The following is a 57,671-nucleotide window of genomic DNA, read 5'->3' as shown; positions in this document are numbered from 1 at the left end:
GGTCGAACCGAGCAGAAGCGGTGTCTCCCGGGTGTCAGGGCACAACACGTCGGCGAGCGCGTGCACTTCGATGGGGTCGCCGAGCGGTGTGCCGGTGCCGTGCGCCTCGACGTAGTCGATGTCCTCGGCCGACAGCCCGGCGGCGTCCAGTGCCGTGCGTACGACATCGCGCTGCGCTTTCGCGTTGGGCACGGTGATGCCGCCGGCACGGCCGTCCTGGTTGACGGCGGTGCCGCGGATGACGCCGAGGATTCGGTCGCCGTCCGCCCTGGCGTCCGAGAGGCGCTTCAGCACGACGACGCCGCAGCCCTCGGAGCGGACGTATCCGTCGGCGGCCGCGTCGAAGGTCCGGCAGCGCGCACCGGGCGACAGCATGCCGGCCTTGCCCAGCACCGTGTACCACTCCGGGGACAGCAGCACGTTGACACCGCCGGCGAGGGCCACGTCGGTGTCGCCGCTGCGCAGTGCCTGTGCCGCGAGGTGTACGGCTACGAGCGACGACGAGCACGCAGTGTCGACGGAGAGGCCGGGACCGTGCGTCCCGAGCCAATAGGCGATGCGGCCCGCGGCGAAGGTGGAGGCGTTGCCGGTCAGGGCGTACGCCTCCAGGGCGTCCGGGGCGACGTGGGTCAGCATCTGATGCATGTAGTCGCTGTTCGTCACACCGACGTACACGCCGAGCCGGCTGCCCTTGAGCGACGCAGGCTTGGCTCCCGCGTTCTCGAGTGCTTCCCAGGAGACCTCCAGCAGCAGCCGCTGCTGGGGGTCCATGAAGGCCGCCTCCCGGGCGGATATGCCGAAGAAGGAGGCGTCGAAGCCGTCGACGGCGTCGAGGAAGCCGCCGAAGGGTGCACCGTCCGGGAATCCGCCGGGGATGTCGGCGAGCCTCGCGGCCGGGTAGGGCGCGATCGTGTCCTGCCCTTCGGACAGTACGTCCCACAGGGCGGCGGTGTCGTGGGCGCCACCGGGCATGCGGGCGCCCATGCCGACGATGGCGACGGGTTCGGTCTTCTCGGCGCGCAGCGAGTCCCGCTCGTCCGTGAGTGATCTGATCCGGTCGAGTGCCGAACTGAGGAGTCTTCGGGTGTCGTCGGGCATCTGGGCAGTGGTCATGAGAGTCCCCCGGGCATCGGCTGGTGGGAGCGTTCGAGCTCTGCCTCGAGCGCTCGGATGAGGTCGTCTTCGGCGGGATCGGCGGCGTCCGGCGGCGCTGGTACACGCACGGGTGTGGTGCGCGGAGCCGGCACGTCCGCCACAGGAGCGGGCGACTCCTCCTCGGGGCACATCGACGACGCGAAGAACCCGGCGAGTTCGGTCGTCGTGGGGTGCTCGAACATCAGGCGGGTGGGCAGCGTCATGCCGAAGGCGCGGCCGAGCTGGTTCTTGGCACGTGCCGCGAGCATGGAGTCCATACCCAGGGCGAAGAATCCGGCGTCGACGTCCAGCACGTCCGGGTCCAGGCGGAGGGTCTCGGCCACGGTGCGCACGACGGTCTCCGTCACGCGCGCCGGGGTCCACTCGGCGGACGTGGACGGAGCGGTGCCGGAGCCGCCGGGGTCCATGGTGGAAGCAGAGGCCGGTGCCGCCTGCCGGGCGGACCACGGGTTCGCCCACTGGTCCTCGGTGAACCAGTGCCGCGTCCGTGTGAAGGGGTGCTTGGGCAGCGGCATCATCGGGACCGCTGCCTGGGGCTCCCCGCTTGCCTGGTGCGGCCACGGGCCGCGACGGCGGTGGACGTACATGGACCCGAACGCCCGCTGGACGGCCACCTCGTCAGTCAGGTCGCGGTGCAGCGACCAGGCGACCGCCGGAGCGCCCCCCGCCTCGGCGCACAACCCTTCCAGTGCGTCGACGAGGGTCGGGTGCGGTGACATCTCGACGAACGTGTCGTGTCCGCCGGCGAGCAGTTCGCCGACGCCCTGCCCGAAGCGCACCGGCTCGCGCATGTTGGCGTACCAGTATTCCGGTGCGGGTGCGCCGGTGAGGCTCGCGCCCGTCACGGTGGAGACCATCGCCAGTCGCGGAGCGGTCGGTCGGATGCCGCTCAGGACGTCGAGCAACTCCGGTCGCAGCGCCTCCACCTGGGGGCTGTGGGAGGCGACGTCCACCGCGACGAACTTTGTGAAGACGTTGTCCCGGCAGAGCGCCGCAGCGACGTGTTCGAGCGACTCCGGCGCGCCGGAGAGGACCGTTGAGTGCGGCGAGTTGACCACCGCGACGCAGATGTCGTCGTACGCCTCGCACACTTCCCGTGCCCGCTCGTGGCCGACGCCCGCGACGAGCATGCGGCCGCGCCCGGCGATGCGCGCCAGCAGCCGCGAACGTTCGCATATCACTGTCACCGCGTCGGTCAGCGACAGGGCACCCGCGACGTGAGCTGCGGCCACCTCGCCCATGCTGTGCCCGACGACGGCGTCGGGCTGGACCCCGGCGGCGCGCCACACGGCGGCCAGGCCCACGGCGACCGTGAACAGCGCCGGCTGGACGAACTGGGTGGGCAGGTGCCCGCCGTCGCCGTGCTCCATCAACTCCAGAACGCTGCGCCCCAGTACCGGTCGCATGGCCTGGTCGACCTCGCGGACCGCTTCCTCGTACGCGGGGTTGGTGGCTCGCAGCCGGGACGTCATGCCCGTCCAGTGCGGTCCCTGTCCGGGGAAGACGAAGACCGTGCCCCCCGTGCCCGTGGCGGAGCCGACGACTCCGGCCGGGCCGGGCTCGCCGTCGGCCGCTTCGCGCAGCAGCGCGACCAGTTCGGCCGGTGACGCCGCGGAGACGGAGAAGCGGCTGGTGAGCCGGCTCCGCCGGTGGTCCGCCGCCTCGGTCATGGACCGCACGAACTCCGGGTCCTTGCCGTCGAGCAGGTCTGCGTACGTGCCGGCCAGGGTGGAAAGGCCGTCACGGGTGGCCGCGGAGATCCGCAGCGATAGGGGTGCGGTGCCGGCCGTCCCGCCGGGCACGCCGTCGTGCTCGTCCTCCGGGGGCGCGGGGGCGGGTCCCACGATCACGTGTGCGTTCGTCCCGCCCGCGCCGAAGGCGGACACGGCACCGAGCCGCTCGTCGTCGTCGGCGTCCCAGGAGGCGGAGCTGTCACCCGCGAAGTCCAGCCGCGTTCCCTGGAGTTGCAGGTGCGGATTGACGTCGGTCAGGTGCAGCGACGGGTAGATGGTCCGGTGGTGCACGGACAGCGCTGCCTTCGCCAGCCCGGCCACGCCCGCGGCGGCCTCCAGGTGCCCCATGTTGGTCTTGAGGGAACCCAAACGGCAGACGGGCCCCGGCGAGCCGCCGTAGGTCGTGGCGAGTGCCTCGACCTCTATGGGGTCCCCCAGGCTCGTGCCGGTGCCGTGCGCCTCGACCAGGCTCACCTGCGAGGGGTCGGCCCCGGCGTTCTTCAGCGCGGCGGTGATGCATGCCTGCTGCGCGCGTCCGCTGGGCGCGGTCAGGCCGTTGGTGCGGCCGTCCTGGTTGACGGCCGAGCCGCGAACGGTCGCGTAGACGCGGTCGCGGTCGCGGTGCGCGTCCGACTCCCGCTTCAGGATGAGCGCGACCACGCCCTCACCACGCACATATCCGTCCGCGGCGGCATCGAAGGTCTTGCAGCGCCCGTCGGGTGAGAGCGGCAGGCCCTTGGAGTGGGCGACCGTACTGGCAGGCGAGAGCAGGAGGTTCACGCCGGCCGCGACGGCCGTGTCGCACTCGCCGTTGCGCAGCGCCTGCACGGCGAGGTGCACCGCCACCAGCGAGGACGAGCATGCGGTGTCGACGGACAGGCTGGGGCCGTGCAGGTCCAGCTGGTAGCTGAGCCGGTTGGCGATGATGCAGTTCGTGCCTCCCACCACGGTGTAGAGGTCGACCGTCTCGGGCTTCATCAGCTGCATGGTGAGGTAGTCGGTGGCATTTGCGCCGACGTAGACGCCCGCTCCTGAACCCGCGAGACGTTCGGCGGGTATCCCGGCGTCCTCGAACGCCTCCCACGCGACTTCGAGCAGGAGACGCTGCTGCGGGTCGACGTGTGCCGCCTCGCGGGGCGAGATTCCGAAGAAGCCGGCGTCGAAGTGGTCCACGTCGTCGATGAGGCCCGCGTGCAGCATGTGGGTGCGCCCGGTCGCCTCCGGGTCCGGGTCGTAGAATTCGGCGTGGTCCCAGCGCTTCGATCCGACCTCAGTGATGGCGTCGACACCGTCGCGCAGGGACTCGTGCAGCGCCGTCGGTGTGTTGATGCCGCCGGGCAGGCGGACTCCGAGGCCGACGATCGCGATGGGCTCGCGCCGTTCCCGAGTGAGCCGTTCGACCTGTGACCGCAGCCCCTTGACCGCCTTGAGAGCGGTCTGGAGCGCTCTGTCGCCCCCGTTCGCCGTGCCGTTCAAAGTTCCCCCACCATCGCTTCCAGCTCCGCCAGTTCTCTTTGCAAATCGTCGAGTTCATCCCCGCTCGTCCGGGGGCCGGGAACCGGGTCGTCCGTGTGGGCCTGACGCGGCGGCGCGGGCTCCTGCGGCTGATGGGGCTCCAGCCGTCGTGCGAGTTCCGCGGCAAGGTCGTCGATGGTCGGGTAGTTCCACACCACGGTCGACGACAGGGTCACGCCGAGCATCCACTCCAGGCGGTTGCGCAGCTCCAGGCCCATGATCGAGTTGAGGCCGATGCTGCGGAACGGCTCAGCCGTGTCCACCTGAAGAACGGGGACGCCCGCGACCTCGCCGACGACTCGGCGGACCACCGTGGTCGTCCTCATCACGCGTTCGGCGGCGGGGAGCGAGGTGAGCTCGTCCCGCAGGTCCGCCTCAGCGCCGCCGCTGTTCGCTGTGACCGGAACCTGCCGGATCTCGACCCCGCGGATCCGCACGGAGACGCGTCCCTCGCTGACCAGGTCCACGTCGCACAGGTACGTCTCGGCTTCCTCGCCCGGTGCGAGGACTGCGACGGCCCGTGGATCGGCACCCGGCGTGGAGAGCACGGACACCTCGCGGACCGACGTGGTCAGGACGGTCCGGCCGGTGTCGATCGGCTGGGGCCCGGTCAGCAGGGGGGCGACGCCCGCCTGCAGTGCCGCGTCCAGCAGGCGCGGGTCGACGGGCAGAGTCACGTCGGCCCCGGCCGGGTCCCACGTGATCTCCGCCTCCGATTCGTTCTCCGCTACGCGCAGGGCCCCGATCAGCCGGTACTGCGGTCCGAAGGCCAGCCCACGTCGCCGGAAGGCGGCGTACAGCTCATCCACCGGGGTCTCCGCGCCGGCCGACCGGGCGAGCGGGGCTTCGTCGACGTCGGCCGATCCGGCCGTCGATGCCATCGCCGCCGCCGTCTGCACCCATGTGTCGCCGTCCTGGGCGAAGAAGGCCACCTCGGCGGTTTCGCCGGTCGTGCGGACGGTCGTCTGCAGTGCCGTGTCCTCCCCGGTCACCTCGTGGGAAGCGGACAGCACCATGTCGCGGACGATCACAGACTCAGCTGCCGGCAGGTCCTGAGCTGCGGTCTTCGCCGCGGCCGCGGCGAAGACCGCAGCCGGGACGACGGTCCTCCCCCCGATGACGTGGTCGCCCAGCGACCACGTCGCCGAGTCCAACCGTCCCGCGTACACCGACAGCGCAGGGTCGTACGGCACCTGCACCCGTGCACCGAGCGGGTCGTGGGTGCCGCGGGTGGCGGCACCGGACGGCACGGGCGCGTGCGCCCGCTGCCACGGATAGGGGATACCGAGCGGGGCGGGAGCGGCCCCCGGGTTGAGCCGGTCCAGGTCCACGGGGATCCCCGCGTCGTGCAGCTGGCCGAGCGCGCCCAGCAGTGTCGGCCATTCCGGCTCCTCCCTGCGCAGCGCGGAAACCACCAGCGCGTCCGCCGACGCGGCCGTCTCCTGAACGGCGGGGCTGAGCACGGGGTGCGGGCTGATCTCCACGAAGCAGGTGTGGCCCTCCTCCAGAAGGTCGGTTACGGCTTCGGCGAACCGGACCGGCTCGCGGAGGTTCCTCGCCCAGTAGTGCGCTCCCAGCTCGGTGCCCCCGGCGACCCGTCCCAGCACCGTGGAGTGGAACGGCAGCACGCCGGGAGCTGGCACGACATCATCGAGGGCCTGGGTCAGCGTGGGCAGGATCGGGTCCATCTGGGGGCTGTGCGAGGCGACTTGGACGCGGACCGGGCGGTTGAATACGCCGCGTTCGGTGAGTTCCCGCGCCGTTCGTTCGATGTCTTCCGCCGCTCCGGACAGGACGGTGGAACGCGCGGAGTTGTTCACCGCCACCGACACGGTGGGCAGGCCGGCGCACAGCGCCTCGGCCTCGTCGAGCGTCAGTTCGGTCGCCAGCATCGCGCCGGCGCCGCTCAGGCCGTCCATCAGACGGGACCGGCGGCCGATCACGGCTGCCGCGTCGTGCAGGGAGAGGGCACCCGCCAGGTGGGCGGCGGCAGCCTCACCCATGCTGTGGCCGACGACCGCGTCCGGGGTCACACCGTAGGTCTCCAGAGTCCGCGCGAGCGCGACCTGCATGGAGAACAGCATCGGCTGGGCCGTCGCCACGTCGGTGAACGTGTCCTCGTCGCCGTCCTCCAGCAGCAGTTGCAGGATGCCGGTGCCGCATGCCTGCCTCAAGGCTTGGTCGCAGCGCCGGAGTTGACGCGCGAAGACCGGCTCACGCACGTACAGGTCGCGGCCCATGCCCCGCCACTGACCACCCTGGCCGGGGAAGACGAACGCCACGCGGGGCGCCGTGCCCGCGGCCCGCGAAGGCCCGGTCTCCTCCAGCGTGTCCGCGTACTCGCGCAGGGCCTGGATCCCGTCGTCGCGTCCGGTGGCGACGACGCTCGCCCGGTGGGGCAACGTGGCGAGCCGTGTGAGTGCCGGAGCGATGCCGGCGGGTGCTTCCCGCGCGGGCCACCACTCCGCGACGTCCCGGCACCGCCGGGCGAGCGCCTCGGGCGTGTGCGCGCTGACCGTCAGCAGCGACTCACGGGCAGGCTGCCCGGCGGGTGCGTGTGCCGCGGCGATCCGCTCCAGCGCGTGGCCGGAGCGGGTGCAGGCGGGGACGATGCGGGCACCGTCCCCGTAGGTTTCGTGCAGGGCGCTGCCCAAGATCGGGTGGGCGTTGATCTCGACCACGACGCCCGGGTCCGCCAGCAGCGGGTTCGCCAGCGCGCCGACCAGGTCGACCGGTTCACGCAGGGCCGTCGCGAAGTACTCAGCCGTGAAGGCACCTTCGGTCATCGCCCTGCCGTCGAGGGCCGAGACCATCGGCAAAGCGGGCGGGTACTGGTCGATGTGCCCGATCGCGGCGACCAGGTCGTCGCGCACCTCGTCCACGGCAGGCCCGTGCGCGGCCAGGCCGACGTTGATCCGGCTCGCCTTGTGCCCGTCCCGGGACAGGACGGCCAGCAGCTCGTCCAGACCGTCGGCGGGCCCCGACAGGTTGGTGGAACGCTTCGAGCTGACCCCGGCGACGACCACGTCGGGCCGCAGCTCCAGGTACGGTGCCAACTCGTCACGGGAGAGCGCGACGACAGCCATGCCTCCGCCGCGGCCGACGAGCCGCTGCTGGGCCGTGGCGTAGTGCGCCACGATCCGCCCGCCCTCCCGCGGTGTCAGCGCATCGACTGCGACGGCTCCGGCGATCTCGCCCAGCGAGTGACCGACGACCACGCTGGGGCGTACCCCGCGGGCCCGGAGGCTGCGCGCGAGTCCGACCTGGATCGCGTAGACCGCTGACTGGCACACCGCGACACCGTGCGTGTCGAGGTCCGTGCCGGAGGCGAGGAGTTCCAGGACCGAGCGGCCGAGCACCGGCGCCGAGCCGCGGTCGCATTCGGTGACAGCGGCACGGAAGTGGGCGTCCTCACGGAGCAGTTCACGTCCCATGCCCGCCCATTGACCGCCGAACGGTGAGAAGACGTAGGCGGGCGGTCCGCCGTGAGCGTCCTCCGCGGGGGGAGCGGCCTCCTCGGCCTGAGCCGGCAGCTCCGCCGGACCCACCACCACGTGCGCGTTCGTACCGCCCCAGCCGAAGCTGCTGACGCCGCCGAGGACCGGTTCGTCGCCGGGCAGTTCGACGGGGTCCTGCGGCAACGCCAGGTTGAGGGCCTTCACGTCGATGTGCGGGTTGATCTCGCCGGACAGGACGCACGGCGGGACAACCCGGTGGTGCATGACCAGTGCCGCCTTGACCAGACCCGCCAGGCCCGCGGCCCCTTCGAGGTGGCCGATGTTGGCCTTCAGCGTGCCCAGTTGGACGGGGACCGCCGCGTCACGGTGGGCGGCCGCCAGGGCTGTGGCCTCTATGGGGTCGCCGAGAGCCGTCCCCGTGCCGTGCGTCTCCACGAACCGCACCTGCGCGGAGTCCGTTCCGCAGCGCGCGTGGGCGTCACGGATCACGGCCTGCTGCGCCACCGGGTTGGGTGCCGTGAGGCCGTTGGTGTGTCCGTCGTTGTTGACGGCGGTGCCGTGCAGGAGGCACCAGATGTGGTCACCGTCCCACTCGGCGTCTGCGAGCCGCTTCAGCACCACGACGACGGCTCCTTCGCCGCGGCCGAAGCCGTTGGCGTCGGCCGCGAACGCCTTGCTGCGTCCGTCCGGTGCGAGGCCGCCGAAGGCGACCAGGTCGGCCGTGGTCGCTGCCGACTGCAGCAGGTTGACACCGCCCACGATCGCCGCGTCGATCTCTCCCAGCCGCAGGGCCTGCGCGGCCATGTGCACGGCCACGAGCGACGAGGAGCAGGCCGAGTCGAGCGTCACAGAGGGGCCATGCAGGTCGTAGAGGTAGGACACACGGTTCGCGACCATCGAAAGACTGGAACCCGTCGCGCTGTGCAACGTGTGCTGGCCTGGCCGGGACGTGGCGCCCCGCTCGCTCCAGATGCTTCCCGCGTAGACCCCGGTGCTGCTCCCGGACAGGCCGGTGCTGGGCAGCGACGATGCCTCGATCGCCTCCCAACAGACCTCGAGGAACAGCCGCTGCACAGGGTCGAGCGCCGCTGCCTCTCTCGGCGTGAAGTGGAAGAAGCGGTGGTCGAACTCCTCCAGGGGCTGCTGGAGATAGCCCGCGTCCGGCATCGGAGTCCACGCGTCGGGTAATCGTCCTGGCGGGGGTGGGCCGATGGCCTGCGCACCGGCGAGAGCCATGTCCCACAGTTCCGGAACTGATTCGGCGCCAGGAAGCCTGACGGCCATGGAGACCACCGCCAGCGGCTCACCGGTCGCGGCATCCGGGGTACGCGGCCCCGCTGGCGCGTCCTTCAGCGAAGCACCCGAAGTCGCGGCACGAGCCAGTCCGTTCACCGTGGGGAAGGCCCACGGCATCGCAACGGGGAGGTCACGGCCTACGGTGCGGCCCAGGCCGCCGACCATGGCGGCCGCCGCCTGGGAGGAGAGGCCGAGTGCGGAGAACGTCTCGTCCCTGGGCACGGCCTCCGCTGTGATGCCCAGTTCCTCGCTCAGGTGAGCTGCGATCCAGTCGGCGACTTCGGTACTCGACCGTGCGGCACTCATCTGCGCACCTCTGAGGAGCACGGAGGGACGGAGACAACTGTATGGACAGCGGCGTTCGCGACCTGCGGGCGCCCACGGAAGCCATCGGATAAGGAAGCCGGGCCGCTTCGCGTGCACCGCTCAGCGACAGCACTGTCACTGCAAGCATCAACAAAGGCCGAAAGCATGACGATAACCCCCCGTTAGTCAATGCGGTTGACGGTATCATGACGGGTGGCAAGCACTGCGAATTCGGCACACGCGGTGACCCTTCAGGCATCGACACGACATCGCAGCCGAAGAGCCGACGGAGCAGGTCAGCAGGGGCGAGCCAGGCAACTCCCCCGCCGGGACCACGCCTCGGCATGCCGCATCAGTGATTCACTTCACACTCATCACGGTCAGCAGTTCGCCCCCGCAGCCGCCCCCTCCGGACGAGACGAGAGCTCGGAGCGGGTCTTCTTCAGCCAGGACGCGTGGACTGGTCCCGTGGGCTTGCACCCCGGCCCCGCTGCTCTCCCCGAGGACCGGCGACGACCAACCTCATGTATTCAGCTACGGCAGCGATCTGATGCCCTGACAGAAGAAGGGCGCCTCTCACCTGCGATGATCTGAATTGCCTAGATCAAAACCGTCGCGAGGAAGAGGCACCCAACAGGTGCAGGCTACCGAATGGGATCACCGGCTTGGCGTGAGGGCCGACGGCAAGCGTCTCCTCGGGCACGCGGGGGTGGCACTGCTGAGGAAGGTCGCCGACCGTGTCGGACTCACCCGTGCCCTGGCCGCGGTACTTCCGCGGGGCACCGGGCCGGGGTGGCGGGACCGGGGCGTCGTGCTTGTCCAGCTGGCCGTGCAGGGACAGGTTGCGCAGGCCGGCCGAACGGGCGGCTCTGATGCGGTCCTCGGCCCTGGCCCGCACTCGGTGCCGGAGCTCGAGTGCGCTCCGTCCTCGAACACGAGCCAGGTTCCACGGGCCGCCGCGAGTCTTCCGCGCAGGGCCACACCTCCTTGACCCACCCGGCAACCGCGTCGTCGTTGCGCTCCATTGCGCGTCGGGGTGGGACCTGGCAGGCCAGGCAGGCCCAGCCGTTGCGGATCAGGAGCTTGCGCACGCCCTGGATCGTGTAAGTCAGGTGGAAGCGCCGGCCGATCACGGTCTTGACCCGCGCCAGTGTCCAGCGCTGGCCCTCCCAGCCGTGCGCCCCGAACCAGGCGGGATCGTGCACGCCAATCACGGCACCCAGTTCACCTCCTGGGTCTTCGGGGAAAGAATCCGCTCCGCCGGACTCCTGCCATCGTTCGGCACGGTCGGAGACGGCCTGGACAACGCGATGATGGAGAGCTTCTGGTCCTCGATGCAGATCGAGCTGTTGAACCGCAAACGATGGAAGACCCGGGTCGAGTTGGCGAACGCGATCTTCGAGTACATCGAGGTCTTCCACAACCGCCAGAGACGACACTCAGCACTCGGCTACCGCACCCCCACCGGGTACGAACTACTCTCCGAACAACACACCATCCCGGCCGTCAGTTAGTCACCGAGACTGGAGCCCAAACGGTGGGGCAGGTCAGACTGTCACCAACCCGTGCAGCAGCCCCGCCTGTCCGCGAAGGGCCTGACCCACGGGGAGATATCAGCCCACCTGGCCGAGGTCTACGGCGCCAGTGTGGTCGCGTGTTCCGAGTCGCTCGGGTCGCTGATGAGGAGCCGCTGAGCGAATGCGGCGGTCATGGATTCCTCCTTTCAGAAGTCGAAATCCATGTAGTCGATGTCGTTGATTGCGACGTCCGACAGGCCCAGGGCGCGTCCTCCGCTGTCCTGGAAATAGACGTCTTTGAAGCCTTCGGCGATGATCCCGCGCATTTCCTGGTCGCTGGCGCCGGTGTTGCGGGCGTCGAAGAGACGCTGCGCGTACGTGGCGGGGAGGTGCACGGTCAGTCGCCGGAAGCGGCCGTCGTCGGTCGAGCCGACCGGGGCGGTGTATCCGAAGCGGGCCCTCGTCTCCACGGTGATCCCGCCCGTGGCGGCGGCCTGGTGCTGCCGGCGTTTGCGTACCCGCGGCTGCCAGCGGGCCCGTACCACGTCGTCGATTTTGGCGGCGACGTCGGCGCGGGCGTGCTTGCGGGCGCCGCGCCGGTAGCGGTTGACGCTGTCGGCGGTGACTCCGATCTCGGCCGCGACGGCCCTGGCGCTGCCGAACTGCTTGAGCAGGTAGCCGATCTGGCCCTTCAACGTCTTCGGCGGCTGGCGGGTGAAGGCTTCCCGGTCGGCACGCTCGATGGCGTCCTCGATCTCCCCCACGGTCTACTCCCCTTCGTCCAGGACGGCGTCGCCGCCCTTGATGTGGCGGGCCGGGTTGAGGCTGTGCTCCATCAGGTCGACCGCCCACAGCATCGACTGGACGCCTTCCAGCTTGGCCAGGCCCGGGGTGGGCCCGAGGCGGAAAGCGCCCGGCTGGGCCTTGCCGGATGTGGCGTAGGGCAGGAAGTCCAGCGGGCTGTCGCCGGGGCTCGGGTAGACGACGCAGTCGGAGAGCACGGCGAGGGGGAACAGGCCTGTCATCGCGGCCATGTTGCGCAGTTTGCGGTGCATGTTGACGCGGGCTTTGGAGATGACGGCGGCGCGGATGTCGGGGCGCCAGGTCGGCCGCTGGAGAGCGGGCCACGCTTCGCCCTCTTTGTAGTGCCGCCCCTGCGGGCGCTCGCGGAGCTTGCCGACGCCGCCCTTGACCGTGGCCTTGATGGCTGCGAGGACGGCGGCCATCGCCGGATCGGTCTGCTTGTGCTGCTCCATCGCGTCGAGGAACTGGCGGTCGGTCAGGTCTTTGGTGACGCCGAGGTCGGCGAGGGTGTCGAGATAGGCGGTCTTGAGGCGGTCGTGCCAGGGGTCGAGGTAGGCGCCGGTCTCGCGGCGCAGGTACGCCTCGATCGGGTGGACGTCGTGCCCGAGTTCCTGGGCGTAGGCGACGGTGTGGGTCTGGTACCAGGCCGGGCCCGCCGGGCGGGTGCCGTCCGGTGTGAACGGGCTGGGCAGCCGGGGGTCCAACTCGATGCGGGAGAGGTCCACGTACCAGCTGCCGGGGATCTTCGGGTTGAACTGCGGGGCGTGGAAGTGGTCCGGGGCGCTCAGGCCCACCACGAGGCGGGCCGCGGCGGCGAGGAAGGCGGTGTTGAGGTCCAGGCCGACCGCGAAGGGCAGCGTGCACTCCTCATCGGAGAGTGTGTCCACCGGCCGCACCCACTGGTAGGCCTCTTCGTCCAGGAAGCCGCCGCTCCAGCCGGAGTTGACCACCACGGGGTGCTCCGGTGTGGCCTCCGGTGGCGCCGGGTCCATCGGCTCCGTCCCCAGCGATCCCGGATTGTGGCCCGGCACCCAGTTCCCGGTCGCTTCGTCCCGCACGGCCTTGGTCGGCGGGCGCAGCGCCGTCATCAGCTCCAGGCCCGAGACGGCGGTGGAGCCGCGTGGTGTGATGACCCGGGTCGCGTAGACGCCCAGGACGCGGGCGATGTCGGCCGGCTCCATCTCGGCCACGCCGGGCCAGGACCGCTCATCGAGGGCGTCCCAGGGCAGGATCGCCAGTTGCACGCACTGCCGCTCGCGGCCCTGGGCCTTGCGGTAGATCCGCGCCCAGGGGCCGAACCCGCGCTGCGTCAGCTGCCAGCGGGCCTTGGCGATCTGCTTGAGGACCGGGTGGTCCTCGGGAAGGCGCAGGGAGCGGCGCTGTTCATGGCCCTCGAGGCGCTCGGGCAGTCCGAGCTTCACGGCGGCCGCGGCGGTGAGCACGATCAGCGGGTCGGAGTCCTTGCCGTACCGGTTGAGCTTCGGCGCACCGAGGCGGGACTCCTTGAGGGTCCACTCCACCAGCTCCGGCACCGTGGTGGCCGGGCAGTCCAGCACGATGCCCTCGATGCCGAACGCCGAGCCGTCGCCGTCCAGCACGGCGAGCGGGCCGTGCTGGTAGGGCGCGGTCGCGATGTTCGGTACGACTCGTTTGCGGGCCGGGCGGCGCGACGCCGCGGCCGGACCGGCGGGACGCTCCGGCGCGGCCTGCACGGCCGGGGGATGTGCTGCGGTCCGGCTCCCGGCGGTCTCGTGCGCGCCCGGGCTTGTCACGGTCTGTGATGCCGGAGCGGGCTGCGGCACGGGGGCCGGGGCGGCGGGAGCTGCGTGAGCCGGGTACTTCGCCGCCCATCCCTTCAGCAACCGCTGGTAGGCCTCCAGGCGCGGCTGCTTCGGCTCGGAGCGGCCGTTCTCATAGTTCTTCACCGTCTGCACGGTCGACTTCAGGGCCTGTGCGAGGCGGGCCTGGGTAATGCCGGCAGCCTCACGCAACCGGGCACGCTCCTCCGGGGGCGGGAGCTGAGGCTCCTCCTCCAGCAGCGCGTCAACGTTCGCGAACAGCTCTTCCTCAGATGCCATGAGAGCTCCTTCCGTGCCCTCACTCTAACATTGATTATCCTAATATTTATCCTTCCGTTTAACCATTTTCGAACGCGGACACCGGTCGAGCGTCACCTGCCGGGCTCCATTGCCTATCCCCATGGCACAGCGGCCAGTCTGAGTACACGTCACACAAATCGGGCGTCGTTGCTGTCCGACAGCTTCCCGGACTCGGCAAGAGGCGAGAACCCTTGGCGGACCCCGCTGTGCCCGACGGCGACGCCTTGACGCTGCAGCGCAACCTGACAGGCACCGCCTATGGGGCGGCTTGCTGATCCAGTTGCTGCGGCATCCCGCCGACACCGGTCCCGCCGGGTGGCAGAAGCGGGCATGACCTTCATACCGCCGGACAATGCCGCTGCCGGCGTCAAGGCCACGGGCAGCGTGGCCAGCGCTTAGATCGGACGGCACCGGCCCGTGAGCGTGCCCCGGCTGGACAACGAGGACCGCCCGGAGGCCTACCGGCGACTGCTGGACACCTCCGCCCGCTCGTTCGGTCACGCCTACCAGTTCGCCCCCGGCGAGGCCGGGCGGGCCGCCAACAAGGTGTGCTGGGCCAGCTGCCCAGGCGTGGGAACTCAGCAGCGAACTCACGAGTCCAGTGCAGTCATGTACCGCCGCCACTGTGGTTGAAGACCCCACCAGCGAAGACAGGCACGACCAAACCGACGCCCAACTCCATTACGATGACAACAACATCAGCGAACGCATACGCCGCACCCGCTACCGCAGCCCCCTCACCAAGACACCACCCCGGGCAACGTCCTGACGGCCGCTGCACCCCCACAGGCGTCCGGGCCGGCAGTTGAGCACCGGCCCGGACGACCCTGTTCAGGCCAGGTCGAACCGGTCGAGGTTCATGACCTTCTCCCAAGCCGCGACGAAGTCCCGCACGAACTTCTCACCCGCGTCATCACACGCATACACCTCCGCCAGGGCCCGCAACTCGGAGTTCGAGCCGAAAAGGAGGTCCACACGGCTGCCGGTCCACTTCACCTCACCCGTGACGGTGTCCCTGCCCTCATAGACCTCGGCAGCCTCGGACACCGCCTCCCATTGCGTGCCCATGTCGAGCAGATTCACATAGAAATCGTTGGTCAACGAGCCAGGAGTGGCCGTCAGCACACCGAGTGAAGAACCGTCAAAGTTCGCACCCACCACACGCAGCCCGCCGACGAGCACCGTCATCTCCGGCGCGCTCAGAGTCAGAAGGTTCGCCCGGTCGATGAGGAGATACTCGGCCGGAAGACGGTTGCCCTTCCCGAGGTAATTGCGGAAACCGTCAGCAGCCGGCTCCAAAGCCTCGAAGGACTCCACGTCCGTCTGCTCAGCCGTCGCGTCGGTGCGTCCCGGCGTGAAAGGGACCTCGACGGAGTAGCCGGCCCTCTCGGCGGCCTGCTCGACACCCGCGCAGCCACCCAGAACGATGACATCCGCGAGCGAGACCTCCCCGCCTCCGCCACGGGAGTTGAATGCCTCCCGAACCGTCTCCAGCCTGTCCAGGACACTCGCGAGCCGATCGGGATTATTGACCTCCCAGCGGTTCTGCGGCTCCAGACGGATACGCGCTCCATTGGCCCCACCACGCTTGTCACTGCCCCGGAAGGAGGAGGCGGCCGCCCACGCGGTGGAGACCAGCTCGGAGACCGACAGCCCCGAAGCGAGGATCTCCTCCTTGAGGACGGCAACGTCCCCGGCCCCGATGAGTTCGTGGTCCACGGCGGGGACCGGGTCCTGCCAGATCAGCGTCTCATCCGGCACCTCGGGACCGAGGTAGCGGCTGACCGGCCCCATGTCGCGGTGGGTCAGCTTGAACCACGCACGGGCGAACGCGTCCGCGAAAGCACCGGGGTCGCCCAAGAACCGGCGCGCGATCGGCTCGTAGACCGGATCCATGCGCAGGGAGAGATCGGTCGTGAGCATCGTCGGAGCATGCTTCTTCGCCGGGTCGTGGGCATCGGGGACGGTGCCCGCACCGGCGCCGTCCTTCGGCTGCCACTGGTGTGCCCCGCCGGGACTGGTCGTCAGCTCCCACTCATAGCCGAAGAGGATCTCGAAGAAGCTGTTGTCCCACGTGATCGGGGTATCCGTCCATATACCCTCAAGCCCGCTGGTGATCGCGTCACCGGCCTTGCCGGTGCCATGGCCGCCCTTCCAGCCCAGGCCCTGCAACTCCAGTCCCGCCGCCTCGGGTTCAGGGCCGAGATGGCTGTCAGGAGCCGCACCGTGGGTCTTGCCGAAGGTGTGCCCGCCGGCGATCAGCGCGACGGTCTCCTCGTCGTTCATCGCCATGCGGCCGAACGTCTCCCGGATGTCACGGGCCGCGGCGACCGGATCCGGATTGCCGTTGGGGCCCTCGGGGTTGACGTAGATGAGACCCATCTGAACCGCGGCCAGAGGTACCTCCAGCTCACGGTCACCGCTGTAGCGCTCATCACCCAGCCATGTCGACTCCGGACCCCAGTAGACGTCCTCATCCGGCTCCCAGACGTCCTCACGGCCGCCTGCGAAACCGAACGTCTTCAAACCCATCGACTCCAGCGCCACGTTCCCGGCGAGAATCATCAGATCCGCCCAGGACAGCCTCTGGCCGTACTTCTTCTTCACGGGCCACAACAGCCGGCGGGCCTTGTCCAGGTTCCCGTTGTCCGGCCAGCTGTTCAGCGGCGCGAAGCGCTGCTGCCCCGCGCCGGCGCCACCACGGCCATCACTGATGCGGTAGGTGCCCGCACTGTGCCAGGCCATGCGGATCATGAAAGGGCCGTAGTGGCCGAAGTCGGCCGGCCACCACTCCTGCGAGTCGGTGAGCACCTCCGCGATGTCCCGCTTCACTGCGGGCAGATCCAGAGACTCGAACGCCTCACCGTAGTCGAACTCCTCGCTCATGGGACTGGCCACAGGCGTGTTCTTCGCGAGGATCTTCAGATTGAGACGTTCCGGCCACCAGCCCCGGTTCCCGCCTCCCTGAGTCGGATGCGGAGCACGGCCGTGCACGACCGGACAGCCACCCCCACTCTCCGTACTGGCCTCTTCAACGACGGCATCGTGGTTCTCAGACACAGAAATCCTTCCACACGGATTCAGAGTTGGTCAGAATCTACATACGGCCAAGCAGCCAGGCACAAGCCCTGCCAGGGGACCGGAACCACGCCGCACGCGGAACACGGCCACCGGACGCAGAGAACCGGCCGAAGCAGACCCGCGAACGCTCTCGCAGATCAGTTCCCGGCCCCGGAGCGGCCGGACCGTCCACAAACACTGACAGACCCCGGTGACGGGCCTGCCACCACACGTTCCGGCGCCGCACCCGGCCACACCCAGCCACACCCGCCCCGGCGCGGCCCTCGCCTCCACGGGGTTCGCGGGCAGCCGGAAGTGCGGTGCCACCGGAGCCGCTGCCGCTGACTGCCCCACTGCCAGCGATCCGCTGCGGGACCGGCCGGCTCGGGGCAAACCGCACCACCCCTGCACCAGCCAGGTCCCACACGGCAGTCGTCACAGCCGCACCCTAGTCACCGGCGAGCAGTTTCCGCCGTAGTCGGCCGACGACCGGGGAAGCCACCGTGCAGGGCATCCCTCAGGCGCCGTCCCCGCCCCGCGCCACGCGCAAAGCCTGATATTCGGGTCCGGTTGCAGCGAAAGCGGACGTCCAGCGCGTCAAGGGCCGGGAGTTGAGTTGTCCAAGTTCGCACGTGCGCACCACCGCGGCAGAAGAAGGTGGTAGAGCTGTGACTGCGATCCCCGGCTTCGGTGCACCCATGGGCACACCGTCGTCACATTCAGCGCTCCGCGACGCTGAAGCTCTCCGCCGACCATGGAGGAGTCCCGGGGCGCAGCGGACTGGCTGAGATGCGTGAGTCAACCCGCCCAGGGGGACAAATGGGTCCGTCGGCAGAAGCCTTCGATCACGAAGGGCCGCGGCGGACCGGGCTGTTCTCCGGCCGGCAGAGTGGCTCACGCTCCACGGGGATGGACCGCAGAAGGTTCGCTGACCAGCGTCGGGCCGGGCAGGCCCCCGACGGTCAGCCGGTTTCGTAGGGGGCACACCGGTGTGGAATCGCGCAGTTTCAGTGGAGTACGCGGGTCGTGCGGGTGTGGGCTGCGTGGTCGCCCCGGGCGTCATCCTGACCGCCCGCAGTGTGGTGGAGCAGTTCGACGGATCGAGCCATGAGCCGCGTCTCGTACGGGTGTTGGGCGGAGGTTCGGAGTGGCCTCAGGCTCCGGCGGAGGTGGCGTGGCGGCGTGGGGACACCGCGTTGCTGAGGTGCCGCCCGCGGGATCTCGGGCAGGAGTTCGGGCCCGTGCGGTGGGGCGAACTGACCTGTACGAAACCGGAGGTGGCGCCGGAGTGTTCGGCGGTGGGTGTTCCGCAGGCGGCGATACGCGGCAGCGGAACCGGCGTCGATGAAAACGGCGGAGCCTACCGGGAGTTGCACGGGGCGCCGGTGCGCATCGACGTCGTCGACAGCACTTCCCGTACATATGGCCTGCAACTCGACCGCCGGCCGCCTCCGTTCGTGCGCGAGTTGGAGTCCCCCGCGTGGCAGGGCATGTCCGGGGCGGCGGTCTTCTGCTCCGACCTGCTGATGGGGATGGTCACCCATGTTCCGGCCGGTGGGGACCACGGCTGGCTGGAGGCCGTTCCCGCGCGGCAGTTGCTGGAGGACCGCGGGTTCTGCGACATCGTGGGCGAGGCGTCGGGGGCACGGCCGCGGCTGGAGGCGGCCGATCTGGACGGGCTCTTCGACGGGCTGCCTCAACCTGTCGCGGCGGCCTCGTACTTGCTCTGTCCACGCTCGGAGGTCGTCGACTTCGTCGGTCTCGACGCGGAGATGAGTGCGCTCTCCGACTGGTGCGGTGGCCCGCGGGCCGTGGACGTGGCGGTCGTGCAGGGCAACAGCGGGGTGGGCAAGACGCGGCTGGGCGTGGAGCTGGTGCGGCGTCTGTCCGAGCGGCGGCCCGAGTCGGAGTACGCGCCGGACGGTCCTGATGTTCCCTGGACCGCCGGTTTCCTCTCCGAGACACCGGCTCAGCAGCCCCCCGCGTACGGGATGTTCCGGTATCTGACACGGCCCGCGCTGATCGTGGTCGATCAGGCGGATTCCCGCCTGGAGCAGGTCGAGGCTGTGCTGACCGCGCTGTCGGGACACCGGGCGCCGGGGCTGCGGATACGTGTGCTGCTGCTCGCCGATTCCACGGGTGGGTGGTGGGACCGGCTGCGTGCCCGTCACGAGGCGGTGATCAGCGGGACGGACATCCTGCTGGACCCTGCCGCGCTCTACCGGCACCACACTCCCGCCCAGGTTCAGGAGCTGGCCGAACTCAGCTACAACAGGCGCATCGTGGCGATGCACCGGGCCGGTGTGCGGGACGACTGGGACGCCTATCAGGCCGCGGACGACCGCGCGGCGGCGGCAGCGACCGCGAGGTCCGCCCCGGTGAGCGATCCGGCGTCCGGTTCGCTCGTTCCGGCGACGGTGATCGAGGGACACCGCAAGGTGCTGTCCGTACACATGGAGGCGCTGGCCAGTGTGCTGCTCGGTTCGCCGGGCGAGCTCACCGACGGCCTTCCGGCGTCCGCGACACTGGTCGACCACGAGATGGCGTACGTGCGTGGCGGGCCGGGCACAGAGGGTCTTGGACGCATCGACCCGGCGCTCCTGCGTGCGCTTGTCGCCCTGCAGGGCATGGCGGGGGCACAGGACACGGAGGAGGCCGGTTCCGTCGTCGAGACGGCCTGGCGCTTCCATCACCGTGCGCGTCCCAGCCCGCTGGATCCGGGGACGCTGGTGAAGCTGCGCCGTGCACTGGGTGACCTCTATCCGGCGCTCGACGGCGGCCCGTGCGGGGACGTCGGCCCCGATGCCCTGACGGGGGAACTCATCGACCGTCTCGAGGAGGAGAGCGACGGGGCGTTCCTGGCGCAGGTGCTCCCCTCTCCCGGCCTCTCCCCCCGGCAGCGGCGGCGGTCTCTGGCGGTGATCGCCCGCTCCATCGCCTCCCGGCCCCGGCTGGCGGAGTGTGCGGGCCTCGCGGTCGCCTCGCACCCACTGGTCCTCGCGGTCCCGGCCACCAAGATCGCGGAGCAGCTTTCGGGGCCGGAGCGGGAGATCTGGCTGAAGTCGATCGGCAGTGCCGCTGCCCGCCGGAAGCATCAGCAGCCTCCGGATGCCGCGACGGCGCCGGACGCCGGGGACGCCGCGGCGCCGGGGGGCGCCTCGTCCGGGGAGCACCGGGGGCGTCGGACTCTCGTGCCGGGGGGCAGTGGGACCGGCGGCTCGGCGGGGTACACCGGCGGGGCTCACGCGGTGCCGGACGTGAGTGGCGCCGCTGCCGCTTCGGCTTCGGTGCCTTCCTGGGCGGCCGGTGCGGCGCGGTCCGCGCAGGCGGGGCAGGCTCCGCGGACGGCGCGGGGTCGTCACGCGCCCCGGGCTCCAGAGCCCTCGATCACGGATCGTGCCAACAATGCGAGCTCTCTGCAGCTGTTCACCATGATCACAGTCCCTGTCGTCCTGCTGCTCGCCGCCCTGTGGGTGTTCATGAACCGGGGATGAGACGGCACGAGTGCGGGCCCGGGTGTGCCGGGCCCGCACTCCTTCGTCGGCTCCGGGTCGGGAGGCTGCTGCCGCCCGGGGCGGTGGCCGCCCATGTGTCAGTAGGCGGAGTTGACGTTGTCCATGGAGCCGTACCGGTCCGCCGCGTAGTTGCAGGCGGCGACGATGTTGGCGACCGGGTCGGTCAGTTCGTCCTTCGTGCCCTGCACGTGGTACTGGTCGAAGGTCGGCTGGATGACCTGGAGCAGGCCCTTGGAGGGGGTGCCCTTCTTGGCGTTGATGTCCCAGTCGTTGACCGCACCGGGGTCGCCGCCGGACTCGCGGATGATGTTCTTCTTGATGCCCTCGTGGGAGCCGGGGATGCCTTCCTGCTTCATGATGGAGCGGGCTTCCTTGATCCAGCCGTCGACGTTGTCGGGGTAGGAGGGACGCTCGGCGGAGCGGGCGGCGTCCTTGTCCGCCCGTGCGGCCTCGGCCTTGCGCTCCTGCGCGGCCTTGCTGTTGTTCTCGGCCTCGGTCTTGCGCTCGTCCTCCGCCTGCGCCTGGCGGTCCTTAGCGGCGGCTGACGGTTCCTGCTTCGCCTTGTCCTTCGTGCCGAGGACCTGCACCGTGGCCTGCTCCTTGCCGGTGGCGTGATCCCCCGTGGGTGCGGAGGCGGGCTTCGCACCGGCCGGGGCGGAGTGGGAAGCCTGGGAGACAGCGGGCTTGGCCGGACTCTGGTCTCCGCCGGTGGCCGAGCCGGGCGAAATGCCGGCGCTGAGGGCCACGGCTCCCGCTGCGGCGGCAAGACCGACAGCGGAGGTCTTCTGCATCCTGGTCAGGCGGGAGTGAGCGGAAATACGCATGGGGATGGCGGGTACCTTTCGCGTTGCCTTGTCGCGGGAGCCACCTGTGGGGGCGGGGACGCCGGGTTCGGATCTCCTCGGCGCAGCGACGCTGACATTGGTAAAGGCCCTCGACCCGTAGCAACAAATGTCGGGCGTACTATCTGAAAAGGTCAGATCAGTGGCGGTTCCGGTCTGATGCCGCCAGGCATGGCGCCGTGAACGGCCTGGCCCACTAAGGCAGGTCGTATGTGACGTGGGTCTATGGGCCGTCTCACAGGGCGGGGCGCCGCTTCCGACGCTGCGTAGCGGGGAGGGCACGCGCATGACGACGGCCGGGCGGCCCGGGCCCCTGCTCTGGGCCTGGGCGGCGGCGCACCCGGGTACCGGGGGCACGCTGGGGCGTGGAGGGCCGAGGGGCGAACTCGGGCCGAAAGAAGTCAGAAAAGCGGCTGCGCACAGGCGGGCTGCGCCCCGTGGCGTCCCTGCGGAGCGGAGCGCTACCGGCTCTCATGTGATGACGCGGGGCAGCGCGTGCTCAACTGCGCGTCCGTACCGCCGCGTTGCGCGGGCACGGGTGTCCCGCTCGTGGGCGTGCGGGAACCGGGGCGGCGTCCGCGAAGGGCGCACCGCCCCGGGCCCGGAGCCCCGGCAACCGCGTTCGGGGCCGGACGTACGGCTCCGAGGTGTGCGGCCCGCCCGGGGATCAGGAAGTGGGGACCTGGACCTGGGGGTCGCGGAGCTCGATGTCGCTGACCGCGATGTCGTGGGCCCGGGCCAGTTCGGCGAGCTGCTCCTCGCGCTGCCGGGGAGGGACTTCGGTGTCGACGAAGACGCCGAGCCACTCGCCGGTGTGACGGTTGTGGGGAAGCTGCCGTCTGGCGACGTTGCTCTCTCCCGTGCCGGTCTCCTCGACGACGAAGTCGGTTCCGATCGCGGCCTTCGCCACCAGGGAGGCGCACTTGTCCATGGCCTGCGGCGTGGGGCGCTCGTCGCCGCCGTGGAAATACACCTCAATGATGTCCGGGCCGCGCACGGACCTGTCGGCGAAGATACCTGCCTTCTGAATCCTGGCCAGGGCGGAATCCCGTTTACCGGCAGGCCCCTTCAGTACTACGAACACTGCGCTTCGTACGTCCATGGGGGTGAGCGTAGTCGCCTCCGGGGTGGTGCGCGGACCGTGCGGGGCCAGGGGCCCGCACGGTGCTGTGTGCCCGAAGGTCACGCGGGCCACTCGGGTGGCAGGCCGGGTATCCCTGCCCCGTTCAGCTGCCCGGCGGGAAGGGGCAGCGCGTGCCGGTGGTTCCCGAAGCAGTCTCCCGCCTCGTCCGACGCCGCAACGAGCCCGCGGTCGTCCAGACGACCCGCTCCACGGTGGCCGCCGTCCTCAGCTACCTGGCCGCGCTGTGGCTCAGCGAGGCCAGGGTCCCGCTGCTGGCTCCGCTGACCACTCTGCTCGTCGTGCAGGTCACGCTCTACGCCACGCTGACGCGGGGCATCCGCAGGGTCAACGCGGTGGTCGCGGGCGTCCTGGTCGCCGTCGGTTTCAGCGCGCTGGTGGGTCTGAGCTGGTGGTCGCTGGGCGTGCTCATCCTCGCCTCACTGACGGTCGGTCATCTGGTGCGGGTCGGTGAGTTCGTGCCGGAGGTGGCCATCAGCGCGATGCTGGTGCTGGGTGTGAGCGTGGGCCGCGTGGCGGAGACGGCGCTGGACCGGGTGGTGGAGACCGTCATCGGCGCGGTGGTGGGGCTGCTGTTCAACGTGGTCTTCGTACCGCCGGTGTGGACGGGCTCGGCGGGTGAGTCCATCGAGGACCTGGCCGCACGCATCCGGCAGCTGCTGCGGCACCTGGGCGCGGAACTGGCCGGTCACACCGACGTCGAGGACGCCGCGGCCCGTCTGCAGGAGGCGCGCCGCCTGGACCAGGACGTCGTCCAGGTCGACGCCTCGCTCGCGCAGGCCGAGGAGAGCCTGAAGTTCAATCCCCGCGTCAAGGAGGGCCTCCTCTCCCGCGTCGTCCTGCGTACGGGCCTGGACACCCTGGAGATCTGCGCCGTCGACCTGCGTGTGATGGCCCGCACTCTCACCGACCTCGCCGAGAGCAGGAAGGGCGAGCCCCTCTTCCCGCCCGGTGAAGCAGCGGCACTCCAGGAGCTCTTCCTCCACCTGGCCGCGGCCGTCGACGCGTTCGCCGTCCTGATCACCACCGAAGACTCGGACGACGCCGAGCGGGCCGAGTCCCGCCTGCTGCGGGAGCTCTCCGCCAGCCACGAGTCACGCGACCGCATCGCACGGCTCCTCCTCGCGGGAGTCCAGCGCCATCCGCGGCAGTGGCAGCTGCACGGGGCGCTGCTCGCCGAGATCGACCGCATGCTGGACGAGCTTGCCGTGGAGAACCGCTACAGGCGGCTGTCGGAGGAGCTCGACCGCTACACCCGCGAGAGCGGCGACCGCTTCCCCCGCCTGATGAAGCTGGCCTCCCACATCCCCTTCCGCCGCCCGCCGCCGCGGCGGCGGCGGGAGAGCTGAAGCCGCGTTCCGGGTGCTGGAGCGGGAGGGAACGGTCTGCACCGCCCGCGCGCCAAGAGTTACGTTCGAAGGGTGAGGAAAGGGGACGAAATGACACCCCACGCGATCGATGGCACAAAGCTCGCCGCGCTGCGCGGCCGCTTCACCGGCACCCTCCTCACCCCCGCCGATCCCGGCTACGACGAGACCCGCACCCTCTTCAACGCCATGATCGACCGCCGTCCGGCGGTGATCGCCCTGTGCAGCACCGAGGACGACGTGGCGGCGGCGGTGGGCTACGCGCAGCAGGAGGGCCTGGAGATCGCCGTACGGGGCGGCGGGCACAGCGTGGCGGGCAGCTCCACCACCGAGGGGGGCCTCGTGGTGGACCTGCGCCGGATGAACGGCGTCAGCGTCGACCCGGACGCCCGTACGGCGCGGGTGGGCGGCGGCGCGACCATGAGGGATCTCGACACCGCCACGCAGCCCTACGCGCTGGCGACCACGGGCGGCCGGGTCTCGACCACAGGGGTGGGGGGATTCGTGCTGGGCGGCGGCTCCGGCTGGCTGGAGCGCTCCTTCGGCCTGGCCTGCGACAACCTCCTGGCCGCGGACGTGGTGACCGCCGACGGCAGCCGTGTCCGGGCCGACAGCCGCACGCACAGCGAACTGTTCTGGGCACTGCACGGCGGCGGCGGCAACTTCGGCGTCGTGACGTCGCTGACGCTGCGCCTGCATCCGCTGCCCGCCCTGACCGCCGCGCTGCTGATCTGGCCGGAGGAGGCGGGGCCCGAAGTGCTGCGCGCGTACCGCGACTTCATGGAGCGCGCGCCGGACGAGGTCGGCGGAGGGCTGATCTATCTGACCGCGGACGAGGACGACTTCGTTCCCGGGCATCTCGTCGGCAAGCTGGCGTGCGTCGTGCTGATCACCTTCACGGGCACCGAGCGGGAGGCACGGGAGGCCGTCTCCCCGATGCTCCGGCTCGGCCACGCGGGAGCGATGATCACCGAACTTCCCTACGCCGAGCTGCAGTCCATGCTCGACGACCCGCCCGGCCACCGCAACTACTGGTCGGCGGAGCATCTGGACTCCCTGCCCGACCGGGCCGTGGACGTCTTCTGCGCCCACGCCCGCGACATGGTCGTCCCCTCCCCGTCGCAGCATGTGCTCTTCCCGCAGGGAGGGGCGGTCTCCCGGGCCACCGGTGACCATCCGGTGCCCTGGCGCGGCGCCCCCTGGGTCGCGCACCCCTTCGGCCTGTGGGACGACCCCGCCGACGACGTCCGCTCCCGGGAATGGGCCCGTGCCCTGCGCAGGGACCTGCAGCCGTGGGCGAACGGGGCCGTCTATCTCAACTTCATCGGGCAGGAGGGCGAGGAACGGGTCATCGCCGGGTTCGGGCCCGGGAACTACAGGCGGCTCGCCGAGGTCAAGGCACGCTACGACCCCGGCAACGTCTTCCACCTCAACCACAACATCAGGCCGGCCCCGGCGGCGGAGCGAGCCGCCTGAGGGGCCGCCCGCCGGGAGCCGTCGGCCAAGTGCCGGGGCTGCCGGGGCTGCGCGGCCCGCCGTGCGGACCGGTCTCAGTCCTCCTCCAGCGCGGCGGTCAGCAGGCGGCGCGTCTCCTCCTCGACATGGTCCGCGTAGTAGTCGTACAGAGCGCGGCGGCCGAGGCGGGCGGCGCGGGCGCCGTCACCGTCACGGATGGCCGCCAGCACCTGACGGTGGTGGGCGACGGAGCGCTCCATCCAGGCGGACGCGTCGGCGGCCTTCGCGATCTTCTGCTCGATGACCTCGACGACGGCTTCGTGCACGGCACGTGCGCACAGCCCCAGCAGCGAGTTGCCGCTGGCTTCGGCGACCGCCTGGTGGAAGCGGGCGTCGGCCTCGCTGAAGGCGTGCAGGCCGGCCTCGCCCAGCGCCTCCATGTGCTCGATCTGCTCGGCCATGCGCGCCAGGTCGTCCGGTGTCGCCAGCCGGGCCGCCAGCCGGTTGCTCTCCGCCTCCAGCACCATGCGGAACTGCACCAGTTCACCGAGCGTCGAGATCCGGGAGCGGGCCAGCCTGCCCAGTGTCCGGCTGAGGTTGTCGGAGGTGACGCCGAGGACTTCGGCACCCTGCGGATCGCCGGGGCGTGAGCGCACCAGGCCTGCCGACTGCAGGACACGCAGGGCTTCGCGGACGGTGGAGCGCCCCACCGCGAACTGGTTGACGAGTTCGCGTTCCGCCGGGAGGCGGGAGCCCGGCGGGAGGTCGCCGTTGAGGATGCGCTCCTCTATCTGCTCCGCGACCCGCTGGTAGGCACGCATCGGCTGCACCGGCTGGAACGGCGCTCCGTCAGCGGGCATCGTGCTCCCCCTCTTCTTCCGTTCCGGTACGTCCGGTTTCCTGCCGCTTCCCCCTCGGTGGCCGGGGGGAAGGCCGGGCGGATCGGGCCGCTCTCCCCTCTTGACCGACGCGGGAACGCGCCTGGAGAGTACGGGAAATCAACTGGTCTGACCAGTCGCCTGGCTTCCTGGCCAGAACTGTCGGAGGGGCGTTGTCCATGAATTCCAGTCCGGGTGCCCTGCCGCGCGACCCCGTGGTCGACGCGGACGCGGCCGTCTCCCTCACACGCGACCTGGTGCGGCTGCGCACCGTCAACGACGCCGGCGCCGCAGAGGTCGAGGCCCCGGCCGTCCGTCTTCTCTCCGGCCTGTTCACCGAGTTCGGCTGGGAGCACGAGGTGACCGCGGTGGCGCCGGGCCGGGACAACCTCGTCGCCGTCGTCGAGGGCGCTGGCGGTGACGGGCCGACACTGATGTTCGAGGGGCACACCGATGTCGTCACCGAAGGCCACCCCGGGGACTGGAGCGCCGACCCCTTCGGCGCCGAGCTCAGGGACGGCAAGCTGTGGGGCCGCGGCTCGGCCGACATGAAGTCCGGCCTGGCCGCGATGATCCACGGCGTGCGGGCGCTCCAGCTGGCGGGCCCCTTCCCCGGGCGGATCGTCCTCGGCGTGCTGTGCGACGAGGAGGGCATGATGTCCGGGGCCAAGGCCTTCGCCGCCTCCCCGGCCGCGGCACGGGTCGACGGTGTCATCGTCTGCGAGCCCGAGGGGTACGAGGTGTGCACCTCCGCCCGCGGCGGCATCCGGCTGCGGCTGGAGATGACCGGGGTGATGGCCCACGGCGCGATGCCTCAGGAGGCCAGGTCGCCGCTCGTGGCCGGAGCCCGCATCGTCGAGGCCATGGCCGGCGTCCAGGACTGGGCCGTCGGGCGCTTCGGCACCCACCCGCACGCCGGGTCGGTGACCGTCACACCCACCGTGCTGCACGCCGGCGACCCGGACCAGCTCAACGTCATCCCCGCGCACGGCCTGGTCGGCGTCGACGTGCGCACGGTGCCCGGCACCGACCACGCCGAACTGATCGGCCGCGTACAGCAGGCGGCCGGGGAGGCCGCCGCCACCGCCGGCGTGACGGTCGAGCTGGCCGTGGTCGACGACCGCCCCGCCGTGGAGACCGACGAGGACCACCCCGTCGTGGCGGCCGTCGTGGCCGGGCACCGGAGCGAACACGGCCGCGCCCCGGACTTCGGCGCGGTCCCGGGCACGACGGACGGGACGATCCTCACCCGCGACGCGGGCCTGCCCACGGTGGTCTACGGACCGGGCGGCAAGTGGATCGCGCACCAGAAGGACGAGTACGTCGAGGTGGCCGAGATCGGCGAGTACGCCCGCGTCTACGCCGCCGCGGCACGGCATTTCCTCACCGGCGGGGCCGCCCGGTGAGCCCTGCGACGAACCGCGGGGACGGTGCCGCCCGCCCCGCGGCCCTGCCGGACGAACTTCCCCGGGACCTGACCGGCGGACTCCCCGTCGGCGAGGAAAGGGTGCCCGTCGCCGCCCGTGAGGCTGTCCGCTTCCCCCACGACGGCAGCGAGATCGCCCGCGCCCCACTCGGCGACGGCGCCCTGGCGCGGCAGGCGGCGGAGCACGCCGCCGCCGTCCGCGGGCGGGTGGCGAAGCTGCCCTCGCGGGTGCGGCGCCGGGTCCTCGGCGGTGTCGCCTCGGCCCTGGAAGGGGTCGCCGCCCCCATGGAGGACCTGCTCGTGCTGGAGACGGGCAAGCCGAGGGCGGACTGCCGTACGGAAGTGGTGCGGGCCGTGGCCACCTGGGAGGCGGCGGCCGACGAGGTCTCCCGTGTGCACGGCGAGACGGTGCCGCTGGACCTGCTGCCCTCCGGTGACGGGATGACGGGGTACTACACGCGCCGTCCGGTGGGCGTCGTCGTGGGCATCGCCGGGTTCAACTACCCGATGATGCTGGCCACGCACAAGATCGCTCCCGCGATCGCCGCGGGCTGCCCGGTCGTCGTCAAGCCCGCCCCGGCCACTCCGCTGGCCACGCTGTGGCTCGTGCATCTCGTGCGCGAACAGCTGGCCGCGGCCGGCGCACCCCCCGGCGCGGTGCAGATGGTCACCGGGGACGGCGAGGTGGGACGGGCCTTGACCACGCACCCGCAGGTCGCCGCCGTCTCCTTCACCGGGTCCGCCGAGGTGGGGCACCGCATAGCGCGGGAGGCCGCGCCCCGCAAGGTGGTCCTCGAACTGGGCTCCAACGCCGCGCTGGTGGTCGCCGCGGACGCCGATCTCGACGCCGCCGCCGACGCCGTGGTGCGCGGCGGCCTGTACGCGTCGGGGCAGGCGTGCATCTCCGTACAGCGGGTGATCGCCGTGGAACGGGTCGCCGCGGAACTGGAGGCGAAGATCGCCGCGCGGCTGCCGGACGTCGTCGTGGGTGACCCCCGCGAGGAAGGGACGCGAGTCGCCGCGCTGATCGACGAGTCGGCCACCGACCGCGTGTGCGCGTGGATCGACCGGGCCCGCCGTGCGGGAGCGCGCGTCGTGCACGGCGGGGAGCGCAGCGGCCGGTGCGTGACGCCGACGCTGCTGACCGGCGTACCCGACGGCGAACCCGCCTGGGACGAGGAGATCTTCGGGCCGGTCGTGTGCATGCGCAGCGTCCCTGACCTGCGGGCGGCCTGGACGCAGGTCAACGCCGGCCGGTACGGGCTGCACGCGGCGGTCTTCACCCGCGACCTGGGTACCGCCTTCGAAGCGGTCGAGGAGCTGGAGGTGGGCGGGGTGGTGGTCAACGACGTGCCCGGCTACCGCTGCGACATCGCACCGTACGGCGGTGTGAAGGACTCCGGGATCGGACGGGAGGGCCCGCGGTTCGCCATCGGGGAGCTGACGGTGACACGGATGGCGGTGATCCGCCGGTGACGGACGGACCGGAGGAGACGGTGGTGGGGTACGCGGATCTGTTCCGGCTCGACGGGCGCCGCGTGGCGGTGGTCGGCGGGGCCGGCGGCATCGGCAGGGAGTCGGCCCGTGCCCTGGCCGCGCAAGGGGCCGAGGTGCTGGTCGCCGACCGCGACTTCGAGGGCGCGGCGGAAACCGCGCGGCTCGCCGCCGGTGAGACGCCGGCGCCGGGCGTGCGCTCCGGAGGAGCCGTCCCGCACGAGCTGGACGTGCTCGACGCGGACGCGGTGCGGACGGCCGCGGAGCGGTGGGGCACGCTGGACGCCCTGGTCGTGACAGTCGGTACCAACGTGCGCAAGCGGATCACCGACTACACGCCTGAGGACTTCGACCGGGTACTGGCACTGAACCTGCGGGCCTGTCTGACGCTCGTGCAGGCCTTCGCACCGGCGATGGCCGAACGGGGACGGGGCAGCGTCGTGGGGCTGGCGTCGATGCGGGCCTTCCAGGTGGAGGCCGGGCAGAGCGTGTACGCCGCCTCGAAGGCGGGGCTGGTGCAGCTGCTGCGCACGGCGGCTGCCGAATGGGGCCCGCGCGGCGTGCGGTTCAACGCCGTCGCGCCCGGTGTGGTGCGTACCCCGCTGACGGACCAGATCGCCGCCGACCCCGAGTGGTACGACGCCTACGCCCGTGCGTCGGCGCTCCAGCGGTGGGCCGGCGCGGAGGAGATCGCCGGCGCCGTGACCTACCTCGTCTCGGACGCCTCGACCTTCGTGACGGGCAGCGTGCTGACCGTCGACGGGGGCTGGACGGCGGTCGACGGGCGATACGAGCCGACCGTGTGAACACCCCGTCCGCCGGTGCCCGTTCACCGCGGGGCCGCGGAGGAGATCAGCCGCACCTCAGAAGGAGCCACATGTCCGACAACCCCTCGCAGCCGGAGCGGGAGGGCCCGCAGGAACCGGGGCCGCTCCCCTTCGGGACACTGCCGGCCGGCGGGCGGCAGCGCCGCCGTTCCCTGTGGCTGCTGCTGGTGCCGGCCGTGCTGTACTGCGCGGCGCCGCTGGTGGCCAACAGCATCGAACCGCGCATCCTGGGTGTGCCGTTCCTGCTGGCGTGGATCATCGCCGCGACCATCGTCTCGCCGCTGGTCATCTGGGCCGCGGCCCGCCTGGATCCGGCCTACCGCAGCGGCGCGCCGGAGCCGATACCCGCGGACGAGCCGCACGACGCGGAAAGCGGCGGCCCGGACGGCACGGGCGCGGGAGGTGCCCGATGAGTTCTTCCGCGACGATCGCCACGACGATCTTCGCCCTGGCGATGGTGGCCACCATCGCCGTGGGCCTGCTCAGCGCCCGGGGCCGGGACAAGGGGATGGCCGAGTGGTCGGTCTCCAGCCGCGGCCTGGGCGTGCTGTTCATCTGGCTGCTGATGGCCGGTGAGACATACACCAGCTTCTCGTTCCTGGGCACCGCCGGCTGGTCGTTCTCCTACGGTGTGCCGATCCTGTACCTGGTGGCGTATCTGACCACCGGCTTCGCCGTCGCCTATGTGGTGGGACCGGCGCTGTGGACGTACGCCAGCCGGCACCGGCTCATCTCCATCGCGGACATGGCCGAACACCGGTTCCGCTCACGGCCGTTGGGCATCCTGGTCGCGGTGGTGGCGACGGTCTTCATCGTGCCCTACATCCAGCTGCAGATTCAGGGCATGGGCGTCGTGGTCAACGCCATGACGTACGGGAGCGTGGACCTGCGGGTGGCCGCCGTCATCTCCTTCGTCGTCGCCGAGGTCTTCATCCTCGTCTCGGGGCTGCGCGGTTCGGCCTGGGTCAGCGCGCTGAAGGACGTGCTGGTGATCGCGGCGGTGGCGTTCCTCGCGGTGTACGTGCCGATGCACTACGTGGACGGGCTCGGGGACTTCATGCAGCGGATGGTCACGGAGAGGCCGGAGTGGCTGACCTTCCCCGGGCACGACTCGGGCGGGCTGGACGGCACGTGGTTCGTCAGCACCCTGCTGCTCAACGCCGTGACCATCACCATCTTCCCCACCACCGTGGCCGGCTACCTCAGCGCCAAGTCCCCCAACGCGCTGCGCCGCAACGCGCTGCTGCTGCCGTGGTACCAGCTGCTGCTGTTCATCCCGATGATGGTCGGCGCCACCGCCCTGTTCGTGATACCCGGTCTGGAGAACCCGGACCTGGCGCTGTTCAGCCTCGTCACGGACTCGCTGCCCGCTCCGCTGGTCGCCGTGATCGGGGTGGCGGGGGCGCTCTCGGCCATCGTGCCGATGAGCGTGTTCATGCTCGCCATCGGCACGCTGTGGGGCAAGACCCTGCTGGGCGGCGGCAACGGCGCCGACCCGCGCAGCCGCCGCGGGGACGGCACCGCCACGGCCGGTGACATGCGCACCAAGCGCCTGTCGCAACTGGTGTGCCTGCTTGCGGGGCTGCTCGCTCTGGGCGGGAGCCTGTTCTTCCCGAACACGCTGGTGGAGCTGTCCGTGCTGTCCTACGAGGGGCTGGCCCAGCTGGTTCCGGCCGTGCTGCTCGCGCTGTACTGGCGGCGGATGTCCACCGCGGCCGCGACAGCGGGACTGCTGGTGGGGCTGACGGTGATGACTGCGCTGTGGGCCACCGGCAACGATCCCTGGAACGGCGTCAACGGCGGCATCATCGCCCTGGCCGCCAACCTGGCGGTCACCTGGGCCGTCACCATGGCCCGTCCGGCCTCCGGCGGTGCGCCCGGAGCCGGAGGCTCCAGCGGCAGCTCCGCCGCTGCCACCACTTCCGGGGAGGCGAAATGATCAGGGAGACCGCACCGGTGCTCTACCGCGCCGCACGCTTCGTCAGCCAGCAGGGGCAGGGACCGGAGCCCGAAGCGCTGGCCGTCGCGGGAGGGACCGTTCGGGCCACCGGTACGGTCGCGGGGCTGCGTGAGCGCTTCCCCGGCGCCGAAGAAGTCGACTTCGGGGACGCGTGCGTCGTCCCCGGCCTCAACGACGCCCACATCCACCTCGCCATCGCCGCCGAGGACCTGCTGCACCTGGACCTGTCCGCCGGCGCCGTCGACGGCGTGGAGGACCTGCTCGCGCAGGTGCGCGGTGAGGCGGAGCGGGCGGTGCCCGGAGAGTGGATACGCGGCAGCCGCTACGACGACACCAAGACCGGCCCGCTCACCCGCCGGGACCTGGACCGTGCCGCTCCCGGCCATCCCGTCCTGGTCGTGCACGTCGCCGGTCACTGGGGAGTGGCCAACTCCGCGGCCCTGCGCGCCCTGCACATCGACGAGGACACTCCCCCGCCCTCCGGCGGCGACTTCGGCCGGGACCAGGACGGGCGCCTGGACGGACGGCTCGTCGAACGTGCCCTGATGAACGTCGTCTACCCCGCCACCGCGCGCGGTACCTCCCCGCTGCGTCCCAGCTCACCGCGGGAGAAGCTGCGCGGCCTGGCCCGCGCGCAGCGGCAGTGGCACGCGGCCGGGCTCACCTCCGTGTGCGACGCGCTCATCGCACCCGAGGACATCGCGCTGTTCCGGCAGGCGCGCGCCGAGGGCGGGCTGACGCTGCGGGTGGGCATGCTGCTGTCCGTGGACCACTACGCCGCGGCCCGCGCGCTGGGCGTGGGCAGCGGCTTCGGCGACGACCGGCTGCGCCTCGTGGGCGTCAAGGCGTTCGTGGACGGTGCGATCGGCGGGCGTACATGCCTGCTGGAGGAGCCCTACTCCGAGTCCGGCGGGCACGGCCTGCAGACCACCTCCACCGGCGAGCTCTTCGAGCAGGTCCGCACGGTGCACGGGGACGGCAACCGCATCGGCGTGCACGCCAACGGTGACGCGGCGGTCCGTCTCGTGCTCGACGCCTTCGAGGCCGCGCAGCGGGAGACACCACGGCCGGGGCTGCGGCACCGCATCGAGCACTGCAGCGTCATCGACGACGGCATCCTGGCGCGGATGCGCGCGCTGGGCGCGATCGCGGTGCCCTTCGCCGGCTACGCGGCGTATCACGGCGGGCCGCTGAACCGCTGGTACGGCCCGGACCGTACCGAGCGGATGTTCGCGCACCGCTCTTTCCTGGACGCGGGGGTCGGCGTCGCCGGCTCGTCCGACTATCCGTGCGGCCCTTACCAGCCGCTGCTGGGCCTGCAGTCGATGGTCACCCGCGAGGGCGCCGACGACGGCGTCCCCGTCGGCCCCTCGCAGCGGGTCACGGCCCGCGAGGCGCTGGCCGTCTTCACGCTCGGTTCGGCGGAGGCGGAAGGCACCTCGCACCTCAAGGGGCGCCTCGCGCCCGGGTATCTGGCCGATTTCACCGTACTGGGGCAGGACCCTCTCGAGGCCGACCCGCACGCGCTGGCCGACATCCCGGTGCGCGCCACCTACGTCGGCGGCGAGTGCGTGCACGAGACGTGAGGTCCCTGGGAGACGGGGAGCCGCTGGGCGCTGCAACGGCTCCCCGTGCCGGACGCGCACGAGGCGTGCCCCGTCAGGGCCGGTCAGGGACTGCGCCACACGCCAGGCCGGGGGCGCGTACGCCAGGCCGGGACGCGGCGCACGCTCCTCCTGGCGCGGCGAGCCGGTCCCGCACCGCGGCCACCGAAGCCGCGGCAGCGCTCCTCGACGTCGCGGAGCGGCGCGCGGGAGCGCTCAGGCCGCCTCGACGGCCGCCTTGATCCGCTTGCCGAAGTCGTCCGCGTCCTTGCGCGCGGCGCTCAGGGCGACTCCTGCGACCATCTTCCCCACGCCGTGGCCGGTGAGTTTGTTGAAGAGCCTCACCCGGGTCTTCCCACCGGGTACCGGCTCGAGGTCGTAGCCGCCTTCCTCGGCGGTGACGAGGTTCTTGGTGATCTCCGTCCAGCGGATCTTCGCCGGCGGGTCGAACTCGGTGATCCTGAACTCCCGGCGGGTCTTGACCCCACCGTCCTTGACCGTGCTGCGGTAGACGGTGCCCACGCCGGTCGGGCCGTCGGTCGTCTTGGTCATCTCCTGGACCCGGGGGCTGAACTCGGGGTCGTTCTCACCGTTGGCGAGGTAGGCGAAGACCTCCTCGACCGGGCGGTCGACCTGCGTGGTCACCTCGAACTGTCCGGACATCGTTCCTCCCGTTCGGCGTGGCCCCGCCGCGTCCGGACTCGTGCCGTCGCGCGGGCCCGGCCCTCTCTCAGGGCTGCTTGCGTGCCTGCTTGGTCGCCTTGCCCGCCGCGTCCCGTTCGGAACTGGCGTCGCTCGTGCTCAGCGAGCCGCCCGCGCTCTCCAGGTGTGCGCGGACGAACCACTGGAAGAGTTCGAGGCCGCGCAGCTGCTCGATGATCATGTCCTGGGTGACCGGGTCGCTCTCGCCGGTGGCACGCACGACGGCCCGGTGGTCCTCGATGACGCCGGTGTAGACCAGATCGAGCGCCCCGAGATGTTCGATGGCCTCGGCGCGGCCGAGGCTGTAGTCCTCCCAGCTGCGCCCCGCCACGAGCGCCCCGGGGGTTCCGTGCGGTACGCCGCCGAGGGTGGAGATGCGCTCCGCCGTGGTGTCGGTCATCTTCCGTACGGCCTCGACCTGGGGGTCGAGCATCTCGTGCACCGCGATGAAGTGCGGACCGACGACGTTCCAGTGGACGTGCTTGAGCGTGAGGGCGAGATCGTTGAGGGCGTGCAGGCGCATCGTCAGCAGCTCGATGACGTCGCTGCCGTCCTGCTGGGTCATGCCGGGGACGGTGTACTTCGGCTTGCGGGCACTGCTGGGCACGGCGTCTCCCTCTCCACGTGGACGGGCCGCCCTGGCTCTGCGGCTCATCCCATGCGAACACCGGCGGCGCCGCGCCGCGCGCCGGGAGGGCCGCCCGTACCCCGTTCGGGCGCCCTGCCGGCCGGCAGCGGTGGGGCCGGCCGTCAGGCCAGGCCGGCCAGCGTCCGCAGCGGCGCGCAGCGCCCGCGGACCGGCACCGACCACAGGGTGTGGCCGCGCACGCCGAAGCAGGCCAGCACCGTGTTGGCGGCCTGGAACCCGGTTGTCGCCGCGCGTTCCATCAGCGCCACCGGCAGCGCGGTACGCACCAGGTCCCCCGCGAGGGCCAGCCGGGGGTGGGGGGTGCGCACGGCCGGACGGTCCTCGTAGCCGCCGACGGGGAAGTGCGGGCAGTCCTGCCTCCATTCGTGGCGCACGTCGAGGACGAGGGCGTGCCCCGTTTCGGGATAGACGCGCTTCACGCCCTCCCACAGGGCCCGCTCGACCGAGGCGCGCCCGGTGTGCGGGTCGACGGCGTAGGCGTGCGCCTCCAGCACGCTGCCGCCGCTGCGGCGGGCCCAGCGCGCCGCCTCGCCCTCCCACCGCTCCAGGACGCTGACGTTGTCCAGCGGCCCGTATCCGCTGGTGCCCAGGAAGCCGGGACGGCCGGCGGCGACGGGGCGGTCCGTCCAGTAGCGCGAGACGAGGAAGGGGGGTGCCGGGCGCAACGCGTCGATGCGGGCACGCCAGGACGGGTCGCCCAGCGCGGGCGAGCCTGCGACCAGGGTGCGCAGGCCCTGGCCGTCGAGTGCGAGGACGACCGCGTCGTAGCGCTCGTCCGTGGTGCGGTGCGCGGAGCCGGCCGGGGCGGTGACAAGCTGGAACCCCTCACCGTCGGGGTGCACTTCGCGTACGGCGGTGCCCGTGCGCACGGCGGTGCCGCACCCGGTCAGGTACCGGGCGAGGGGGTTCCACAGGGCGGCGGGGAAGGGTTCGGCGGGCACGTCGAAGAGGAGGCCCTCTGCGGAGCCGAGGAAGTAGATGTGGAACATCAGGGCCACTTCGGCGGCCGACATCTCACGCGGGTCGGCGAAGAAGCTGCGGGAGAAGACCTCGAAGGCCAGGTGCCGGGCCTCTTCGGGGAAACGCACCGTGTCCAGGAAGCCGGCGGCGCTGACGGAGTCGAGCCTCCGGTAGATCTCCGGCACGGCCACGTCCAGCAGGGGGAGCGCAGCGCGGGGGTTCATGCCCGCCAGGCCGCGCCAGGTGAAGGTGGGGCTGCGGGTGAGGAATCCCAGCAGGCTCCAGGGGGGTGTGCGCGGCACGCCGCGGAAGCTGTCGCGTGCTCCGCCGTGGCGCTGGAGGGGGTAATCGGCGAGCGGGACCAGGGACGTCAGCCCGGGGTCGGCCCGCCGCAGCAGCGCCCGCAGGTTGTAGTACTGCCGGAAGAAGGCGTGGAATCCCCGGCTCATCGTCACCGCCGTGCCGTCGGCAAGGCGGGTGGGCCAGCCGGTGACCCGTCCGCCCAGTGTGTCCTCACGCTCCAGCAGGTCCACGCGCAGTCCCCGTTCGGCCAGGGCCGTCGCGGCGGCGAGTCCGGCGATGCCGCCTCCGACGACGGCCGCCGTGCGGGGTGGAGAGCCCTGCGGGCTCGGTCTGCCCGCGGGGCCGGGCCACATCACGGCCCGCCGGTCGCGTCCCGGCGGCCGGTGCTTGCTCCGCGCTCCGGGCGTGCCGGTCACCTCAGCGCCGCTTCCTGCCCGGAGCCGCGGTCCGGGCCGGGAGGACCTCCCGCGGCCGGTGCCGCGGCGGTGCGGCGGGGAAGCGCGGGCAGCGCGGCCAGGGAGCGCAGCATCGCGCCGACGGGTGTGCGCACGCCGAGGGACCACTCGTCGCGCGGCGTGGAGCGGCCGTCCAGGAAGCGCAGGACCCGCGGCAGGGGGTTGCGGCGGAAGAGGTCCTCGAAGAAGGCGGCGCCCTCGACCTCTCCGGCGGCCAGCGCCCGCAGCAGCACGGCGTCCATGGCACGGTGGCGGCGTGCGTGCGGCCGGGGCGGCAGCGGTGTGCGGCCCGCGCGGCAGGCCGACGCGATGTGCGCCGTCTGCCGCTGAAGCGCGGCGAAGGTGTAGCCGGTGGAGGGACGGGTGGCGCCGGCGGCGGCGCCGAGGGGGAAGACACGGGCGCCGGTGCGGCGGGGGAAGAGCCCGTCCGTCATGGGGATGACGCCCTGCTCGGTGCCGGTGACGGTGAAGGTGCCCAGCGGGCGGGTGACGTGGGTGTAGTGCCGCAGCGCCGCCTCGTAGACGTCGCGGTTCAGGGGCGCCGCGGAGAACTCCGTGTACTCGACGAGCGCCTCACGGGTGCTGAAGGGCAGCACGTAGACGAAGGAGACCCCCCGGCCGGGCTGCGGTGTGCGCAGGTCCATCAGCTCGGCAACGGCCGGGTCGAAGCAGCTCTCACGGGTGCGTACGAACCAGCCGCGGAAGTGCTGCAGCAGCGTGGTGCGGGCGGGCGGCAGCCGCCGGGGCGGACGGGAGTCGAAAATCCAGCGGCCGTGGAGCCGGAAGGGCCGCCCGTCGGCGTCCGTCCCCTCGGCCAGCGCGCCGCGGGGGCCGTCGTGGACGGCGGTGACGGTGCCGGTGAGCATCCGCACTCCGGGCACCGGGCGCAGCCGCTCTTCCACAGCGCGGGTGAAGTCACCCGAGCGGAGCATCTTGTACGGCGTCGGGCAGGGGCCGCCCACACTCGCGCCGTCACGGCCCCGCACGAGCATCCGCCGCCACGACGCGGCCAGCATCCCGTCCCACTCGCCCCCGGCCTCCTCCCAGAAGCACCAGGTACGGGCGGGGCTGCGTACCGGTCCAGGGGGCGGCTCCACGACGGTCACCGACGGCACGGGGGCCGGCTCGCCCGCCCGGCGGTCCACCAGCCGCCAGGCCAGCGACAGCCCGGCGGCGCCCGCGCCGATCACCACGACGTCCGACTCGTCCACGGGCACCTCCTGCTCTCTCCCCGCCGCGTGCGGACACCCATACCGGTAGCGGGACGCTGCCGGCGGGCGCCACGCCGCGCGGCGGGGTAGGTGTGGCACATGACAGTGCTTCGGGGCGGCGGGCTGACCTCCGCGTTCGACCGCGCGGCGGGGGCGTATGACCGTCTGGTCTCGGTGAGCCCGGGGTACCACCGGCAGCTGCGGGTCTCGGCGGAGCGGATGCTGACCACCCGGCAGGCGGAGAGCGGCGGCGCGGGCATGCGCGTGCTCGATCTGGGGTGCGGTACGGGCGCGTCCACCGCGGCGCTGCTGGCCGCCGCGCCGCGGGCGGGGATCGTGGCGGCCGACGCGTCGGCGGGGATGCTGGAGCGGGCGCGGGCGAAGGAGTGGCCGGGGGAGGTGACGTTCGTGCACGCGCCGGCCGAGCGGCTCGCCGAGGCCGGTGTTTCCGGGCCGTTCGACGCGGTTTTCGCGGCGTATCTGGTGCGCAATGTGCGGGAGCCGGACGCCGTGCTGCAGTCGGTGCGGAGGCTGCTGCGGCCGGGCGGCCGGCTGGCGGTCCACGAGTACAGCCTCAGCGGGACGCGGGTCCACCGGCTGGTGTGGTCCGCCGTGTGCGCCGGCGTGATCGTTCCGCTGGGTTCGCTGGGGCCCGGCGGCTCCCCGCTGTACCGGCATCTGTGGCGCAGCGTGCTGGCCTTCGACACCGCAGGCGTCTTCGCCCGGCGCCTGGGCGGAGCCGGGTACACGCGGGTGCGCTGCTGGTCCGTGCCCGGTTGGCAGCAGGGCATCGTGCACACCTTCGTCGCGGAGCGCGCGGACGGGCCCGGGGAGTGAGCCCCGCGGGAGGAGCGCGCGGAGGAGGGCGCCGCCGGCCGGTTCATCCGGGGAAGCGGCCCTCGCTGCGCAGTTGCCGGCGCCGTTCGGCGTAGGCGAGGTCGTCGCGCCACAGCCGGGCGGCGGCGCGCCGCATCAGGGGACGCAGCAGCGGCGCCGCGAAGCGGGCGGCGGCGAAGCCCGGCCTGTTGGAGGTTGCCAGCAGCGCCTCGGTCACGGCAGTCCGCGGGCCGGGGCTTCCGGGCGCCGTCAGCGGGGTGGCGTGCGTCTCCACGGACGAGGTGGCGCCCTCCCCGTCGAGGATGCGCATGACGACGGTGCGCGGTCCGGGTGCGGTGAACTCGGCCCGTACCGGCACGGCGGCCCGGCGCGTGAGCCGGTATGCTACGTCGACGACGAAGCGGTCCCCGTTCTCCGGCCGGGGTTCCTCGATGACGGTGAGCCGGGTGAAGGCGTAGGGGTGGAACCACGCGCCGTGCCAGGGGTCGAGGCGGTTGGCGACGATGTCCTCGCTCTCGCACCGGCCGGTCAGTGCGGCGACCGCGTCGAGCACCGGTGCGGTGGGGCGGGGCGGCAGCAGGGGCCGGGGCAGCGGCGCCTCACCGCCGGGCCCGTCGAGGCGGACCCAGAGCAGGACGCCGTCGTCCCAGGACGGGAAGGGCGTCCAGCCGGGCATGCCGTCCCCGTCCAGGCTCAGGCCGTGCCAGCGGCACACCAGCCGTCCCCCGTCCACCGCTCCCTCGCACAGGGGGGCTCCCAGGTGCGGGCACGCGCCCGGCCCGCTCACCACCGTGCCGGACGGCTCCCGCCACGCGACGACCTCGGTGCCGGCGACGGTGCGGCCCAAGGGCCGGCCCGGGCGCACCTCGCGGCTCGGGGCCAGCACGTACCAGTTGCCCGTCGGGCGGGCGCCCGCCCGCGCGAGCGCCCCGGCGATGACGGAGGGGCGGGCGTCGCGCCATGTGGGCTGCTGTGCCCGCCAGTCGAGGGCGGGAAGGAGCGTGAGGACGCCGCGCCGCCGCCGGGCAGGGGCTGCGGGGGCCGTCCCGGGCGGGGTGGAGGGCCGGGCGGTTGCCGTGCGGGCGTTCATGGGGACCTTCATGTGGGGATCTTCCGCGGTGGTCGGGGCTCTTGCGGGGAGGGGCGCGGGGGCCGGTGGACGGAGCCGGGAGCGGGAGCGGGAGCGCGCAGCGCGCCGCGGGCGCGGGTGGCACCGATCGCGGCCAGGCCGCGCAGCGCTACCGCCGCTCTCCTTCGGCGGGGGACGACCGTCCGGCAGTGGATGACCGCGCAGTCCGCCGCCTCGATCTCGTCGAGGATCGCCCGGTAGAGGACGAAGGCGGTCCGCACGCAGGGCCGGGAGAGCGGGTGCAGCATGGGAATGCCGCGCGCGGCGTGCCCGTAGATGTCGCGTGTGGTGGCGCACATCTCCCGCAGGGCGGCGCGGACCCGGGCGTCGGTGCGTCCGGTGCGGCGGCACCAGTGCAGCAGTTCGCGGTCGGCTCCGTGGGCCGCGAGCCGGTCGAGGGGGAGGTAGACGCGGCCGCGGTCCAGGTCCTCGCCGACGTCGCGCAGGAAGTTGGTCAGCTGGAAGGCGAGACCGAGGGATGCGGCGTGGGGCGCGGCCTGCGCGCGGGGTACGACGGTGCCCAGCACCGGCAGCACCTGCAGTCCGATGACTGCGGCGGAACCGTGCATGTAGCCGCGCAGGTCCTCGAAGGTCGGGTACTGCGTCACGTGCAGGTCCATGCGCATGGAGTGCATGAAGTCGGTGAAGTGGCGGGGGGAGATGCGGTAGCGGGCAACGGTGTCGGCAAGCGCCGCGATGACGGGGTGGGTGCTCCTCCCGGTGCGCACAGCGGTACGCAACCGGGCGTCGAGGCCGGCCAGTTGCCTGCCGCGCTCCCCCGCCTGAACCTCGCGGCCCGGGGTGTCGACGATGTCGTCGGCCAGCCGCGCGAAGCCGTACAGGGCATGGACGGCGGGGCGTTGACGCGGCGTGAGCAGCCGGGTGGCGAGGAAGTAGGTCTTGCCGCTGCGGGCGTTGAGCTGCCGGCAGCGTGTGTAGGCCAGGCGCAGCGCGGGGTCGTGGATGCCCGCGGCGTCCAGCTCCCGCGCCGTCACCGCCCGCCTCCCGCATGCGGGACGGGCGGGGCCCCCGCCGCGCCGGAAGGCGGAGCCGGGAGCGGGTCCGCGGGAGAGCCCTCACGCCGGCGGAGAGGCGCCCGGGCGGCTGGACGGGCGCCGGCCGCCCGGCCGCCGCCTCCCCGCTCGCCGCCGGTGACGCGGGCGGCGGCGAGCTTGCCGGAGATGACCACGGTCGGCACGCCCACCCCGGGAGTCGTGCCGCAGCCGGCGAGGACGACGTTGTCCCATCCGCGCGGCAGGTTCCGCGGCCGGAACGGCCCGGTCTGGGCGAAGGTGTGCGCGGCTGAGAAGGGTGTGCCCGCCGCGTGCTGCCGGGCGGCCCAGTCCGCCGGGGTGACCAGCCGCTCCATCTCGGCCTGCGCGCCGAACCCGTCCAGGCCGCGGCGCTGGAGCTCGGCCACGAGGCTGTCGCGGTATCGCGGTGCCAGCTCGCGCCAGTCGCGGGGTCCGGCGGAGAGGTTGGGGCAGGGGGCGAGGACGTAGTGCAGATGCCGTCCGGGCGGTGCGAGGGAGGGGTCGGAGAGCGTCGGGGTGGTGATCAGCAGCGACGGGTCGTTCATGAGCTCACCAGTGCGGGTGAGACGGCGGAAGGTCTCGTCCCAGGACGTGCCGAAGGAGAGGGTGTGGTGCGCCAGTCCGGGCCAGGTGCGCCGCCCTCCCACGTGCAGGACCACCGCCGAGGGCGCGTACCGCAGCGGCAGGACGCGCCGCGGCGCCCGGCCCAGCAGGCGGTGCACGGCGGGCAGGTCGCAGCTGAGGACGACGGCGTCGCAGGGGATGCGTCCGCCCTCGGCCGTACGCACCGCCACGGCCCGCCCCGCGGGTGAGCGCTCCAGGGCGGTGACAGTGCTGCCGTGGACGAAAGTGGCGCCGGCCCGCTGTGCGGCGGCGGCCAGGGCGCGGGGGACGGCGTGCATGCCGCCGCGCGGGAAGTGGACCCCGGCGACGGTGTCCATGTAGGCGATGACGGCGTACGCGGCCAGCGCGCGGGTGGGCGGCACGCCTGCGTAGAGGGACTGGAAGCAGAAGATGCGGCGCAGCCTCTCGTCGCGCAGGAAGCGGGAGACCCGCCCGGCCCAGGTGGAGAAGCCGCCCAGTGCCGCCAGGCGGGCGAGGTCGGGGGTGAGCAGAGCGAAGGGGGAGTCGAAATTGGCGTCGATGAAGCTGCGCATCTGCACGTGGTGCAGCCGCTCCAGCCAGCCGCGCAGCCGCAGGTATCCGGCTGCCTCGCCCGGGCCTGCGAACCGGCGGACTTCGGCCTCCATGGCGTGCGGATCGGTGTGGACGTCGATGCTGGAGCCGTCGGCGAAGCGGGCACGGTAGGCCGGGTGCAGCGGGAGCAGCTCGACCCTGTCGGCGAGCCGCTCGCCGACGGCGGCCATGGCCTCGTCCAGGAGGTGGGGCATGGTCAGCACTGTCGGCCCGGTGTCGAGGTGGTAGCCGCCCACCTCCTCGCGCCCTGCCCGGCCGCCGGGGAACTGCTCGCGTTCGACGACGGTGACGCTGCGGCCGGCGCCCAGCAGGTGCAGCGCCGCGGACAGTCCGGACAGTCCGGCGCCGACGACGACGACGTGGTCGGTCGGCCCGGCGAGCCTCCTCATCCTGGCTCACTCCTCTCTGTGTGACGGCCCCCGGCGTGTGGGAGTCCGGTTCGCCGCGGGACCGGCCGGACGGATGTGCTGCCCGGCCGGTCAGCCCGCCCCGGTCGAGACGCCGCGTACGAGTGCGCGGAGCCGCTCGGCGGCGGGCGGGGCAAGATGTGCCTGGTCGAGTGCGGTCAGAGCGGTGGCGGTGAGCTCCTCGATGCGTTCCTCGACGGCCGCGACGGCGCCGAGTCCGGTGAGCAGCTCCCGCACCTGCTCGAGTTCGCCGGCGCTCAGCTCGTGGTTGCCCAGGGCGGTGCGCAGGCGCTGCTCCGCCTGGCGCCGGCTGTGCGCGCGGGCACGCTGCAGTGCGATGGCCACCAGGTAGGTGGACGCGCCGTCCTTGATGTCCTCGCCCGCGGGCTTGCCGGAGCCGGCCGGTCCGCCGAAGACACCGAGGAGGTCGTTGCGCAGCTGGAAGGCGACACCGGCACTGCGTCCGGCCCGGCGGAGTGCCGCGACGAGGTCAGGTCCGGCTCCGGCCATCGCGGCGCCGAGGTGGAGGGGGCGTTCGACGGTGTAGAGGCCGCTCTTGAGGTAGGCCACGCGCAGGGATTCCTCGGGAGCGTCCGCGCTCAGCCCCTGCCCGTACAGGTCGAGGTACTGCCCGGCGATCGTCTCGGTGCGCATGGACCGCCACGGCTCACGCACGGCCCGCCGGGCCCTGGCGTCGAGCCCTGCGGTCTCGAACAGGTCGTCGGCCCACACGAGGGCCAGATCACCCGCGAGGATGGCGGCGGATGCGCCGAACGCCTCGGGGCTGCCGCGCAGTCCGGCGGTCCGGTGCTGCTCGGCGAGGGCGACATGCGCGGACGGTGCGCCGCGCCGCAGCAGCGATCCGTCCATGAGGTCGTCGTGGATGAGCGCGCAGCCCTGGATGAGTTCCAGCGCAGCGGCCACCCGCAGCACGGCGTCGGCGCCGCTGCCAGCCGGTGCGCCTCCGCACCCGCGCCAGCCCCACCACAGGAAGGCGGGACGGGTGCGCTTCCCGCCGCGCAGGAGGACGTCGGCGAGCAGGTCGATGACGTCCTCGGCGAACCGTTCGCTGCTGCGGGCCGCCTCGTTGCGGCGCTGTGCGATGTGCCGTCGCAGGAGGGCCTCGATGACGCCGCCGGTGTCCTGGTCCGGGTCCATCCTGGGCGTGCCGGTGTCCTGGGCTCCTTCGCGTACGCGGGCGCTCGGCCGACGCTGCATGGCGGCTCCTCCCGAGGTCGGCCTGACAGGGCACACACTCGCGTGCACAAAGTGAACGTGCGAACACGGAGAGTTTTTCAGCTCGGGCCGGGACGCGCACATCCGCGGAACCGGCGCCGGATATTCGAACGGAGACGCGCTCCGGTACGGGACGGGCGTGAGCGCGAGGGGAGCACGGGGCATTCACCGCGGAGGCATGGGCACCCGGGAGTAAAATCCGACAATGTAATGCAAGAAGGGCGGAAGGCAGGAAGATGCCGAGGGGCAGGAGACTCTCCGGCGGCGACCGGCCGTCATGGAGGACGCAGGGAAGCGCCGCGGTGGGAACTATCCGGCGCAAGATCGCCGAGGGCACCCGCGCCGTAGGCGGAACGGGCAAGGTCTCCCCCGGCGCGCCCCGCCACGGGAGCGGGAGCGCGGCGCCGGGCCCCGGGCAGGCGTACGCAGCCGAACACCCGCACACGAGAGGTGACCCTCCCCCATGGGCGACACGAAACAGCGCACCCAACGCGAGGAACTCTTCACCGACTTCGCGAACACCGTGAACCTCCCCGCGGGTCAGCTCGAGCACTGGCTGGAGACGCAGGAGTCCCGCGAAGCGGGCCGCCACAGGGGCCAGAGCGAGACCCACGGCCACGCCATGGGCCGGCGAGTCGTGCGGCTGCTGCGGACCCCCAAGTCGCAGTTCACCGCCGATGACCTGGTGCACATGCGTAAGGTCGTCCGCCATGTCGACCGGCAGCTCAAGCACCGTCCGCGAGGTGACGTCAGCGACACCGACTGGCGATACTCGCTCATGAACTGGGGCCACGATCCGCAGCGCTGAGCCGCACCCGCCCCTGCCGAGCGGAGGCGCGCGCGGCCGTACCGGGCGAGGACGGGCCCATGCTGCTGGCTGACCTCGCCCGTACCTCCCGAGAGATCACGGCCGTCTCCTCGCGCAAGGAGAAGGTGGCGCTGCTCGCGCGGCTCTTCCGCACCGCCTCGGCCGGTGAAGTGGCCCTTGTCGTCACCTACTTGGCGGGACGGCCCGGACAGCGCCGCACCGGGGTGGGATACCGCTCGCTGTCCGGACGGCGGTACGCCCCCGCGCCGTCCGCCCGGCTGACCGTCGCCGAGGTGGACGCCTCCCTGGAGCGGATCGCGGCCGTGCGCGGCAAGGGCGCCCAGGCGGAACGGGCACGGCTGCTGGAGGCACTGATGACCGCGGCCACCGGGGAGGAACAGCACTTCCTCTTCCGGCTGCTGACCGGTGAACTGCGGCAGGGCGCGCTGGACGCGTTCGCCGCCGAGGGGCTGGCCGAAGCGGTCGGCGTGGCCCCGGAAGGGGTGCGGCGTGCCGTGATGTTCAGCGGTTCGCTGGGCGCGGTCGCCCGGGGACTGCTGGAGAGGGGGCCGGAGGCGCTGGCGGACTTCCGGCTCCGCACGGGCAGTCCGGTCCAGCCGATGCTGGCGCAGAGCGCGAAGGACGTGGGCGAAGCGGTCGACAGGCTCGGCCCCTGCGTGGTCGAGGAGAAGCTGGACGGCATTCGGGTGCAGGTGCACAAGGACGGCGAGAGCGTGGGCGTCTACACCCGCACCCTGGACGACATCACCTCCCGGCTCCCCGAAGTCGTCGCCGCCGCCGGCGCGCTGGCCGCGCGGCAGGCAGTACTCGACGGCGAGGTGATCGCTCTCGACGAGCGGGGCAGACCCCGCGCGTTCCAGGAGGTCTCCCAGCGGGTGGGCTCCCATGTGGATGTGGCCTCGGCGCGGGCGGCTCTGCCGGTCACCGCCCGATTCTTCGACCTGCTGTCCGTCGACGGCCGTGACCTGGTGGATCTGCCCGTGCGGGAGCGCCACGACGCCCTCGCCCAGGTGGTGCCCGAGTCGCTGCGGGTGCGCCGTGTCCTGCTGGAGGACCCCGCGCAGGCACAACAGCGAGCCGCCGCCGAGCACTTCGCGCGCGAGGTGCTGGAGCAGGGCCATGAGGGCGTCATGGTCAAGGCGCTGGACTCGGTCTACCGCGCCGGCCGGCGCGGCGCGTCCTGGCTGAAGGTGAAACCGGTGCACACGCTCGACCTGGTGGTGCTGGCCGCGGAGTGGGGACACGGCCGGCGTACGGGCACGCTGTCCAACCTGCATCTGGGCGCCCGGCGCGCGGACGGCACGTTCGCGATGCTCGGCAAGACCTTCAAGGGGCTCACGGACGAGCTGCTGGCCTGGCAGACCGGGCGGCTGCGGGAGATCGCGCAGAGCGAGCACCCCTGGGGCGTGACGGTGCGGCCCGAACTCGTCGTGGAGATCGCCGTGGACGGGCTGCAGCGCTCCACCCGCTACCCGGCGGGCGTGACGCTGCGTTTCGCCCGCGTGGTGCGCTACCGCACGGACAAGAGCGCGGCACACGCGGACACGGTCGACGACGTCCTCGCGCTGCGCCGGTAGGGCCCGGGCGGGCGCGGCGCGAGGACGTCGCCTTCGCGGAACCTCAGGCGCGCGGGACCACCTTGGAGAGGACCGACGGCAGCCCCGCCCAGTCCGAGGTGATGAAACTGGCGTGTGACGAGGCGAGTTGCGACAGCCGCTCGGACGCCTCCTGCTCGGTGGGGCTGGTGCCGTCGATCTCCGGCGCGACCTTGTGGGCGTCCGTCATCACCACGAGATAGCCCCGCTCGCTGTACCACGCGGTGTCGATGGCACCGCCGGTGAAGGTGGAGGCGTCACCGTCGAAGAGCACGAACCAGGGGCGCAGCGCCTCCTCGTACCGTCCGGTGCGCGGGTCGCCCTCCTCGGCGCCGTGCACGGCGGGGAAGGCTCCCGCCTCGCCCAGCGTCCCCGCGGCGGCGAGGTCCTTGAGGTGGGTGGCGTACTCCTCGTCGGTCCACAGGTCGTCGGCGGGGTTGTTCTCCTCCACGGTGCCGGGGATGAGTTCGACGACGAACTTGCCGGCCATGGCGTCCCGGCCGGGCCAGCCGCCCGCGCCCACCGCCTCGTCCAGGGTGGCGTGTGCGCCGACGACGTCGGCGGGCCGCAGCAGCGCGTCGCCCAGCTTCTCGGAGAGCAGCGCGTCCAGTTCGTCGGGTCCCCGGTCGGCCTTGTCGTAGAAGCCGTCCTTCATCTCGACCTTGACCAGGACGGGCGGGTGGTCCGGGTTGGCGTCGTGCCAGGCGCGCATGTCGGCGAGGCAGCCGTCGAGCTTCTGGTCGCGCTTCTTGCTGCGCAGTTCGGCGGCGGTGGAAGCGTTCTCGCAATTGTTGTCGTTGCCGGTGGGGTTGGAGTGGGAGACGCGCCAGCCGCTGCCGACGATGTTGGTCCACACGTCCAGTTCGAGAAGAGACGCCCCCGAGTCGAGGGCGTCGGCGAAGTATTCGAACGTCCCCTTCTCGTAGGCGTTGTGGACGCCGACGGAGGTGGTGTCCGCGTAGGAGGACGCGTCTGTCTTGGCGCCTGCCTGCGCCGTGAGCGGACTGCTCAGAGTCGCGGCGGCGGTGACCAGGGCCGCCACCGGTACGGCGATGGCAAGGCGGGATCTGCTCATGGGCTGATACCTCGGGTGGTGTGGGGGGCCAAGTCGGCATCAGCGTAGAGGTGTTCATCTACCGGCGGGTACGTGTTGCGGAAATGGGCCGGCACGGTGCGGCACGGTGCGGCCGCGTCCTCGCGCACGCAGACGCCTCCCGCCGGCGGACTTCGCCGGCGGGAGGCGTACGGGACGGGCGGACGCTCAGCGGCGGCGCCTGCGTTTGGAGCGGTCGAGCGCGGCGATCCCGAGTGCCGCCAGGAGGAGTTGAATCAGCCACTCGCTCCAGTCGACGCCATTGGTGTCTGCCACGCCGAGGGTCTCCGCGAGGGCGGTGCCGACGAGGGCGGCCACGATGCCGACCACGATCGTCAGCAGAATCCCCACACGCTGACGGCCCGGCACGATGAGCCGCCCCAACACCCCGATCACGATGCCGATCACGATGGCGCTGATGATGCTTGAGATCTCCATGATCTCCCCTGGTTGTTCGTCGTGTTCCTGTCTCTTCTGCCCCCGGAAGTCCCCCGCACTCGGCCCTGTTCGAACATCGCCGTGCCACCACGTTCGAACAGGACCGCGGGCCCGGCGGGCGGGTGTCAGACTGGAGGCGCCACGAGAGGAGATCCCAGCAGGTGGACGCACTGATCCCCCGCCCCGCGTCCAGCCCCGGCCCGGGTGCCGCACACCTGCCCGGCTGGCTCACCGCACCGCAGCAGCGCAGACTCGTGGCGGCGTGCCGCGAGTGGGCGGCCGGTCCCGTTCCCATGCGGCACACCAGGCTGCCGCGGGGCGGGGTGATGTCGGTGCGCACGGTGTGCCTGGGCTGGCACTGGCAGCCGTACCGGTACACGCGTACCGCCGGCGACGTCAACGGCAGCCGGGTGGCCGCCCTGCCCGGCTGGCTCGCCGACCTCGGCAGACGCGCCGTCGCGGACGCCTACGGCGACCCCTCGGCGGCCGAGGGGTACGAGCCGGACACCGCCCTGGTCAACTTCTACGACGGCGCAGCGAGAATGAGCATGCACCAGGACAAGGACGAGAGGTCCGCCGCGCCCGTCGTCTCGCTGAGCATCGGCGACACCTGCGTATTCCGCTTCGGCAACACCGCCTCGCGCGGCCGGCCGTGGAGCGACATCGAACTGGCCTCGGGCGACCTGTTCGTCTTCGGCGGACCGTCCCGCTTCGCGTACCACGGCGTGACGAAGGTCTTCGAGGGCACCGGCGACCCGGCCACCGGCCTGGCGTCGGGGCGGCTGAACCTGACCCTGCGGGTCACCGGCCTCACGGACTGACGCAGCCGGCGGACGATGCCGGAGAGCGGGGGGAAGTCCCCTCCGCCACATGCGTGCCGTCCGCCATGTGTAGGAGGGCCTCATCTGCCAACCCGGGGCCCATGGACGAGCGGTATCCCGACCCCGAGGACCCCTCGCACTCCCCTGGCCTGGAGCCCGGCGGAGGGGTACCGCCCGGGGAGACACCCCCGGGCGAGGACAGCACCGCCGGCGCGGGGCCCGACGAGCGCCACAACCCCGCGAAGGGCTGGACGAAGGCGCCGATGCTCGTGCTGGCGGTCCTCGTGGCGCTCTTCCTCGTCTACTTCCTGGCCAGGGCCGTGGAGTTCTGAACCAGGGGCGTACGGGGAGGCCGGGCCGCGGGGCGGCCGCGAGGGTGAGGCCGCGGGCAGGCAAGCGCACCCCCTTCCCGCTTGTCTGCCCGCGGCCTCATCACCGCCTGGTCACTGCCTGATCACCGCCTGCCGTGTCCCTTACCCGTCCGGGCCCCGTCTGTCACTTCCGGGCCCGGCCGGGCCCGAGTGGCACCGGAACGCTCAGGGCGCGGGCGGCGCCGGCTGCGGCTCGGGGTCCGGGGGGACGGGCTCGGGGCCGGGGCCCGGCGGCTGCGGAATCGGGTCGGGGGCAGGCCCGGGCGGTGGTCCCGGCGTCGGAGCCGGGACGGGGTCGGGTGCAGGTCCCGGCCCCGGCCCGCCGGGCTCCGGCGGCGGGGTGGGGTGCGGCGGAACCGGGTCCGGCCTGCGGCCGGTCGGCGTCGTCCTCGTGCCTGACTGCTGTGGCATGAACACTCCAGCGGACTCACATCGCGGCGTGTGCTGTACGTCCCGCCGGGTTCCCGGTTCCCCCGCCGTCACTCACCGTGCCGTCGTGCCGTCACCGGGAGGAGACCTCGCTGCGGTCACCGCCCCAGAGGGTGTGGAAGGAGCCCTCGCGGTCGGTGCGGCGGTAGGTGTGCGCGCCGAAGAAGTCACGCTGCGCCTGTGTGAGCGAGGCGGGCAGACGGGTGCTGCGCAACGCGTCGTAGGAGGCCAGGGCGGCCGAGAAGCCGGGTACGGGGATGCCGTGCGCCACCGCGGTGGCCACCACCGCACGCCAGTCGCCCTGCGCCTCGCCGATCTCCTTGGCGAAGTACTCGTCCGCCAGCAGCGTCGGCAGGCCGGGGCTGGAGGCGAACGCGGCACGGATGCGGTCCAGGAACGCGGCCCTGATGATGCAGCCCGCGCGCCAGATGGCGCCGACCGCGCCGGGGTCGATGTCCCAGCCGTACTCGTCGCTGCCGCTGCGGATCATGTTCCAGCCCTGCGCGTAGGAGGTGATCTTCGACGCGTACAGGGCCTGCTCGACCTTCTCGGCGAAGCGCTCGGCCTCCGCCCCGGCCAGGGGCGCGGCGTGCGGGCCCGGGAGGTGGGCGCTGGCGGACCGCAGGTCGGCATGGCCGGACAGCGAGCGGGCGAAGACCGCCTCGGCGATGCCGGAGACCGGCACTCCGAGGTCGAGCGCGGTCTGTACGGTCCAGCGGCCGGTCCCCTTCTGCTCGGCCTGGTCGGCGACGACGTCGACGAAGGGCTTGCCGGTGGCCGCGTCGGTGTGGGAGAGGACCTCCGCGGTGATCTCGATGAGGTAGGAGTCCAGACGTCCGGTGTTCCACTCGCGGAAGGTCTCCGCGATGCGGGCCGGGGTGTAGCCGGCGACGTCCCGCAGCAGGTGGTACGCCTCGCCGATCAGCTGCATGTCGGCGTATTCGATGCCGTTGTGCACCATCTTCACGAAGTGGCCGGCGCCGTCCGGGCCGACGTGCGTCGTGCAGGGCGTGCCGTCCTCGGCCTTCGCGGCGATGCTCTCCAGCATGGGGCGCAGCGACTCGTACGCCTGCGGGGAACCACCGGGCATGATGCTCGGCCCGTGCAGGGCTCCTTCTTCTCCCCCGGAGATGCCCGCTCCGACGAAGTGCAGGCCCCGCTCGCGCAGTTGCTGCTCGCGGCGGCGGGTGTCGGCGTAGTGGGCGTTGCCGCCGTCGATGATCACGTCGCCCTCTTCGAGCAGTGCCGCGAACTCGTCGATGACGGCATCCGTGGGCCCTCCCGCCTTGACCATGATGATCAGCCGCCGCGGCCGCTCCAGGGCTGCGACGAACTCCTCGGCCGTCTCGGCTGCGATGAAGCTGCCCTCGTCCCCGAAGTCCCGCACCAGATCACGGGTCTTGGCTGCCGTGCGGTTGTGCAGGGCGACGGTGTAGCCGTTACGGGCGAAGTTGCGGGCGAGGTTGCTGCCCATGACGGCGAGGCCGGTGACGCCGATGTGTGCGGTGGTGCTCATGCTGATGCTCCCGGTTGTGGATGGACGTCGCCGTGGGTGGCGGTGCGGACGTTTCGGTGCCGGACGTGCACTGCTCCCCGACGACGGTGCGCCGGGCGGCGCCGGGGTGTGCACAGATCTTGCCGATGTGCGCATTGTCGGTCGGCACGGGGGTGGACGGGCGCGGAATCCCCCAGCCCACCGGCCGGGATCAGCCCAGTGGCTTGCCGTCGACGATCGTCTCGACGCCCGGGGCGAGGAAGCACAGACGGCCGGCGATGCGCAGGGCCTCGTCCAGCGGCTGTTCGTAGCACCAGGCGGCGTCCGCGACGGCGGTGCCGCCGGCGTGCAGCGTCCGGTAGGAGGCGCGGCCCTTGTAGGGGCAGTGCGTGTGCGTGGCGCTGGGCGCCAGCAGTTCGGCGCGTACGTCCTCCGCCGGCAGGTAGAAGCGGTTGGGCAGACCGGTCTCCGACAGCAGCACGGCACGGCGGCTCTCCGCGACGTCCACTCCCTGGGCCCTGATCCGCACGTGCCGGCTGGTGGGGCGGATGTCGATGCGGTGGTACGGGTCGCGGATGTGCCCGGTGACCTCCTCGTCCTCGTCGAACCAGGCGTGCATCGCCGACCAGTACACGGCGACGTGCCCCTTGAGCCACTCCGCTCCGGGCAGCGGATCGGGGTAGCTCCACACGGCGTTCTCCGCCAGATCCTCCCCTGCGCGCACGCTCCAGTAGCGTGCGTCGCCCTTGAAGGGGCAGTGGGTGCTGTGGCCGCTCTCCTCCAGCAGGTCCTCACGCAGCGCGGAGCGCGGAACGTAGACCTGGGGCAGCAGATTGCTCTCGTGCAGCAGCTTGGCGTCGTCGCTGTCCAGCACCGTCTCACCGCCCAGCAGCGCGCGTACCCGGCGCGGGAAGGGATGCCACAGCAGGCGGTGGGCGGGGCCGTCGATACGGTAGTTGACGGTTTCCGGGGGCCGCGAGGCGAGCGGCCCGCCGCCGAGCGTGAGGGTCATGGGGCTGGGGCCTCCGTGTCCGGGGTGACAGTGGGTGCGGACCCCACTGTCGCACTGCCGGTGCGGCACCGCCCGGTGCCGGGGGCGGGGCGGCCGCCGGCGCAGGCGGACGCCCCGGCCCCGGGTGTCAGCGGATGGTCGAACCGGAGACCGTACGGGCGATGACGAGGCGCTGGATCTCGCTCGTCCCCTCGAAGACCGTGTAGATGGCGGCGTCGCGGTGCATGCGCTCGACCGGGTACTCGCGGGTGAAGCCGTTCCCGCCGAGGATCTGCATGGCCTGGGACGTGACGGTCTTGGCGGTCTCGCCCGCGAACAGCTTGGACATCGAGCCCTCCGCGGAGTCGAACCGCTTGCCGGCGGAGGCCATCCACGAGGCGCGCCAGACCAGCAGCCGTGCGGCGTCGATGCGGGTACGCATGTCGGCGAGCTGGAAGGCGACGCCCTGGTTGTCGATGATGGGGCGGCCGAACTGGACGCGCTCCTTGGCGTAGTCGAGGGCCACCTCGTAGGCGGCGCGGGCGATGCCGACAGCCTGGGCGCCCACCGCGGGCCGCGAGGCCTCGAAGGTGGCCATGGCGGCGTTCTTCACGCGCTCGCCGCTCTTGGCGCGCTCACGCGCGCGGGCCAGGCGCTCGTCCAGCTTGTCCTTGCCGCCGAGCAGGCAGTGGCCCGGGATGCGTACGTCCTCCAGGACGACCTCGGCGGTGTGGGAGGCGCGGATGCCGTGCTTCTTGAACTTCTGTCCCTGGGAGAGGCCGGGGGTCGCCGGCGGGACGATGAACGAGGCGTGGCCCTTGGAGCCCAGTTCCGGGTCGACGACGGCCACGACGACGTGGACGTTGGCGATGCCGCCGTTGGTCGCCCAGGTCTTGGTGCCGTTGAGGACCCATTCGTCCTTGGCCTCGTCGTAGACGGCGCGCGTGCGCATCGCGGACACGTCGGAGCCGGCGTCAGGTTCGGAGGAGCAGAAGGCGGCGACCTGTACGTCGTCGGCGTCGCCGTACATCTGGGGTACCCAGGTGCCGATCTGCTCCTGGGTGCCGTTGGCGAGCACGCCGACGGCGGCCAGACCGGTGCCCACGATGGACAGGGCGATGCCCGCGTCGCCCCAGAAGAGCTCCTCCATCGTCATGGGGATGCCCAGCCCCGTCGGGTCGAAGAACTGCTGGGCGTAGAAGTCGAGGGAGTAGAGTCCGATCTTGGCGGCCTCCTGGATGACCGGCCAGGGCGTCTCCTCGCGCTCGTCCCACTCCGCGGCGGCGGGGCGGATCACATCCGCGGCGAATCCGTGTATCCACTCACGGATCTCCTTCTGGTCCTCGTTCAGATCGAGTGCGAATGCCGGATCGCCCATGGCGGGTCCTTCCATCAGCTAAGTTACCTGCGGTAATAGCCCAAGTCTGTTACCGACTGGTAAGCAATGTCAACCACCGGCGGCCCGGTCGTGCGCACCCCCGGGTGTTACGTTGCGCTGGGGCAGCCGGAACGAAACGGGTGGGGAGGCGCCATGGAGTCCACACAGCAGACGGATCAGCGCAGCGCCGCGGAGCGGCGTCGCAAGGAACTGCTGGAGGCCGCCGAGCGCGTGGTGCTGAGGGACGGCCCGGGGGCCTCGATGAACGCCATCGCCGCGGAGGCCGGCATCACCAAGCCGATCCTCTACCGCCACTTCGGCGACAAGGACGGGCTCTACCGCGCCCTGGCCGTACGGCACACGGACGCGCTCCTCGGCGCCCTGCGCGACGCCCTGGACGCCCCCGCCCAGCGGCGCGAGCGGGTGGAGGCCACCCTGGACACCTACCTGGCCGCCATCGAGACCCGGCCCCAGGTCTACCGCTTCCTGATGCACCCCTCCGAGGACGCCCCCTCCGGCGAGCAGGGCTTCGACGCCGGGCAGCACTCGGCCCCGCTGCTGCGGCGCCTGGGCGACGAGCTGGGCAAGTTCATCCAGGAGCGGCTCGAACTGGGCCCCGACGGCGCGGAGACGGCACGGGTGTGGGGCCACGGCGTGGTCGGCATGGCCTACGCGGCCGGTGACTGGTGGCTGCGCGAACGCCCCTGCCCGCGTGAGCAGTTGGTCAAACAGCTCGCTGACCTGCTGTGGGGGCGGCTGGCGGTGGCCGAGGACCGGGCGGGCGCTCCGGGCTTCTGAGCAGCCCCTCCGCGCCCGCACCGTGCCGGCGCGGCACCCGCCGTGGCCGGCGCGCCGAAAACCGTGCCGCCGCGGCGGCTTCCACAGGGTGAGGCGGTTCGGGCACGGCGCCGGACCTCGGTAGGCTTCACCCCACCGAGGGGCAAGGAGGAGCAGTGACGATGGCAGGCAACACGGACCCGCTGTCTTCGCGGGCGAAGCTGGCCGTGACAGCGGGCAGAGCCGCTGCGGCGGTGTCGCGTGCGGCGGGTCGCGGAAGCGGATCGGTGATCGGCGGCAAGGTCGCCCTCAGACTCGATCCCGACCTGCTGGCGCAGGTGGCCCGGCACCTGGACGTGATCCTCGTGTCGGCCACGAACGGCAAGACGACGACGACCCGTCTGATCGCGGAGGCCCTGCGCGCCAACGGCGGTGTGGTCTCCAACGCGCTGGGCGCCAACATGCCCGCCGGGATCACCTCCGCGCTGGCCGGCGGTGCCGAGGAGCAGTACGGGGTGATCGAGGTGGACGAGAAGTACCTCGCCACGGTCGCCCGCGATGTGACCCCCAAGGCCATCGCCCTGCTCAACCTCTCCCGCGACCAGCTGGACCGGGCCGCCGAGACGAGGATGCTGGCCGAGCGCTGGCGTGAGGGCCTGTCCGGTTCGAAGGCAGTGGTGATCGCCAACGCCGACGACCCCCTCGTCGTATGGGCCGCCTCCTCCTCCTCGAACGTGGTGTGGGTGGCGGCCGGCCAGGAGTGGAAGGACGACGCCTGGTCCTGCCCGGCGTGCGGCGGAGTGATGCAGCGGCCCGGCGACGACTGGTTCTGCGGGGAGTGCGGATTCCGCCGCCCCACGCCGAGCTGGGCCCTCTCCGGTGACGACGTGCTGGACCCGCACGGGTCGGCGTGGCCGATCAAGCTGCAGCTTCCCGGCCGCGCCAACAAGGCCAACGCCACCACCTCGGCCGCGGTCGCCGCGGCCTTCGGAGTGCCTCCGCAGGTGGCCCTGGAGCGGATGCACGCGGTGACCGCGGTCGCCGGACGCTACGACGTGGTGACGTACCAGGAACGGGAGGTGCGGCTGCTGCTGGCGAAGAACCCGGCGGGCTGGCTGGAGACCTTCTCCCTCATCGACGCGCCGCCCGCGCCGGTCATCCTCTCGGTGAACGCCCGCGGTGCGGACGGCACGGACACCTCCTGGCTGTGGGACGTGGACTATTCCCGGCTGGCCGGGCACCCCATCCGCGTGATCGGTGACCGCAAGCTCGACCTGGCGGTGCGTCTGGAGGTCGCCGGGGTCAACTTCCAGGTGTGCGAGAGCGCCCACGAGGCCGTACGGGCGTGCCCGCCCGGGCGCATCGAGGCGATCGCGAACTACACCGCCTTCCAGGACCTGCGCCGCGTCGTCGGCAACTGAACCCATATACCCGCTCAAGGAGTTGGCGAGCAATGAGTGACACGGGCCTGCGGGTGGTGTGGGTCTATCCGGACCTGCTCAGCACCTACGGCGACCAGGGCAACGCGCTGGTGGTCGAGCGGCGCGCGCAGCAGCGCGGACTGGAGGTGCACCGCACCGACGTCCGCTCCGACCAGCAGGTGCCCACCTCGGCGGACATCTATCTGATCGGCGGCGGCGAGGACCGGCCGCAGCGGCTCGCGGCGGAGCGGCTGCTGCGTGACGGCGGGCTGCAGCGCGCCGTCGACAACGGCGCCATCATCTTCTCCGTCTGCGCCGGCTATCAGATTCTCGGCCGCGAGTTCGTCAACGACCTGGGCGAACCGCAGCAGGGCCTGGGGCTGCTGGACGTGGTCAGCAGGCGCGGCGAGGCCGAGCGGTGCGTCGGCGACGTGCTGGGCGACATCGACGAGAAGCTGGGGCTGCCGCAGCTGACGGGCTTCGAGAACCACCAGGGCATCACCCAGATCGGCCCGAGCGCGCGGCCGCTGGCCCGGGTGCGGCTGGGCAAGGGCAACGGCACCGGCGACGGCACCGAGGGGGCGTGGAACGACACCGTCTTCGGTACGTACATGCACGGCCCCGTCCTGGCGCGCAACCCGCAGATCGCGGACCTGCTGATCCGGCTGGCGCTGGACGTCAACGCGCTGCCGCAGGTCAACGATCACTGGTACGAGGCGCTGCGCAAGGAGCGGATCGCCACGGCGCTGCAGCCCGCCTGATCCACTCCCCCGCCGCCGAGGGGTCCCCCGGGTCTGCGGGCCCGGGGGAGGTTCTACGCTGGTGCGGGCGAAACGGCACAGGGCGGGAGAGCGCGGATGGACCACGGCGGGCACGGCACGACGGCGGATCTGCCGCCCTTCACCCTCGGCCGGGGCCTTGAGTTCACGGGCGAGCCGTTCTTCCTGGCGGGCTGCCTGCTGGCGCTGGTCCTCTATGTCGCCGCCGTGGTGCGGCTGGCCAGGCGCGGCGACCACTGGCCCGTGGGGCGCACGGTCGCCTGGGTGCTGGGCGTGCTCAGCGTGGGCGTGACGATGTGCACCGGCCTGAACGAGTACGGGATGGTGCTCTTCAGCGTCCACATGGTGCAGCACATGATCATCAGCATGCTCTCGCCGATCCTGCTGCTGCTGGGCGCGCCGGTGACACTGACGCTGCGGACGCTGCCCTCCGCGGGGCGCGGGCGCCGGGGCCCGCGGGAGCTGCTGGTGGCCCTGCTGCACAGCCGCTGGATGCGCGCGGTCACCCATCCCGCCTTCACCATCCCGCTGTTCATCGCGAGCCTCTACGGGCTCTACTTCACGCCGCTCTTCGACCTCCTGATGGGCTCCACGGCGGGGCACCTGGCGATGATGGCGCACTTCCTGCTGGTCGGCCTCGTCTTCTTCTGGCCGATCATGGGCGTGGATCCGGGGCCGCAGCGGCCGGGCTACGTCATGCGCATGCTGGAGCTGTTCGCCGGGATGCCCTTCCACGCCTTCTTCGGGATCGCGCTGATGATGGCGTCCGAGCCGATGATCGCCACATACGCGCACCCGCCCGCCTCGCTGGGCGTGAGCGCGCTGGGGGACCAGACGACGGCGGGCGGCATCGCGTGGGCGTTCAGCGAGATCCCCTCGGTGCTGGTGCTGATCGCGCTCGTCTTCCAGTGGCACAAGTCGGACGAGCGGCAGGCTCGCCGCCGGGACCGGGCTGCCGACCGGGACGGCGACAAGGAGCTGGAGGCGTACAACGCCTACCTGGCCTCTTTGCGGGCCCGGCAGCCGTAAGGGCGGGACAGTGGCGTGCCGGGGCGCCGGCGAGCGACCATGGAGCTGTGACCCGGCCCGTTTTGTACGGGAATCCCCGTCGCCCGCCGGGTCCGTGAGGAGGGTGCTTTCGATGCCTGGCACTGCGAAGGCGATGACGGTGAGCACGGTGGCCGCCCTGGTGGCGATCACCGCCTACACGGTGACCCTCGGGGGAAGCGGCTGGCTGTGGTTCGCATGGGTCGTACTCGGTCTGGTCACCCTGGGCACGGCCTCGGTACAGCGCAACTGAGGCGATGCGGTGGGCCCCCTCCCGGCCCGGCGGGGAGGGGGACTACTCTGCGATCTCACCCGACCGCGTGGGGGAAGGCCTTAGCGTGTTCTACAACCTGTTCAAGTACGTACTGCTGGGGCCCTTGCTGCGCCTGTACTTCCGCCCGAGGATCGAAGGGCTGGAGAACATTCCGGAGGAGGGGGCGGCGATCGTCGCCGGCAACCACCTCTCCGTCTCCGACCACTTCCTGATGCCCGCGATCCTGCGGCGGCGCATCACTTTCCTCGCGAAGTCCGAGTACTTCACGGGGCCCGGCCTCAAGGGCCGTCTGACGGCGGCCTTCTTCCGCAGCGTGGGCCAGATCCCGGTGGACCGCTCCGGGAAGGGCGCGGGGCAGGCC

The 57,671-nt window shown here is 72.0% G+C and carries 44 protein-coding genes and 3 pseudogenes (2 of these 47 running past the window's edge); 23 read left to right on the top strand and 24 right to left on the bottom strand.

Annotated elements, in window-relative coordinates:
- The 5 genes and pseudogenes from H343_RS33630 to H343_RS36075 all read right to left on the bottom strand — a co-directional run.
- On the bottom strand, nucleotides 1-1,113 hold the 5' portion of the coding sequence (locus H343_RS33630; RefSeq protein ID WP_078505964.1) for a hybrid non-ribosomal peptide synthetase/type I polyketide synthase. It extends 6,969 nt beyond the left edge of the window; only the first 1,113 of its 8,082 coding nucleotides appear in the window; it begins with the start codon at nucleotides 1,111-1,113; the stop codon falls past the left edge of the window.
- Entirely contained in the window at nucleotides 1,110-4,364 is a 3,255-nt protein-coding gene (locus H343_RS31895) for a type I polyketide synthase (RefSeq protein WP_051265645.1), read from the bottom strand. Before H343_RS31895 ends, H343_RS33630 begins: the two co-directional genes overlap by 4 nt.
- Nucleotides 4,361-9,463, bottom strand: a complete 5,103-nt coding sequence (locus tag H343_RS0121040) for a type I polyketide synthase (RefSeq protein WP_028432765.1) — start codon at nucleotides 9,461-9,463, stop codon at nucleotides 4,361-4,363. The genes H343_RS31895 and H343_RS0121040 overlap by 4 nt, the downstream gene beginning before the upstream one ends.
- A gap of 829 nt (nucleotides 9,464-10,292) precedes the next feature.
- A pseudogene (locus tag H343_RS36080) lies at nucleotides 10,293-10,508 on the bottom strand (hypothetical protein); the annotation flags it as partial.
- A pseudogene (locus tag H343_RS36075) lies at nucleotides 10,507-10,596 on the bottom strand (helix-turn-helix domain-containing protein); the annotation flags it as partial. The pseudogenes H343_RS36080 and H343_RS36075, both read right to left, overlap by 2 nt.
- A 45-nt stretch (nucleotides 10,597-10,641) precedes the next feature.
- Here H343_RS36075 and H343_RS36070 point away from each other — a divergent pair.
- Nucleotides 10,642-10,977 (top strand): annotated as a pseudogene (locus H343_RS36070) (transposase); the annotation flags it as partial.
- Nucleotides 10,978-11,028: 51 nt separating this feature from the next.
- Nucleotides 11,029-11,157: a hypothetical protein gene (locus tag H343_RS36065; RefSeq protein WP_486586990.1), complete on the top strand. Its 129-nt coding sequence runs from the start codon at nucleotides 11,029-11,031 to the stop codon at nucleotides 11,155-11,157.
- 29 nt (nucleotides 11,158-11,186) lie between these two features.
- Here H343_RS36065 and tpg read toward each other — a convergent pair whose 3' ends face one another.
- The gene (gene tpg / locus H343_RS0121015; RefSeq protein ID WP_028432761.1) at nucleotides 11,187-11,744 is read right to left on the bottom strand and encodes a telomere-protecting terminal protein Tpg; all 558 of its coding nucleotides are present in this window, start codon (nucleotides 11,742-11,744) and stop codon (nucleotides 11,187-11,189) included.
- Nucleotides 11,745-11,747: 3 nt separating this feature from the next.
- A complete protein-coding gene (tap, locus tag H343_RS0121010) occupies nucleotides 11,748-13,862 on the bottom strand; it encodes a telomere-associated protein Tap (RefSeq protein WP_028432760.1) in 2,115 nt (704 codons plus the stop codon).
- A 438-nt stretch (nucleotides 13,863-14,300) separates the two neighbouring features.
- On the opposite strand from tap, the gene H343_RS35340 reads away from it, so the two are divergent.
- Nucleotides 14,301-14,516 (top strand): hypothetical protein, encoded by a 216-nt coding sequence (locus tag H343_RS35340; protein ID WP_158679589.1) that lies wholly within the window; start codon nucleotides 14,301-14,303, stop codon nucleotides 14,514-14,516.
- 198 nt (nucleotides 14,517-14,714) lie between these two features.
- Here H343_RS35340 and katG read toward each other — a convergent pair whose 3' ends face one another.
- Entirely contained in the window at nucleotides 14,715-16,943 is a 2,229-nt protein-coding gene (katG, locus tag H343_RS0121005) for a catalase/peroxidase HPI (protein ID WP_028432759.1), read from the bottom strand.
- A gap of 1,010 nt (nucleotides 16,944-17,953) precedes the next feature.
- Here katG and H343_RS0121000 point away from each other — a divergent pair.
- Nucleotides 17,954-20,437: a trypsin-like peptidase domain-containing protein gene (locus H343_RS0121000; protein WP_028432758.1), complete on the top strand. Its 2,484-nt coding sequence runs from the start codon at nucleotides 17,954-17,956 to the stop codon at nucleotides 20,435-20,437.
- A gap of 98 nt (nucleotides 20,438-20,535) precedes the next feature.
- On the opposite strand, the gene H343_RS0120995 is transcribed toward H343_RS0121000, so the two are convergent.
- Nucleotides 20,536-21,282, bottom strand: coding sequence for a transglycosylase SLT domain-containing protein (locus H343_RS0120995; RefSeq protein WP_037904504.1), 747 nt, complete (start codon nucleotides 21,280-21,282; stop codon nucleotides 20,536-20,538).
- 685 nt (nucleotides 21,283-21,967) lie between these two features.
- The gene (locus H343_RS0120990; protein WP_028432756.1) at nucleotides 21,968-22,402 is read right to left on the bottom strand and encodes a hypothetical protein; all 435 of its coding nucleotides are present in this window, start codon (nucleotides 22,400-22,402) and stop codon (nucleotides 21,968-21,970) included.
- A gap of 152 nt (nucleotides 22,403-22,554) precedes the next feature.
- On the opposite strand from H343_RS0120990, the gene H343_RS0120985 reads away from it, so the two are divergent.
- Together H343_RS0120985 and H343_RS0120980 are read left to right on the top strand one after the other, a co-directional pair.
- A complete protein-coding gene (locus tag H343_RS0120985) occupies nucleotides 22,555-23,790 on the top strand; it encodes an aromatic acid exporter family protein (protein WP_028432755.1) in 1,236 nt (411 codons plus the stop codon).
- A 90-nt stretch (nucleotides 23,791-23,880) separates the two neighbouring features.
- Complete coding sequence (locus tag H343_RS0120980) at nucleotides 23,881-25,284, top strand: FAD-binding oxidoreductase (protein WP_028432754.1); 1,404 nt, start codon at nucleotides 23,881-23,883, stop codon at nucleotides 25,282-25,284.
- A gap of 74 nt (nucleotides 25,285-25,358) precedes the next feature.
- On the opposite strand, the gene H343_RS0120975 is transcribed toward H343_RS0120980, so the two are convergent.
- A complete protein-coding gene (locus H343_RS0120975; RefSeq protein WP_028432753.1) occupies nucleotides 25,359-26,123 on the bottom strand; it encodes a FadR/GntR family transcriptional regulator in 765 nt (254 codons plus the stop codon).
- Nucleotides 26,124-26,320: 197 nt separating this feature from the next.
- Here H343_RS0120975 and H343_RS0120970 point away from each other — a divergent pair, with 197 nt between their 5' ends.
- The 6 genes from H343_RS0120970 (at nucleotide 26,321) to H343_RS31880 (ending at nucleotide 33,434) form a co-directional block, all read left to right on the top strand.
- Nucleotides 26,321-27,547, top strand: a complete 1,227-nt coding sequence (locus H343_RS0120970; RefSeq protein WP_051265643.1) for a M20 family metallopeptidase — start codon at nucleotides 26,321-26,323, stop codon at nucleotides 27,545-27,547.
- The gene (locus tag H343_RS0120965; RefSeq protein ID WP_486586985.1) at nucleotides 27,544-29,043 is read left to right on the top strand and encodes an aldehyde dehydrogenase family protein; all 1,500 of its coding nucleotides are present in this window, start codon (nucleotides 27,544-27,546) and stop codon (nucleotides 29,041-29,043) included. Before H343_RS0120970 ends, H343_RS0120965 begins: the two co-directional genes overlap by 4 nt.
- Nucleotides 29,040-29,867 (top strand): SDR family NAD(P)-dependent oxidoreductase, encoded by an 828-nt coding sequence (locus H343_RS0120960; protein WP_486586984.1) that lies wholly within the window; start codon nucleotides 29,040-29,042, stop codon nucleotides 29,865-29,867. The genes H343_RS0120965 and H343_RS0120960 overlap by 4 nt, the downstream gene beginning before the upstream one ends.
- Before the next feature lie 71 nt (nucleotides 29,868-29,938).
- Nucleotides 29,939-30,301, top strand: coding sequence for a DUF3311 domain-containing protein (locus H343_RS31890; RefSeq protein ID WP_078505961.1), 363 nt, complete (start codon nucleotides 29,939-29,941; stop codon nucleotides 30,299-30,301).
- Nucleotides 30,298-31,827: a sodium:solute symporter family protein gene (locus H343_RS31885; RefSeq protein WP_051265641.1), complete on the top strand. Its 1,530-nt coding sequence runs from the start codon at nucleotides 30,298-30,300 to the stop codon at nucleotides 31,825-31,827. Before H343_RS31890 ends, H343_RS31885 begins: the two co-directional genes overlap by 4 nt.
- Nucleotides 31,824-33,434 (top strand): amidohydrolase, encoded by a 1,611-nt coding sequence (locus H343_RS31880; RefSeq protein ID WP_037904502.1) that lies wholly within the window; start codon nucleotides 31,824-31,826, stop codon nucleotides 33,432-33,434. Before H343_RS31885 ends, H343_RS31880 begins: the two co-directional genes overlap by 4 nt.
- A gap of 234 nt (nucleotides 33,435-33,668) precedes the next feature.
- Here H343_RS31880 and H343_RS0120940 read toward each other — a convergent pair whose 3' ends face one another.
- From H343_RS0120940 to H343_RS31875, 4 genes are all read right to left on the bottom strand, one after another.
- Nucleotides 33,669-34,115 (bottom strand): SRPBCC family protein, encoded by a 447-nt coding sequence (locus H343_RS0120940; RefSeq protein ID WP_028432749.1) that lies wholly within the window; start codon nucleotides 34,113-34,115, stop codon nucleotides 33,669-33,671.
- Nucleotides 34,116-34,182: 67 nt separating this feature from the next.
- Complete coding sequence (locus tag H343_RS0120935; protein ID WP_051265658.1) at nucleotides 34,183-34,719, bottom strand: Dps family protein; 537 nt, start codon at nucleotides 34,717-34,719, stop codon at nucleotides 34,183-34,185.
- Between the two features lie 185 nt (nucleotides 34,720-34,904).
- Nucleotides 34,905-36,419 (bottom strand): FAD-dependent oxidoreductase, encoded by a 1,515-nt coding sequence (locus H343_RS0120930; protein ID WP_106958902.1) that lies wholly within the window; start codon nucleotides 36,417-36,419, stop codon nucleotides 34,905-34,907.
- 59 nt (nucleotides 36,420-36,478) lie between these two features.
- The gene (locus tag H343_RS31875) at nucleotides 36,479-37,732 is read right to left on the bottom strand and encodes a lycopene cyclase family protein (protein WP_051265639.1); all 1,254 of its coding nucleotides are present in this window, start codon (nucleotides 37,730-37,732) and stop codon (nucleotides 36,479-36,481) included.
- A 99-nt stretch (nucleotides 37,733-37,831) separates the two neighbouring features.
- Here H343_RS31875 and H343_RS0120920 point away from each other — a divergent pair, with 99 nt between their 5' ends.
- Complete coding sequence (locus tag H343_RS0120920; protein WP_028432746.1) at nucleotides 37,832-38,569, top strand: class I SAM-dependent methyltransferase; 738 nt, start codon at nucleotides 37,832-37,834, stop codon at nucleotides 38,567-38,569.
- 43 nt (nucleotides 38,570-38,612) lie between these two features.
- Here the strand turns inward: H343_RS0120920 and H343_RS31870 are convergent, their stop codons facing one another.
- The 4 genes from H343_RS31870 to H343_RS31860 form a co-directional block, all read right to left on the bottom strand.
- A complete protein-coding gene (locus tag H343_RS31870) occupies nucleotides 38,613-39,659 on the bottom strand; it encodes a Rieske (2Fe-2S) protein (RefSeq protein WP_078505974.1) in 1,047 nt (348 codons plus the stop codon).
- 8 nt (nucleotides 39,660-39,667) lie between these two features.
- The gene (locus H343_RS0120910) at nucleotides 39,668-40,693 is read right to left on the bottom strand and encodes a phytoene/squalene synthase family protein (RefSeq protein WP_028432745.1); all 1,026 of its coding nucleotides are present in this window, start codon (nucleotides 40,691-40,693) and stop codon (nucleotides 39,668-39,670) included.
- Entirely contained in the window at nucleotides 40,690-42,318 is a 1,629-nt protein-coding gene (crtI, locus tag H343_RS31865; RefSeq protein ID WP_051265637.1) for a phytoene desaturase family protein, read from the bottom strand. Before crtI ends, H343_RS0120910 begins: the two co-directional genes overlap by 4 nt.
- 90 nt (nucleotides 42,319-42,408) lie before the next feature.
- Nucleotides 42,409-43,554, bottom strand: coding sequence for a polyprenyl synthetase family protein (locus H343_RS31860; protein WP_158679588.1), 1,146 nt, complete (start codon nucleotides 43,552-43,554; stop codon nucleotides 42,409-42,411).
- Between the two features lie 481 nt (nucleotides 43,555-44,035).
- On the opposite strand from H343_RS31860, the gene H343_RS0120895 reads away from it, so the two are divergent.
- Together H343_RS0120895 and H343_RS0120890 are read left to right on the top strand one after the other, a co-directional pair.
- A complete protein-coding gene (locus H343_RS0120895; protein WP_028432744.1) occupies nucleotides 44,036-44,380 on the top strand; it encodes a DUF3140 domain-containing protein in 345 nt (114 codons plus the stop codon).
- A gap of 59 nt (nucleotides 44,381-44,439) precedes the next feature.
- The gene (locus H343_RS0120890) at nucleotides 44,440-45,978 is read left to right on the top strand and encodes an ATP-dependent DNA ligase (protein WP_028432743.1); all 1,539 of its coding nucleotides are present in this window, start codon (nucleotides 44,440-44,442) and stop codon (nucleotides 45,976-45,978) included.
- Nucleotides 45,979-46,021: 43 nt separating this feature from the next.
- Here H343_RS0120890 and H343_RS0120885 read toward each other — a convergent pair whose 3' ends face one another.
- Both H343_RS0120885 and H343_RS0120880 read right to left on the bottom strand, forming a co-directional pair.
- Nucleotides 46,022-47,071 carry a phosphatidylinositol-specific phospholipase C domain-containing protein gene (locus H343_RS0120885; protein WP_028432742.1) on the bottom strand — a complete coding sequence of 350 codons (1,050 nt, stop codon included), beginning with the start codon at nucleotides 47,069-47,071 and terminating at the stop codon, nucleotides 46,022-46,024.
- A 186-nt stretch (nucleotides 47,072-47,257) separates the two neighbouring features.
- On the bottom strand, nucleotides 47,258-47,527 hold the full coding sequence (locus H343_RS0120880; protein ID WP_028432741.1) for a GlsB/YeaQ/YmgE family stress response membrane protein: 270 nt from the start codon (nucleotides 47,525-47,527) through the stop codon (nucleotides 47,258-47,260).
- A 161-nt stretch (nucleotides 47,528-47,688) separates the two neighbouring features.
- Here H343_RS0120880 and H343_RS0120875 point away from each other — a divergent pair, with 161 nt between their 5' ends.
- The gene (locus H343_RS0120875) at nucleotides 47,689-48,348 is read left to right on the top strand and encodes an alpha-ketoglutarate-dependent dioxygenase AlkB (protein WP_028432740.1); all 660 of its coding nucleotides are present in this window, start codon (nucleotides 47,689-47,691) and stop codon (nucleotides 48,346-48,348) included.
- A gap of 101 nt (nucleotides 48,349-48,449) precedes the next feature.
- Nucleotides 48,450-48,680: a DUF6480 family protein gene (locus H343_RS0120870; RefSeq protein ID WP_028432739.1), complete on the top strand. Its 231-nt coding sequence runs from the start codon at nucleotides 48,450-48,452 to the stop codon at nucleotides 48,678-48,680.
- Between the two features lie 541 nt (nucleotides 48,681-49,221).
- Here the strand turns inward: H343_RS0120870 and gndA are convergent.
- From gndA to H343_RS0120855, 3 genes are all read right to left on the bottom strand, one after another.
- Nucleotides 49,222-50,664 (bottom strand): NADP-dependent phosphogluconate dehydrogenase, encoded by a 1,443-nt coding sequence (gndA, locus tag H343_RS0120865; protein ID WP_028432738.1) that lies wholly within the window; start codon nucleotides 50,662-50,664, stop codon nucleotides 49,222-49,224.
- Between the two features lie 190 nt (nucleotides 50,665-50,854).
- Complete coding sequence (locus H343_RS0120860; RefSeq protein WP_028432737.1) at nucleotides 50,855-51,655, bottom strand: DUF427 domain-containing protein; 801 nt, start codon at nucleotides 51,653-51,655, stop codon at nucleotides 50,855-50,857.
- A gap of 127 nt (nucleotides 51,656-51,782) precedes the next feature.
- Nucleotides 51,783-53,012 carry an acyl-CoA dehydrogenase family protein gene (locus tag H343_RS0120855; protein ID WP_028432736.1) on the bottom strand — a complete coding sequence of 410 codons (1,230 nt, stop codon included), beginning with the start codon at nucleotides 53,010-53,012 and terminating at the stop codon, nucleotides 51,783-51,785.
- 153 nt (nucleotides 53,013-53,165) lie between these two features.
- On the opposite strand from H343_RS0120855, the gene H343_RS0120850 reads away from it, so the two are divergent.
- From H343_RS0120850 to H343_RS0120825, 6 genes are all read left to right on the top strand, one after another.
- On the top strand, nucleotides 53,166-53,810 hold the full coding sequence (locus H343_RS0120850; protein ID WP_028432735.1) for a TetR/AcrR family transcriptional regulator: 645 nt from the start codon (nucleotides 53,166-53,168) through the stop codon (nucleotides 53,808-53,810).
- Between the two features lie 161 nt (nucleotides 53,811-53,971).
- A complete protein-coding gene (locus H343_RS0120845) occupies nucleotides 53,972-55,210 on the top strand; it encodes a MurT ligase domain-containing protein (protein ID WP_028432734.1) in 1,239 nt (412 codons plus the stop codon).
- A 32-nt stretch (nucleotides 55,211-55,242) separates the two neighbouring features.
- Nucleotides 55,243-55,971: a glutamine amidotransferase gene (locus H343_RS0120840; RefSeq protein WP_028432733.1), complete on the top strand. Its 729-nt coding sequence runs from the start codon at nucleotides 55,243-55,245 to the stop codon at nucleotides 55,969-55,971.
- A gap of 96 nt (nucleotides 55,972-56,067) precedes the next feature.
- Entirely contained in the window at nucleotides 56,068-57,018 is a 951-nt protein-coding gene (locus H343_RS0120835) for a cytochrome c oxidase assembly protein (RefSeq protein WP_028432732.1), read from the top strand.
- Between the two features lie 112 nt (nucleotides 57,019-57,130).
- A complete protein-coding gene (locus H343_RS35630) occupies nucleotides 57,131-57,289 on the top strand; it encodes a hypothetical protein (RefSeq protein ID WP_028432731.1) in 159 nt (52 codons plus the stop codon).
- An 85-nt stretch (nucleotides 57,290-57,374) separates the two neighbouring features.
- Nucleotides 57,375-57,671: the start of a lysophospholipid acyltransferase family protein gene (locus H343_RS0120825; protein WP_028432730.1), read on the top strand. It continues 447 nt past the right edge of the window; only the first 297 of its 744 coding nucleotides appear in the window; it begins with the start codon at nucleotides 57,375-57,377; the stop codon falls past the right edge of the window.

The sequence above is a fragment of the Streptomyces sp. TAA204 genome (genome assembly GCF_000424965.1).
This window is presented reverse-complemented; position numbering and strand designations above follow the sequence as displayed.

Coding starts and splice junctions, on each gene's coding strand:
- H343_RS0121040 (WP_028432765.1), bottom strand. CDS start 9,463: ATGAGTGCCGCACGGTCGAGTACCGAAGTCGCCGACTGGATCGCAGCT.
- tap (WP_028432760.1), bottom strand. CDS start 13,862: ATGGCATCTGAGGAAGAGCTGTTCGCGAACGTTGACGCGCTGCTGGAG.
- H343_RS0120995 (WP_037904504.1), bottom strand. CDS start 21,282: ATGCGTATTTCCGCTCACTCCCGCCTGACCAGGATGCAGAAGACCTCC.
- H343_RS0120990 (WP_028432756.1), bottom strand. CDS start 22,402: ATGGACGTACGAAGCGCAGTGTTCGTAGTACTGAAGGGGCCTGCCGGT.
- H343_RS0120980 (WP_028432754.1), top strand. CDS start 23,881: ATGACACCCCACGCGATCGATGGCACAAAGCTCGCCGCGCTGCGCGGC.
- H343_RS0120975 (WP_028432753.1), bottom strand. CDS start 26,123: ATGCCCGCTGACGGAGCGCCGTTCCAGCCGGTGCAGCCGATGCGTGCC.
- H343_RS0120970 (WP_051265643.1), top strand. CDS start 26,321: ATGAATTCCAGTCCGGGTGCCCTGCCGCGCGACCCCGTGGTCGACGCG.
- H343_RS31890 (WP_078505961.1), top strand. CDS start 29,939: ATGTCCGACAACCCCTCGCAGCCGGAGCGGGAGGGCCCGCAGGAACCG.
- H343_RS31885 (WP_051265641.1), top strand. CDS start 30,298: ATGAGTTCTTCCGCGACGATCGCCACGACGATCTTCGCCCTGGCGATG.
- H343_RS31880 (WP_037904502.1), top strand. CDS start 31,824: ATGATCAGGGAGACCGCACCGGTGCTCTACCGCGCCGCACGCTTCGTC.
- H343_RS0120940 (WP_028432749.1), bottom strand. CDS start 34,115: ATGTCCGGACAGTTCGAGGTGACCACGCAGGTCGACCGCCCGGTCGAG.
- H343_RS0120935 (WP_051265658.1), bottom strand. CDS start 34,719: ATGACCCAGCAGGACGGCAGCGACGTCATCGAGCTGCTGACGATGCGC.
- H343_RS0120930 (WP_106958902.1), bottom strand. CDS start 36,419: ATGTGGCCCGGCCCCGCGGGCAGACCGAGCCCGCAGGGCTCTCCACCC.
- H343_RS0120920 (WP_028432746.1), top strand. CDS start 37,832: ATGACAGTGCTTCGGGGCGGCGGGCTGACCTCCGCGTTCGACCGCGCG.
- H343_RS31870 (WP_078505974.1), bottom strand. CDS start 39,659: ATGAACGCCCGCACGGCAACCGCCCGGCCCTCCACCCCGCCCGGGACG.
- crtI (WP_051265637.1), bottom strand. CDS start 42,318: ATGAGGAGGCTCGCCGGGCCGACCGACCACGTCGTCGTCGTCGGCGCC.
- H343_RS31860 (WP_158679588.1), bottom strand. CDS start 43,554: ATGCAGCGTCGGCCGAGCGCCCGCGTACGCGAAGGAGCCCAGGACACC.
- H343_RS0120895 (WP_028432744.1), top strand. CDS start 44,036: ATGGGCGACACGAAACAGCGCACCCAACGCGAGGAACTCTTCACCGAC.
- H343_RS0120890 (WP_028432743.1), top strand. CDS start 44,440: ATGCTGCTGGCTGACCTCGCCCGTACCTCCCGAGAGATCACGGCCGTC.
- H343_RS0120885 (WP_028432742.1), bottom strand. CDS start 47,071: ATGAGCAGATCCCGCCTTGCCATCGCCGTACCGGTGGCGGCCCTGGTC.
- H343_RS0120880 (WP_028432741.1), bottom strand. CDS start 47,527: ATGGAGATCTCAAGCATCATCAGCGCCATCGTGATCGGCATCGTGATC.
- H343_RS0120870 (WP_028432739.1), top strand. CDS start 48,450: ATGGACGAGCGGTATCCCGACCCCGAGGACCCCTCGCACTCCCCTGGC.
- gndA (WP_028432738.1), bottom strand. CDS start 50,664: ATGAGCACCACCGCACACATCGGCGTCACCGGCCTCGCCGTCATGGGC.
- H343_RS0120860 (WP_028432737.1), bottom strand. CDS start 51,655: ATGACCCTCACGCTCGGCGGCGGGCCGCTCGCCTCGCGGCCCCCGGAA.
- H343_RS0120855 (WP_028432736.1), bottom strand. CDS start 53,012: ATGGGCGATCCGGCATTCGCACTCGATCTGAACGAGGACCAGAAGGAG.
- H343_RS0120850 (WP_028432735.1), top strand. CDS start 53,166: ATGGAGTCCACACAGCAGACGGATCAGCGCAGCGCCGCGGAGCGGCGT.
- H343_RS0120845 (WP_028432734.1), top strand. CDS start 53,972: ATGGCAGGCAACACGGACCCGCTGTCTTCGCGGGCGAAGCTGGCCGTG.
- H343_RS0120840 (WP_028432733.1), top strand. CDS start 55,243: ATGAGTGACACGGGCCTGCGGGTGGTGTGGGTCTATCCGGACCTGCTC.
- H343_RS0120835 (WP_028432732.1), top strand. CDS start 56,068: ATGGACCACGGCGGGCACGGCACGACGGCGGATCTGCCGCCCTTCACC.
- H343_RS35630 (WP_028432731.1), top strand. CDS start 57,131: ATGCCTGGCACTGCGAAGGCGATGACGGTGAGCACGGTGGCCGCCCTG.